The 49655-nt window shown below is 73.8% G+C and carries 40 protein-coding genes and 1 other RNA gene (1 of these 41 running past the window's edge); 7 read left to right on the forward strand and 34 right to left on the reverse strand.

Annotated features, from left to right (window positions below; genetic code table 11):
- The 5 genes from phoU to pstS all read right to left on the reverse strand — a co-directional run.
- Positions 1-290, reverse strand: the beginning of a protein-coding gene (gene phoU / locus Q8W71_RS16605; protein ID WP_305526502.1) for a phosphate signaling complex protein PhoU. The gene continues 424 nt to the left of window position 1, outside the view; 290 of the gene's 714 nt are visible here — the first part of the coding sequence; the start codon lies at positions 288-290; its stop codon lies beyond the left edge, outside the window.
- A gap of 32 nt (positions 291-322) precedes the next feature.
- The gene (gene pstB / locus Q8W71_RS16610; RefSeq protein WP_305526503.1) at positions 323-1138 is read right to left on the reverse strand and encodes a phosphate ABC transporter ATP-binding protein PstB; all 816 of its coding nucleotides are present in this window, start codon (positions 1136-1138) and stop codon (positions 323-325) included.
- A 31-nt stretch (positions 1139-1169) separates the two neighbouring features.
- Positions 1170-2048 (reverse strand): phosphate ABC transporter permease PstA, encoded by an 879-nt coding sequence (gene pstA / locus Q8W71_RS16615; RefSeq protein ID WP_305526504.1) that lies wholly within the window; start codon positions 2046-2048, stop codon positions 1170-1172.
- A gap of 14 nt (positions 2049-2062) precedes the next feature.
- The gene (pstC, locus tag Q8W71_RS16620; RefSeq protein WP_305526505.1) at positions 2063-3037 is read right to left on the reverse strand and encodes a phosphate ABC transporter permease subunit PstC; all 975 of its coding nucleotides are present in this window, start codon (positions 3035-3037) and stop codon (positions 2063-2065) included.
- Positions 3038-3125: 88 nt separating this feature from the next.
- Positions 3126-4166 carry a phosphate ABC transporter substrate-binding protein PstS gene (gene pstS / locus Q8W71_RS16625; RefSeq protein WP_305526506.1) on the reverse strand — a complete coding sequence of 347 codons (1041 nt, stop codon included), beginning with the start codon at positions 4164-4166 and terminating at the stop codon, positions 3126-3128.
- Positions 4167-4418: 252 nt separating this feature from the next.
- Between pstS and Q8W71_RS16630 the strand changes: the two genes are divergently transcribed.
- Positions 4419-4694, forward strand: coding sequence for a hypothetical protein (locus tag Q8W71_RS16630; RefSeq protein ID WP_305526507.1), 276 nt, complete (start codon positions 4419-4421; stop codon positions 4692-4694).
- Between the two features lie 41 nt (positions 4695-4735).
- Here Q8W71_RS16630 and Q8W71_RS16635 read toward each other — a convergent pair whose 3' ends face one another.
- The 14 genes from Q8W71_RS16635 to Q8W71_RS16700 all read right to left on the reverse strand — a co-directional run bounded on the left by Q8W71_RS16635 (position 4736) and on the right by Q8W71_RS16700 (position 19596).
- The gene (locus Q8W71_RS16635) at positions 4736-4933 is read right to left on the reverse strand and encodes a hypothetical protein (protein WP_305526508.1); all 198 of its coding nucleotides are present in this window, start codon (positions 4931-4933) and stop codon (positions 4736-4738) included.
- A 118-nt stretch (positions 4934-5051) separates the two neighbouring features.
- On the reverse strand, positions 5052-6725 hold the full coding sequence (recN, locus tag Q8W71_RS16640) for a DNA repair protein RecN (RefSeq protein ID WP_305526509.1): 1674 nt from the start codon (positions 6723-6725) through the stop codon (positions 5052-5054).
- Positions 6726-6887: 162 nt separating this feature from the next.
- Positions 6888-7772 carry an outer membrane protein assembly factor BamD gene (locus Q8W71_RS16645; protein ID WP_305526510.1) on the reverse strand — a complete coding sequence of 295 codons (885 nt, stop codon included), beginning with the start codon at positions 7770-7772 and terminating at the stop codon, positions 6888-6890.
- 201 nt (positions 7773-7973) lie between these two features.
- Positions 7974-8921: a UDP-3-O-acyl-N-acetylglucosamine deacetylase gene (gene lpxC / locus Q8W71_RS16650; RefSeq protein WP_305526511.1), complete on the reverse strand. Its 948-nt coding sequence runs from the start codon at positions 8919-8921 to the stop codon at positions 7974-7976.
- Positions 8922-9393: 472 nt separating this feature from the next.
- Positions 9394-11112 carry a cell division protein FtsZ gene (ftsZ, locus tag Q8W71_RS16655; protein ID WP_305526512.1) on the reverse strand — a complete coding sequence of 573 codons (1719 nt, stop codon included), beginning with the start codon at positions 11110-11112 and terminating at the stop codon, positions 9394-9396.
- Between the two features lie 92 nt (positions 11113-11204).
- Entirely contained in the window at positions 11205-12530 is a 1326-nt protein-coding gene (ftsA, locus tag Q8W71_RS16660) for a cell division protein FtsA (RefSeq protein WP_305526513.1), read from the reverse strand.
- A 67-nt stretch (positions 12531-12597) separates the two neighbouring features.
- Positions 12598-13536, reverse strand: coding sequence for a cell division protein FtsQ/DivIB (locus Q8W71_RS16665; protein ID WP_305526514.1), 939 nt, complete (start codon positions 13534-13536; stop codon positions 12598-12600).
- A 482-nt stretch (positions 13537-14018) separates the two neighbouring features.
- A complete protein-coding gene (locus Q8W71_RS16670; RefSeq protein WP_305526515.1) occupies positions 14019-14225 on the reverse strand; it encodes a type II toxin-antitoxin system HicB family antitoxin in 207 nt (68 codons plus the stop codon).
- 9 nt (positions 14226-14234) lie between these two features.
- Complete coding sequence (locus tag Q8W71_RS16675; protein ID WP_305526516.1) at positions 14235-14420, reverse strand: type II toxin-antitoxin system HicA family toxin; 186 nt, start codon at positions 14418-14420, stop codon at positions 14235-14237.
- Between the two features lie 3 nt (positions 14421-14423).
- A complete protein-coding gene (gene murB, locus Q8W71_RS16680; RefSeq protein WP_305526517.1) occupies positions 14424-15344 on the reverse strand; it encodes a UDP-N-acetylmuramate dehydrogenase in 921 nt (306 codons plus the stop codon).
- Positions 15341-15919 carry an endonuclease domain-containing protein gene (locus Q8W71_RS16685; protein ID WP_305526518.1) on the reverse strand — a complete coding sequence of 193 codons (579 nt, stop codon included), beginning with the start codon at positions 15917-15919 and terminating at the stop codon, positions 15341-15343. Before Q8W71_RS16685 ends, murB begins: the two co-directional genes overlap by 4 nt.
- Complete coding sequence (gene murC, locus Q8W71_RS16690) at positions 15877-17280, reverse strand: UDP-N-acetylmuramate--L-alanine ligase (protein ID WP_305526519.1); 1404 nt, start codon at positions 17278-17280, stop codon at positions 15877-15879. Before murC ends, Q8W71_RS16685 begins: the two co-directional genes overlap by 43 nt.
- A gap of 43 nt (positions 17281-17323) precedes the next feature.
- Positions 17324-18433 (reverse strand): undecaprenyldiphospho-muramoylpentapeptide beta-N-acetylglucosaminyltransferase, encoded by a 1110-nt coding sequence (gene murG / locus Q8W71_RS16695; protein ID WP_305526520.1) that lies wholly within the window; start codon positions 18431-18433, stop codon positions 17324-17326.
- Positions 18430-19596 (reverse strand): FtsW/RodA/SpoVE family cell cycle protein, encoded by a 1167-nt coding sequence (locus Q8W71_RS16700; protein ID WP_305526521.1) that lies wholly within the window; start codon positions 19594-19596, stop codon positions 18430-18432. Before Q8W71_RS16700 ends, murG begins: the two co-directional genes overlap by 4 nt.
- A 168-nt stretch (positions 19597-19764) precedes the next feature.
- Between Q8W71_RS16700 and Q8W71_RS16705 the strand changes: the two genes are divergently transcribed.
- The 3 genes from Q8W71_RS16705 to Q8W71_RS16715 all read left to right on the forward strand — a co-directional run bounded on the left by Q8W71_RS16705 (position 19765) and on the right by Q8W71_RS16715 (position 21872).
- Positions 19765-21237 carry a methyl-accepting chemotaxis protein gene (locus tag Q8W71_RS16705; protein ID WP_305526522.1) on the forward strand — a complete coding sequence of 491 codons (1473 nt, stop codon included), beginning with the start codon at positions 19765-19767 and terminating at the stop codon, positions 21235-21237.
- An 84-nt stretch (positions 21238-21321) separates the two neighbouring features.
- On the forward strand, positions 21322-21552 hold the full coding sequence (locus tag Q8W71_RS16710; RefSeq protein WP_305526523.1) for an antitoxin MazE family protein: 231 nt from the start codon (positions 21322-21324) through the stop codon (positions 21550-21552).
- Complete coding sequence (locus tag Q8W71_RS16715) at positions 21549-21872, forward strand: type II toxin-antitoxin system PemK/MazF family toxin (protein WP_305526524.1); 324 nt, start codon at positions 21549-21551, stop codon at positions 21870-21872. The genes Q8W71_RS16710 and Q8W71_RS16715 overlap by 4 nt, the downstream gene beginning before the upstream one ends.
- A gap of 52 nt (positions 21873-21924) precedes the next feature.
- Here the strand turns inward: Q8W71_RS16715 and murD are convergent, their stop codons facing one another.
- The 13 genes from murD to Q8W71_RS16780 all read right to left on the reverse strand — a co-directional run bounded on the left by murD (position 21925) and on the right by Q8W71_RS16780 (position 37035).
- A complete protein-coding gene (murD, locus tag Q8W71_RS16720) occupies positions 21925-23301 on the reverse strand; it encodes a UDP-N-acetylmuramoyl-L-alanine--D-glutamate ligase (RefSeq protein ID WP_305526525.1) in 1377 nt (458 codons plus the stop codon).
- 240 nt (positions 23302-23541) lie between these two features.
- Positions 23542-24627, reverse strand: coding sequence for a phospho-N-acetylmuramoyl-pentapeptide-transferase (gene mraY / locus Q8W71_RS16725; RefSeq protein ID WP_305526526.1), 1086 nt, complete (start codon positions 24625-24627; stop codon positions 23542-23544).
- Positions 24628-24783: 156 nt separating this feature from the next.
- Positions 24784-26235: a UDP-N-acetylmuramoylalanyl-D-glutamyl-2,6-diaminopimelate--D-alanyl-D-alanine ligase gene (locus tag Q8W71_RS16730; protein ID WP_305526539.1), complete on the reverse strand. Its 1452-nt coding sequence runs from the start codon at positions 26233-26235 to the stop codon at positions 24784-24786.
- A 58-nt stretch (positions 26236-26293) separates the two neighbouring features.
- The gene (locus tag Q8W71_RS16735) at positions 26294-27754 is read right to left on the reverse strand and encodes a UDP-N-acetylmuramoyl-L-alanyl-D-glutamate--2,6-diaminopimelate ligase (protein WP_305526527.1); all 1461 of its coding nucleotides are present in this window, start codon (positions 27752-27754) and stop codon (positions 26294-26296) included.
- Positions 27751-29580, reverse strand: coding sequence for a peptidoglycan D,D-transpeptidase FtsI family protein (locus Q8W71_RS16740; RefSeq protein WP_370875437.1), 1830 nt, complete (start codon positions 29578-29580; stop codon positions 27751-27753). Before Q8W71_RS16740 ends, Q8W71_RS16735 begins: the two co-directional genes overlap by 4 nt.
- Before the next feature lie 165 nt (positions 29581-29745).
- Positions 29746-30156 carry a cell division protein FtsL gene (gene ftsL / locus Q8W71_RS16745; RefSeq protein ID WP_305526528.1) on the reverse strand — a complete coding sequence of 137 codons (411 nt, stop codon included), beginning with the start codon at positions 30154-30156 and terminating at the stop codon, positions 29746-29748.
- Complete coding sequence (gene rsmH, locus Q8W71_RS16750; RefSeq protein WP_305526529.1) at positions 30153-31223, reverse strand: 16S rRNA (cytosine(1402)-N(4))-methyltransferase RsmH; 1071 nt, start codon at positions 31221-31223, stop codon at positions 30153-30155. The genes ftsL and rsmH overlap by 4 nt, the downstream gene beginning before the upstream one ends.
- Before the next feature lie 395 nt (positions 31224-31618).
- An RNA gene (gene rnpB, locus Q8W71_RS16755) (RNase P RNA component class A) lies at positions 31619-32028 on the reverse strand.
- Between the two features lie 44 nt (positions 32029-32072).
- On the reverse strand, positions 32073-32513 hold the full coding sequence (locus Q8W71_RS16760; RefSeq protein WP_305526530.1) for a VOC family protein: 441 nt from the start codon (positions 32511-32513) through the stop codon (positions 32073-32075).
- A 112-nt stretch (positions 32514-32625) separates the two neighbouring features.
- Positions 32626-33504, reverse strand: coding sequence for a transporter substrate-binding domain-containing protein (locus Q8W71_RS32920; RefSeq protein WP_370875436.1), 879 nt, complete (start codon positions 33502-33504; stop codon positions 32626-32628).
- Positions 33505-33526: 22 nt separating this feature from the next.
- Positions 33527-34597, reverse strand: a complete 1071-nt coding sequence (locus Q8W71_RS16770) for an isocitrate/isopropylmalate dehydrogenase family protein (protein ID WP_305526532.1) — start codon at positions 34595-34597, stop codon at positions 33527-33529.
- Between the two features lie 111 nt (positions 34598-34708).
- On the reverse strand, positions 34709-35629 hold the full coding sequence (locus Q8W71_RS16775) for a GntR family transcriptional regulator (RefSeq protein WP_305526533.1): 921 nt from the start codon (positions 35627-35629) through the stop codon (positions 34709-34711).
- Positions 35630-35721: 92 nt separating this feature from the next.
- Positions 35722-37035 (reverse strand): MFS transporter, encoded by a 1314-nt coding sequence (locus Q8W71_RS16780; protein ID WP_305526534.1) that lies wholly within the window; start codon positions 37033-37035, stop codon positions 35722-35724.
- A 326-nt stretch (positions 37036-37361) separates the two neighbouring features.
- On the opposite strand from Q8W71_RS16780, the gene acnA reads away from it, so the two are divergent.
- A complete protein-coding gene (gene acnA / locus Q8W71_RS16785; protein WP_305526535.1) occupies positions 37362-39983 on the forward strand; it encodes an aconitate hydratase AcnA in 2622 nt (873 codons plus the stop codon).
- Positions 39984-40069: 86 nt separating this feature from the next.
- The gene (locus Q8W71_RS16790) at positions 40070-40984 is read left to right on the forward strand and encodes an NAD(P)-dependent oxidoreductase (protein ID WP_305526536.1); all 915 of its coding nucleotides are present in this window, start codon (positions 40070-40072) and stop codon (positions 40982-40984) included.
- Between the two features lie 72 nt (positions 40985-41056).
- Here the strand turns inward: Q8W71_RS16790 and Q8W71_RS16795 are convergent, their stop codons facing one another.
- The gene (locus Q8W71_RS16795) at positions 41057-41377 is read right to left on the reverse strand and encodes a 2Fe-2S iron-sulfur cluster-binding protein (protein ID WP_305526537.1); all 321 of its coding nucleotides are present in this window, start codon (positions 41375-41377) and stop codon (positions 41057-41059) included.
- A gap of 136 nt (positions 41378-41513) precedes the next feature.
- Positions 41514-41873, reverse strand: a complete 360-nt coding sequence (locus Q8W71_RS16800) for an Hpt domain-containing protein (RefSeq protein ID WP_305526541.1) — start codon at positions 41871-41873, stop codon at positions 41514-41516.
- Positions 41874-42149: 276 nt separating this feature from the next.
- Here Q8W71_RS16800 and Q8W71_RS16805 point away from each other — a divergent pair.
- A partial coding sequence (locus Q8W71_RS16805; RefSeq protein WP_305526538.1) for an apolipoprotein A-IV repeat region-like domain-containing protein occupies positions 42150-49655 on the forward strand: 7506 nt, incomplete at its 3' end.

A 49655-nucleotide genomic window follows, 5' to 3' on the forward strand; every position in this document is an offset into this window, starting at 1 on the left:
ATCCGCTCCAGGTCGCCCGAGACGCGGATCGCCGAGATCGTCTCGCGCAGGTCGATCGCCAGGGGCTGGCGGCGGGCGATGAGCAGCACCGCGCGCTCCTCGATCTCGCGCTGGAGCGTGTCGAGGCGCTTGTCGGCGGCGATCACCGCCTGGGCGAGGGCGGCGTCGCGGCGCACCAGCGCCTCGGTGGCCTCGCCGGTCATCTTCTCCGCGACGCCGCCCATCTCGGCGATCGACCGGCGCAGGTTCTCGAGGTCGGTGTCGTAAGAGCTGACGATGTGGCCGGCCATGCTGGACGCTCCCAGGCGGGATCCCGAAAAAATCAGCCGAAGCGGCCGGTGATGTAGTCCTGCGTGCGGCGCTGGGTCGGGTTCATGAACATGCGCTCGGTCGGGCCGAACTCGATCAGTTCGCCGAGATACATGAACGCCGTGAACTGCGAGATGCGCGCCGCCTGCTGCATGTTGTGGGTGACGATGGCGATGGTGAACTCGTCGCGCAACTGCTCGATCAGCTCCTCGATCCGGCCCGTGGAGATCGGGTCCAGCGCCGAGGTCGGCTCGTCGAACAGGATCACCTCCGGGCCCTGGGCCACCGTGCGGGCGATGCACAGGCGCTGCTGCTGGCCGCCCGACAGGCCGGTTCCGGGCTGCTTGAGCTTGTCCTTCACCTCGTCCCACAGGGCCGCCTTGCGCAGGGCTTCCTCCACCCGCCCGTCGAGTTCCGAGCGCGGCAGCCGCTCGTAGAGGCGCAGGCCGAAGGCGACGTTGTCGTAGATCGACATCGGGAACGGCGTCGGCTTCTGGAACACCATGCCGACCCGGGAGCGCAGCTCGTTCAGGTCGACGCTGGAATCGAGGATGTTCTTTCCGTCGAGCAGGATCTGACCCTCCGCCCGCTGCTCGGGGTAGAGGCTGTAGATGCGGTTGAAGCAGCGCAGCAGGGTGGACTTGCCGCAGCCGGACGGGCCGATCAGCGCCGTCACCTGCCGGTCGTGGAAGTCGAGGTCGATGCCCTTCAGGCCGTGGAAGCTGCCGTAGTAGAAGTTCAGGTCCTTCACGGCGATGCGGACGGCCCGGCCGGCCTCGGCCTTGTTGCGGCTCAGCTCGACGGTGGAGATCGCGGAGGCGGCGTTCATCGGGGGTTCCTGGGGATGTCCTCGGGAGGGCTCAGCGCGACCGCTGCGGCTTGATCACCAGGCGGGCGACGATCGACAGCGCCAGGATGGTGGCGGTGATCAGCAGGGCGCCGGCCCACGCGAGGCCCTGCCAGTTCGGGTAGGGCGAGAGGGCGAACTGGTAGATCATCACCGGCAGGTTCGCGACGCCGCCCATCAGGTTGGCCGAGAACCACGAGTTGTTGTTGAGCGCGGTGAACAGCAGCGGCGCGGTCTCGCCGGCGATGCGGGCGAGCGCCAGGATGATGCCGGTGACGATGCCGGCCGAGGCCGCGCGCCACGTCACGCTGGTGATGACGACGGAGGGGGGGGCGCCCAGCGCCGCGCCGGCCTCGCGGAGCTGGCCGGGGACGAGGCGCAGCATGTCCTCGGTGGTGCGCACGATCACCGGCACGGCGATGATGGCGAGCGCCACGCCGCCGGCCCAGCCGGAATAGCTCCCCATCGGCCGCACCATCAGGGTGTAGACGAACAGGCCGATCAGGATCGAGGGCGCCGAGAGCAGGATGTCGTTGAGGAAGCGGATCACGTCGGCGAGCCGGGAGGTGCGGCCGTACTCGGCGAGGTAGGTGCCGGCCATCACGCCGACCGGGGTCGCGACCGCGATGCCGATGGCGGTGAGCACGAGGCTGCCGAGGATCGCGTTGGCGATGCCGCCGCCCTCGGAGCCCGGGCCGGGGGTCGGCTGGGTGAACAGGGCCGGGGTGAAGCCGCGCAGGCCCTGGACGATCAGCATCAGCAGGATCGAGCCGAGCACCACCGCGCCGATGACGGTGGCGAGCGTGCAGCCGATCCGCAGGGTCCGGTCGGCGACCCGCCGGCCGCGGCGGACGCGCCCGGCGAGCGGGGCGAGGGTGGTGGCGGCGTCCATCGGAAGGTCCCGTCTCAGGCGGCCCGCACGCGCCGGGTCAGCAGGCGCGCGATGATCAGGACGATGAAGGTGATGACGAACAGGATGCAGCCGAGCGCCATCAGCGCGTTGAGCTGCATCCCGTCCGCCTCGTTGAACTCGTTGGCGATGCGCGAGGCGATGGTCGAGGACGGGTCGAAGATCGAGGCCGAGAGTCGGTTCGCGTTGCCGATCACGAAGGTCACCGCCATCGTCTCGCCGAGCGCCCGGCCGAGGCCCAGCATGATCGCGCCGATGATCGACACCGCCGCCTGCGGCACCAGCACGTGGCGCACCACCTCCCAAGTGGTGCAGCCGATGCCGTAGGCGCTCTCGCGCAGCACGGTGGGGATCTGGTCGAGCATGTCGCGGGCGATCGAGGCGATGAACGGCACGATCATGATCGCCAGGATGATGCCAGCGGTGAACACGCCGACGCCCGACGGCACCCGGGCGTAGAGGATGGTGCCGATCACCGGCATCCCCTCGACGAGGTTGGAGACCGGGATCTGCACGAAGCGCGCGAACAGCGGCGCGAACACGAACAGGCCCCACATGCCGTAGATGATGCTCGGCACGGCCGCGAGCAGCTCGATGGTCATCGCCACCGGCTTGCGCGCCCAGCCCGGGCAGAGCTGCGTGAGGAAGACGGCGATGCCCAGCGACACCGGCACGCCGATGAGCAGGGCCAGCAGCGCCGAGGCGACCGTGCCGATCACCGCGACCAGCGCGCCGTACTGCTCGGTGCCGATGTTCCAGGCGCTGGAGGTGAGGAAGCCGAACCCGAACTCGCGGAAGGCGGGCCAGCCGCCGTAGATGATCGAGCCGAGGATGCCGGCGAGCACCAGGAGGACGAGCAGGGCGGCGCCGAAGGAGATCGTGCGGAAGGTGGCGTCGAGGCCGCGGCTCGGCCCCTTGCGCGCGGCGGCGCGCGGCTCGGAGAGGGCGATGGACTGCGTCAAGGCGGGCATCCGCGGTTCTCTTCGGTTCGGGCGTCGTAGCGCGGTGCGGCCGGCGGCGCGAGGGAGGGAGCCCGGGACGGGCTCCCTCCCCGCGGGCTCACATGTTGAAGACCGGCTTGCCGTCCTTGCCCTTGATGCCCTTCCACTCGTCGTGGATCAGGCCGACCACGGTGTCGGGCAGCGGCACGTAGTCGAGGTCGGTCGCGAGCTTGTCGCCGTTCTTGTAGGCCCAGTCGAAGAACTTGAGCACGTCCGCCGTCTTGGCGGCGTCGGCCGGGTCCTTGTGGACGAGGATAAAGGTCGCGGCGGTGATCGGCCACGCGTCGTCGCCCGGCTGGTTGGTCAGCGCGATGCCGAAGCCCGGCGCCGCCTTCCAGTCGGCGCTGGCGGCGGCGGCCTGGAACGCCTTGTCGTCGGGCTGCGGGTACTTGCCGGCCTTGTTCTGCAGCAGCGCGTAGGAGAGCTTGTTCTGCTTGGCGTAGGCCGACTCGACGTAGCCGATGCTGTTGGGCACCTGCTTGACGGTGGCGGTGACGCCCTCGTTGCCCTTGCCGCCCTGCCCGACCGGCCACGAGATCGTGGTCGCCGCGCCGTACTCCTTCTTCCAGGGCTCGGAGACCTGGGAGAGGTAGGTCGTGAAGATGTTGGTCGTGCCCGACGCGTCCGAGCGGTAGACCGGGGTGATGTTGGCGTCGGGGAGCTTCAGGCCGTCGTTGAGCTTGGCGATCCGCGGGTCCGACCACTTGGCGATCTTGCCGGCGTAGATGTCGGCCAGGACCTCACCGGTGAGCTTCAGCTTGCCCGGCTCGATCCCGGGGACGTTCACCACCGGCACCACGCCGCCCATCACGGTCGGGAACTGGACGAGGCCGTCCTTGTCGAGCTGCGGGCCCTTCAGCGGCGCGTCGGTGGCGCCGAAATCGACGGTCCTGGCCTGGATCTGCTTGATGCCGCCGCCGGAGCCGATCGACTGGTAGTTGAGGCCGTTGCCCGTCTCCTTCCGGTAGGCCTCGGCCCACTTGGAGTAGACCGGGAACGGGAAGGTGGCGCCGGCGCCGGTGATGTCGGCGGCGAGCGCCGCGGACGCGAGCTGGGTCGCCGCGAGGCCGACGGCGAGCGCGTAAGCGAAGGGTCTCATGGGATCTCCGTTGCCGTCGGGCGGGACGCGCGATCACGCGGAACCGACCGCCCGGTGCCGAGGACCGGGGCGGGCCGCCCGACGCGGCCGCGATTACGACGGCCAGATGACAGGGGGATGACAGGGGCCGCCGCCGTCCCCGGCGGCGCGCGGCCGGCCGGTGGCACGGTTCGCCGCTCTCGCGCGTTCCACCCGGTCCGGTGCTCACGGAGCCGGACCGGAGGCCCGAGCGGGGCCGGCGGAGCGGGAAGGATGGCGGCGGTGGGCGACGAGGGGGCCCAGGATACGGGGCGCGGTGAGGCCCCGGAGCCGGCCCAGGACGCGGCTTGGCTCGCCCTTCACGCCGAGCGCGAGGCGCTGGAGCGGGCGCTGGCCCTCGCCCAGGCGCGCCAGCGCTACGGCCGGGACACGGCGGAGGTGGCGCGGGCCCGGGCCGAGGAGGCCGCCATGCTGGTCGATCTCGACCGGGTGCTCACCCGGATCCGCGCCGCGGAGTATCGGCGGCGGCCCGGCGCCCGGCGCTGGTAGCCCCGACGAGGGGCTCGCCTGCGGCGGGCCGTGCGTCGGGCTCAGGACGCCCGGCGCAGCTCCCGCTCCTTCTGGCGCAGGCGGAGCAGCAATTCGATCTGCGCGTCGGTGATGGGCTGGGTGTCGACGCTGCCCTCGTAGACGCGGCGCAGGGTCAGGCCGAGGTGGCCGGTATCGACCGACCCGCTCAGTGCGGACGCTGGCCTGCGGATGTCGCGCGCGACGGCTGACGGCTTCATGGGCCCCTCCCGGCCTTCAACCGGCACGGGCCTGCCCCCGGATCCGGCAGGGCACAGAATTCTCCAAATTGGTTAACACAGGTTTAATCCGCGGCCCGGCCGCGATCCCGCCGCCGGATCAGGCCTCGGCGCCCTGGAGCAGGCGGGCGGCGGCGGCGCGGGCCTCGTCGGTGACGGTGGCGCCGGCGAGCATCCGGGCGATCTCCTCGCGGCGCGCCTCGACCGGCAGGGTCGCGACCCGGGTGGCGACGCGGCCCGCGCCCTTCACCGGCGCCTTGGCGATCAGGAAATGCGTCCCGGCCCGGGCGGCGACCTGCGGCGCGTGCGTCACCGCCACCACCTGCACGCCGCCCGCGAGCCGCGCCAGCCGCACGCCGATCGCGTCGGCCACGGCGCCGCCGACGCCAGTGTCGATCTCGTCGAAGATCAGCGTCGGAGCCGAGCCCTTGTCGGCCAGCACCACCTTCAGGGCGAGCATGAAGCGCGACAATTCGCCCCCGGAGGCGACCCGCATCATCGGCCCGGGCTTGGTGCCGGGATTGGTCTGCGCCCAGAACTCCACCCGGTCGGATCCGGCCGCGTCCCGCGCGTCCGGGTCGGTGGCGATCTCGGTGAGGAACCGGGCCCGCTCCAGCTTCAGCGGCGGCAGCTCGGCCTGCACGGCGGCGTCCAGGGCCTTGGCCGCCCGGCGCCGGCCGGCGCTGAGCGTCGCGGCGGCCCGGGCGTAGGCGGCCTCGGCCTCGGACAGCCTGCCCTCCAGCGCGGCGAGTTCGGCTTCCCCCGCGTCGATCGCCGCCACGTCGGCGGCGTAGCGCTCGGCCAGGGCGGCGAGAGCGTCGGCCGGCACGTCGTACTTGCGCGAGGCGGCGCGCAGGGCGAACAGCCGCTCCTCCACCCGCTCCAGCTCGCGCGGGTCGAACTCGGCCTCGGCCAGGGCCGCGTCGAGCACGGCGCGGGCCTCGTCGAGCGCCACGAGCGCCGCGTCGAGCGCCCCGACGCAGGGCTCGACCAGGGCCGGGAGCTGGGCCGCGCGCCGCTCCAGCTTGCGCAGGGCGGCCGAGAGGTGCGGGACGCCCGAGTGCGGACCGCCCACCGCCTCCAGCGCCTCGTTCAGCTCCCGGGCGATCTTCTCCGACTGCTGCATCACGGTCCGCCGCTCGGCGAGGCTCGCCTCCTCGCCCGGAAGCGGGGCGAGTTCGCCCAGCTCCTCGACGGCGTGGCGCAGGAAGTCGGCCTCCCGGCGGGCGGCCTCCACCCGGGCGCGGTGCTCGCCGAGCGCGGTCCGCGCCGCGCGCACGGCCTTGGACGCGGCGGCGACCTTCGCCAGGGGGGCCTGGAGCCCGCCGAAGGCGTCGAGGATCGCCCGGTGCGAGGCGGGGTCGGCCAGCGCCCGGTCGTCGTGCTGGCCGTGGATCTCGACCAGGGCGGCGCCGATCGCCCGCAGCACCTGCACGCCCACCGGCTGGTCGTTGACGAAGGCGCGGGTGCGCCCGTCCGCCATCTGCGTCCGGCGCAGGATCAGGTCGCCCTCGGTGTCGATCTCGGACTCGGCGGCGATGGCCCGCGCCGGGTGGTCGAGGGGCACGTCGAACACCGCTGTGACGCCGCCCTGCGCCTCGCCGTGGCGCACGAGCCGGCCGTCGCCGCGCCCGCCGAGCGCGAGGCTGAACGCGTCGAGCAGGATCGACTTGCCCGCGCCCGTCTCGCCCGTGAGGACGCTGAGCCCCTCGCGGAAGTTGAGTTCGAGCTTGTCGATCAGAACGATGTCGCGGATCGCGAGCTGCGCGAGCATGCGGCGTGGGGAGATCCCTGTGAGAGGACCGCAGACATAAGGCCGGGCGCGGCGGGATTCACCCCGAAAATGCGTCGCCCGGGGACGGCCTCCGGCGCGCGCGACGCAAAAGGCCCGGAGCGGCGGCTCCGGGCCTTCCTCGCAGGACGATCGCGTTCGCGGCTACTCGGCCGAGGCGGTCTTGCCGGTCACGCCGCGGAAGAGCTTCGACAGGAACGAGGATTTCTCCTCCCGCGGCGCCACGCCGCCCTGGGCGAGGAGCGCGTGCGCGTCCTTGTACCAGGGACTGTCGGGGAAGTTGTGGCCGAGCACGGCCGCCGAGTTCTGCGCCTCCTGGGTGATGCCCAGCGCCCAGTACGCCTCGGTCAGCCGCTCCAGCGCCTCCTCGGTGTGGCGCGTGGTCTGGTATCGGGACACCACGTCGCGGAAGCGGTTGATCGCCGCCGGGAAGTTGCGCCGCTCCAGGTAGTAGCGGCCGATCTCCATCTCCTTGCCGGCGAGCTGGTCGCGGGTGATCTGGATCTTGGCCCGCGCGTCGGCGGCGTATTCCGAGGTCGGATACTTCTGCACCAGCTCCTGGAGGGCGACGAGCGCCTTCTCGGAGCGGTCCTGGTCGCGGGTCACGTCCGGGATCTGCTTGTAGTTCGACATCGCCATCAGGTACTGGGCGTAGGCCGCGTCCTTGCTGGCCGGGTGGCGCTGCAGGTAGCGCTTCGACGCGTTGATCGCGTCGTCGTACTTCTGGCCCTCGTAGTTGGCGTAGGCCGTCATCAGCAGCGCTTTGCGCGACCAGTCCGAATACTGGTACTGCTTGTCGAGGTTGTCGAACTTCTTGACCGCGGCCTCGTAGTCGCTGTCCTCGAGCTTGGCGAGGCCCTCGCTGTAGAGCTTGTCCGCCGGCACGTCCGGCACGACCTCGGGCTTGTACTTCTCGGCGAACAGGCCGGTCGGGTCGAAGTCGCAGCCGCCGAGGCCGAGGCCGAGGAGGGCGACGACCGGGGCCGCCAGCGCCGCGGCGCGACCGCGGGGACGATGGGTGACAGGCATCAGCGCGTTCTTTCCCCGACTCCGGCCGCGCGTCCCGCGCCGGCATGCCATCACGTGGGTGGTTCCGGCCCGTCGGGGCCGCGCCCGCCGTTCACGGACCGTTAAACCGTGACGCTCGATTCGGGCGCGAAAGCGGCAGAGCTGCGGCGGCATCGGGTGCCGGCCGGTCGTGGCCCGCGGGCAACAGGGTGATCCGGGATTTCAGAGGTCGGCGGCGAAGGCCGCGATGCCGAGCCCGGCGCCGATCTCGGCGAGTGCCGCCTCGCGGCGGGTGCCGGGCGCCTCGATGATCGCGTAGTTGGCGCGGTCGGCGAACAGGGCGGAGAGGACGCCGACGTTCATGCGGTGGCCGCCGCAATAGGAGCGGTAGGCGCCCTGGAGCGGCAGTCCGGCGAGCGCGAGGTCGCCGACCGCGTCGAGGATCTTGTGGCGGACGAACTCGTCCGGGAAGCGCAGGCCCTCGGGGTTGACCACCGCGGTCTCGCCGACCGCCACGGTGTTCTCCAGGGAGGCGCCCAGCGCGAACCCGGCCTTCCAGTAGCGCTCCACGTCCCGCATCATCCCGAAGGTGCGGGCGCCGGCGATCTCCCGGCGGTAGCTCGCGGGGGAGAGGTCCAGCGCCTTGCGCGAGCGGCCGATCACCGGGCTCTCGAAGTCGATCTCCACGTCGAGGCGGAAGCCCCGGTCGATCGGACGGAGTTCGGCGAAGGCGCGGCCGCTCTCGATCCGCACCGGCCGCAGCACCTTGAGCCAGCGCCGGGGGGCGCCGCAGGCCGCGAGGCCGACCTTGTCGATCGCCTGCACGAAGGGGCCGGCGCTGCCGTCGAGGATGGGAAGCTCGGGACCGTCGATCTCGATCAGGGCGTTGTCGATCCCGAGACCGTAGAGGGCCGACATCAGGTGCTCGATGGTGGCCACCGCGCCGGTCTCGACGTCGCCGATGACCGTGCAGAGTTCGGTGGCGGAGACCAGGGCGTGATGGGCCTTGATGAGCCGGTCGTTGCCGAAGGGGGTGCCGGTGCGGAGGAAGCAGATGCCGTGGTTGGCCGGCGCGGGCCGGAGCGTGATCTCGGCGCGGTTGCCCGAATGGACCCCGACGCCCGAGAGGATCGCCGGCCCCTTGAGGGTCGTCTGGCTGTTCGATCGCATTCCTTAGCCCTCGGCCGCGACCCGGCACCGCTCCCGTGCGGGTGGTGCGTTTCGATCCGTCCGTCGCCTGATGCCCCGGCGCTGACAGGTTGTATGCCTGCTGCGCGCTTGTCGTTCCGTGGAGTCCTATAGCTGCACCGCACAGACGCGCCAAATCACGGATTCTTACGGTCTGTTACAGTCAGGCTTCCCCGTGCGCCGCGCTAAAATCGTGCCCCACCAACGGTTTAAACTTTGGTTAACCGACGACGAAACCGCGGCACTTCTGTGGCCCGGTTGCATCAGGTCCACGGCCGCGGCCGCGGACAGCGCCTCGCCCGCCCGATCGATCGTCACCAGTGAATCAACTCAAGATTGTATCGCTGCGGTGCAGCATCCGCCCCGCCGGCCGGTCACGGCAAACGCCCCGCGCCCACCCGAAAAGCCCGGGCGGGCGCGGATCCGGCGGAATCGCGGGACGCCCCGGCCCCTCTCAGTTCGCCTGGCGGCGGAGGAAGGCCGGGATCTCGAGCTGGTCGTCGTCCATCATCCGCGGTCCCGTCGCCTGACGGCCCATCGGGTCCAGCGACCCCTGCGCCGGGCGGTACAGCGGGGCGGCCGGCATCGGAGCACGGGGCGCGGCCGGGACGTGCGCCTGGGGCGCGGCGGCCGGCGCCGCGGCGGGCCGGGCCGCGGGGGCGGGCTCGTCCTCCCGGCGCCCGCCGAAGCCGACGGTCGCCAGCCGCCGCAGCAGCGAGGTCCGCTTCGACTCCGGGACCGCCTCCTCGCTCGCACGGTTCGCCAGGATCTGGGTCTGGGCGATCGGCGGCAGCTCGTGGATCTGCGGCATCCGCGGGGCGCGGGCGAGCGGGGCGCCGGCCGGGGCGGCCGGGCGCGGCGGCACGAACGGGCCGGCATGCATCTGCGGCGCGGGCTCGGGCTGCGGCGCGGCCGGCGGCGGCACGAACGGGGCGGCCGCCCGCGGCTGGGCGGGGGCCAGCATCACGTCGTCCCGGGTCACCGGCGCGGCGGGCTCGGGCCGGAGGTCCGGCATCGGCTCGGGGGCGCGGGAGACGGGCGCCGCCGGGGCGGCCATCGCGACCGCGGCGGCCGGCTCGGTGCGGAGGCTCGGAACCGGGGCGCTCGCCCGGGCCCGGGCCTCGGCGCGCAGGCGCTCGGCGACCTCGGCGATGCGCTGCTCGGTCTCGGCGATGGCGGGGTTGTTCGGCGAGTGGGCCGAGATCAGCGCCGGCTCGATGCCGGTGGCGACCACCGACACGCGGATGATGCCGTCCAGGCTCTCGTCGAAGGTGGCGCCGAGGATGATGTTGGCGTCCTGATCGACCTCTTCGCGAATGCGCGTCGCGGCCTCGTCCAGCTCGTACAGGGTGAGATCGGACCCGCCCGTGATCGAGATCAGCAGGCCGCGGGCGCCCTTCATCGAGACGTCGTCGAGGAGCGGGTTGGCGATGGCGGCCTCCGCGGCGCGGTTGGCGCGCTTCTCGCCGGACGCCTCGCCGGTGCCCATCATGGCCTTGCCCATGCCCCGCATGATCGCGCGCACGTCGGCGAAGTCGAGGTTGATCAGGCCCTCCTTCACCATCAGGTCGGTGATGCAGGCGACGCCCGAGTAGAGCACCTGGTCGGCCATCGCGAACGCGTCGGCGAAGGTGGTCTTCTCGTTGGCGACCCGGAACAGGTTCTGGTTCGGGATCACGATCAGCGTGTCGACGGAGGCCTGGAGCTCCTGGATGCCGGACTCGGCCGTGCGCATCCGGCGCATGCCCTCGAACTGGAACGGCTTCGTCACCACGCCGACGGTGAGGATGCCCATGTCGCGGGCGGCGCGGGCGATGACCGGGGCGGCACCCGTGCCGGTGCCGCCGCCCATGCCGGCGGTGATGAAGCACATGTGCGCGCCCGAGAGCTGGTCGCGGATCTCGTCGATCACCTCGTCGGCGGCGGCCGAGCCGACCTCCGGGTGCGAGCCGGCGCCGAGCCCTTGCGTGACGCCGAGGCCCATCTGGATCACCCGCTCGGCCTTCGAGGAGGTGAGCGCCTGGGCGTCGGTGTTGGCGACCACGAACTCGCAGCCGAGCAGGCCCGATTCGATCATGTTGTTGACGGCGTTGCCGCCGGCACCGCCGACCCCGAAGACGGTGATGCGGGGCTTGAGTTCCCGGATGTCCGGCGCCTGGAGGGAAATGGCCATGTGTCGAACCTCTCGCTGACTCTCGTGTCCGTGCGACGCCGCGGCGCCGGAATTCTTTCCGATCGCCCGCCCCGTGGGGCGGACGCGAAACCTCAGAAGCTGCTGCCGAGCCAGCCGAGCACGCGGTCGATGTAGCCGCCGTGGGTCCCGGTTCCCGCGAAGGCGCTCTGCCGGCGCGGCTCGAAGTGCTCGGCGTGCGCCACCTGCGGGTAGACCAGCAGGCCGACCGCGGCGGAGAAGGCCGGACCCTTGGCCGCCTCCGGCAGGCCGCGGATGCCGAGCGGCCGGCCGATCCGCACCTGGCCCTGGAGGACGCGGCGAGCGACCTCCGGCAGGCCGACGAGCTGGCTCGCGCCGCCGGTGAGCACCACCCGGCGCCCAGCCTGGGCGGCGAAGCCGGCGTTGCGCAGCCGGTCGCGCACCAGCTCCACCACCTCCTCGACCCGCGGCTTGATGATCCGCACGAGCTGCGAGCGGGGGATGTGGCTCGGCGCCTCGCCCTCGTCCTCGCCGACCCCGTGGACCGCGATCATGTCGCGCTCGTCGGACGGCGTGGAGAGCGCTGAGCCGTAGAGGGTCTTCAGCCGCTCGGCGGCCGCCACCCGGGTCGAGAGCCCGCGGGCGATGTCCATGGTGACGTGGTGGCCGCCGACCGCGACCGCGTCGACGTGGACGAGGTGGCCGCCGGAGAACACGCCGACGCTCGTCGTGCCGCCGCCCATGTCGACGACGCACACGCCCATCTCCGCCTCGTCGTCGACGAGCGCCGACAGGCCGGCGGCGTAGGGGGTGGCGATCACCGCCTCGACGCCGAGGTGGCAGTGCTCCACCGCCAGCATGACGTTGCGGGCGGCGGCGAGTTCGGTGGTGACCACGTGCAGGTCGACGCCGAGCGCCTCGCCGATCATCCCCGAGGGGTCGATCACCGCGCCCTGGCCGTCGAGCGCGTAGCCGGTCGGCAGGGCGTGGAGCACCGCGCGGCCGGGGCTGACGCCGTGGGCGCTCGCGGTCTCCAGCACCCGCTCCACGTCGGAGCCGGTGACGGTACCGGAGCGGACGTTCACCCGCGCCTGGAAGTGCTGCGAGGCGAGCCGCCCGCCGCTCATGTTGACGATGACCGACTGGACCTCGACCTTGGCCATGCGCTCGGCGGCGTGGACCGCCTGCCGGATCGCGCCCTCGGCGGCCTCCAGGTCGACGATGGCGCCGCCCTTCAGCCCGAGCGAGCGCTGGTGGCCGATGCCGATGATCCGCGCGAGGTGGGTGCGCCCGCGCAGCGTCGAGAGCGCCTCCGCCGGTTGCAGCTCGGCGATCAGGCAGACGACCTTGCTGGTGCCGATGTCGAGCACCGACAGGGTGGTCGAGCGGCGGGCCGAGAGCGGCTTCAGGCGCGGCGTGAGGCCGTGATGGCTGTGCATGAACGCTACCGGGCGCGGGATGCGGGGTGGTCGAGACGGGGCGTCGGGCGGAGCGTCGCGGCGGGCGTCACGTGGCGGCGCCCTTCTTCTTGGTCTTCTGCGCCTCGGTGCGGGCGGCGGCGGCCTCCTCCGTGAGGCGCACCACCACGCGGTCGTCCATGCGCAGGTCGACCGCGATGATGTCCTTCTCGAGGATCCGGCTGTCGCGTTCGAGCCGGACGAGGCGGGCGAGCGCGCCGGCCGGGTCGCCCTCCGGCAGGCGCACGTCGATGCCGTCGAGCTTGAGCGTCCAGCGCCGGCCCGACACGTAGGTGCCGGCCTTGATCCGCTCGGCGAGCGGGCCCGCGGCGGCGATCAGCCCGAGATACTCGGAGAGCCGGGTGTTGGCCTCCGCGCCGACCACCAGCGGCAGGCTGGCGTAGCGGTCGTCGCGCATCGTGTCGATCACCGTGCCGTCGGCGGCGATGACGCTGATCACGCCGTCCTTCTGCCACAGGGCCGCGGGCTCGCGCTCCACCTGGGTGACGGCGATCTCGTGCGGGTAGATCTTGCGGACCGAGGCCTGCGCGATCAGCGGCACGCGCAGGAGCCGCTCGCGCACCTCGACCACGTCGAGGAACGGCACGGAGGTGCGCCAGTCGATGCCCGCGGCGGCCAGCACCTCGCGCTCGTACATCCGCGACAGGCCGGTGATGGTCACGCGCTCGACGCCGAAGCCCGCGAGGCGCGCCAGGATGTCGACGGGACGGCCCTGGGCCGCGATGAGGGCGTCGTAGCGGCCGCTGGCGACGAAGCCGGCGAGCGCGACCGCGGCGAGGCCCGCGGCGACAGCGACCGTGCCGGTGCCGCGCGGCAGCCGCTCGGCGAGATCCCGGCCGGAGCGGGCGCGGCGGACCGACAGGGCGCGACGGCGCAGGAGGGCGCCGGAGAGCCGGGCGACCGCACCGCCGGCGCGGCCGTACCCGCTCGGGCCCGGCGGCTCTGGGAAGCGTCCTCCACCATCCATCGGACGAGCTCACCGAAACTCAGGCCCGCGCGGGGCGCCATCTCCGGCGCAGGACTCGCCTGGGTCGTGCCGGGGCGGCGCCCGCGTCGACGTCCGGCACGACGCGGGCGCCGCCGGCGCATCGTCGTCACGAAAGTCGGCACGGCTACCCCCTCGGCAGCCCAGCGCTTGATGCGCCGTTAACGGCAACTCTTGAGCGCGCTGGTAAACATTTGGTTTAAGTCGGGCGGGTCGGGCGGGGATTGCCGCGTCCGGGGCGCGGTTTGCGGCCTCGATGGAAGGGTCGCGACCGCCGGACAGGGCCGCTCGAAACTCGGCTCGACCCGTCTCGCCGCCCGGCCCGGACCATTCAATGAAGCCAGCGGACGCGTCGCGATCGCGCCGCGTCCGCCACGTCGGATCGATCAGGCCGGCCGCCGCCGCCGCGCCGAGGCTCCTGCCCTCCTATAGGGGCACGGCTGAAGCGTGAGCCTTTCGTACGGTCATGCCTCGACGTACTCGGCCAGACTTCTCGGTTCCGGAATCGGCTCGCCGTCGGCGCGGAGCCCTTCGATGTGGAAGCGGATCGCTTCTCGGATCTCTCTCTCGACGGCCTCGACGGTCGCCGCCGTAGCGATGCAGCCCGGCAGATCCGGCACGTAGGCGGACACGTTGGATCCGGCCTGCTCGATGATCACCGCGTAACGCATCGCGTGTCCTCACTTCAGGCCCGCCTGCTTCAAGATGCTGCCCCGCGTACCGGGCGCGACATCGTCCGACAGTGCACCGGCGATGGTGACTCGTCCGGGCTTGATCGGGTGCTTGTCTTGTCGATGGCTCCCGCGGGTTGCCACGAGATACCATCCGTCCCCCTCGATCAACCGGATGATGTCGCGGACCGTCATCGTTCAATCGGCCGCCGCGACGCCGATCCGCCGGATCTCCCAGCGCAGCGCGACGCCGCTCGTCTCGCGCACCCGGCGGCGGACCTCCTCGCCGAGCCCCTCGATGTCGGCGGCGGTGGCGCCGCCGCGGTTGATCAGGAAGTTGCAGTGCATCGGCGAGACCTGGGCGCCGCCCCGGGTCAGGCCGCGGCAGCCGGCCGCGTCGATGAGCTGCCACGCCTTGCCGCCCTCGGGATTGGCGAAGGTCGAGCCGCCGGTGCGCTCGCGGATCGGCTGCGCCGCCTCCCGCGCGGCGGTGACCCGGTCCATCTCCGCCTCGATCGCCGCCCGGTCGCCGGGCCGGCCCCGGAACAGGGCGCCCGTGAAGATCACGTCGTCGGGCACCGCGCAGTGGCGGTAGGAGAAGCCCATCCCGGCGTTGCTGAAGGTGACGGCCCGGCCCGACCGGTCGACCCCCTGCGCCTCGACCAGCACGTCGACCGTCTCGCCGCCATGCGCCCCGGCATTCATGCGCAGCGCCCCGCCGACCGAGCCGGGGATGCCCCGGTAGAAGGCGAGCCCGTCGAGCGCCGCCTCCGCCGCGGCCTTCGCGAGCCGGGTGTCGGGCACGGCCGCGCCGGCGCGCACCGTCTCGCCGTCGACCGCGACCGACCCGAACGCCCGGCCGCCGAGACGGACGGTGACCCCGGGGATGCCGCCGTCGCGCACGATCAGGTTCGAGCCGAGCCCGATCGTGGTGACCGGCACGGCGGGGTCGAGGACGGCGAGCAGGCCGGCGAGGTCCTCCGGGTCGGCGGGGGTGAACAGCACCTCGGCCGGCCCGCCGACCCGGAACCACGTGAGGTCGGCGAGGTTCGCCTGCCCGATCAGCCGGCCCCGGAGACCGGGCGCCGCGGCACGGAGGGTGTCGATGAGGGCGGTCATGCGTGCTCTCCCCCTCTCCCCGCCTGCGGGGAGAGGGCTCCGGCGACCCCGTCGTCGCCGGAGCGAGGCGGCAGCCGAGGGTGAGGGGGCGGTTCGGGTAGGGGCTCGTCAGGAAACGCCCCCTCACCGTCGCCCTTCGGGCTCGCCTCGCCCCCGGCGAGGGGGGCTCGGCCCTCTCCCCGCACGCGGGGAGAGGGCGGGAGCGCGGCGAGGATGGTGTCCGTGACACCGACGATGTCGGTCATGATCTCCGCGTTCCAGAATCTGAGGACGCGATAGCCCGAACCGGTCAGCCACGCATCCCTGACGCGATCGTGCGCGCTCCCGGCATGTTGGCCGCCATCGACCTCGACGATCAGTTTCGCTTCGCGGCAGCAGAAATCGGCGACGTAGCGGTCGATGCTCTCCTGCCGGACGAATTTGAAACCCGCGAGGCGCCGGTCCCGGAGACGATGCCAGAGGCGCCGCTCGGCATCCGTCTCGGACCGGCGAAGGCTGCGGCGAAACCGCGTCCGCTCCGGTATCCCGGATCTCACCCCCGCGCCGCCAGCTCGCCCGGCAGCGCGTAGGCCCATTGCGTAATCGTCCCCGCGCCCAGGCACACCACGTAGTCGCCGGCCCGCGCCAGCTCCGCGACGATCCCGGCCAGCTCCTCCGGCCGGTCGAGGGGGCGGGCGTCGCGGTGGCCGCGGGACTTGAGGCCGGCGAGCAGGCCGTCCCGGTCGGCGCCCTCGATCGGCGCCTCGCCCGCCGCGTAGACGGGGGCGACGATCACCGTGTCGGCGTCGTTGAAGCAGGTGCAGAAATCGTCGAACAGCGATTGCAGCCGGGTGTAGCGGTGCGGCTGCACCACCGCGATCACCGCCCCGTCGGTGGAGGCGCGGGCGGCCTTGAGCACCGCCTTGATCTCCACCGGATGGTGTCCGTAATCGTCGAAGATCTGGGCGCCGTTCCACTCGCCGGTGCGGGTGAAGCGGCGCTTGACCCCGCCGAAGCCGGCGAGCGCGTTGCGGATCGCCTCGGGCTTCACGCCGAGCTCGTGCGCCACCGCCAGCGCCGCGGTGGCGTTCAGGGCGTTGTGCTTGCCCGGCATCGGCAGGACGAGATCCTCCATCTCCATCCGGTAGCCGGGGCGGCGGTCGCGGATCATCACCCGGAAGCGGCTCTGGCCGCCCTTCAGGTCCACGTCGATCAGGCGCACGTCGGCCTGCGGGTTCTCGCCGTAGGTGATGATCCGCCGGTCCTCGATGTGGCCGACGAGGTCCTGCACCACGGGGTGGTCGATGCACATCACCGCGAAGCCGTAGAACGGGATGTTCTCGATGAAGCGCCGGAAGGCGTCCTTGACCGCGTCGAACGAGCCGAAATGGTCGAGGTGCTCGGGGTCGATGTTGGTGACGATGGCGACATCCGCCGGCAGCTTCAGGAAGGTGCCGTCGGACTCGTCGGCCTCCACCACCATCCACTCGCCCGCGCCCATCCGGGCGTTGGTGCCGTAGGCGTTGATGATGCCGCCGTTGATCACCGTCGGATCGAGGTTGCCGGCATCGAGCAGGGTGGCGACCAGCGAGGTGGTGGTGGTCTTGCCGTGGGTGCCGGCCACCGCCACGCAGGACTTGAAGCGCATCAGCTCGGCCAGCATCTCGGCCCGGCGCACCACCGGCAGGCGGCGCTCGCGGGCGGCCTGGAGCTCCGGGTTGTCCCGGCGGATCGCGGTGGAGACGACGACGAGCGCCGCCTCCTCGACGTTCCCGGCATCGTGCCCGACGAACGTGCGGATGCCCTTCTCCGACAGGCGCCGGACGTTGGCGTTGTCGGAGGCGTCCGAGCCCTGCACCGTGTAGCCGAGGTTGCGCATCACCTCGGCGATGCCGGACATGCCGATGCCGCCGATGCCGATGAAGTGGATGGGGCCGAGCTTGTCCGGCAGCTTCATGGGTCGAACCGTGTGTTCGGGGACCGGCGCGGTCCCGGAGGAATCAGGTGCGGGCGGCCGTCCGCACGACGACCTCGGCGAGCCGCTCGGCGGCGTCGTGGATGCCCGCGCTTCTGGCCGCATCGGCCGCCGCGGTCAATTTTTCGGGCCGCTCGAACATCTCGACGAGGTCGGCGGCGAGGCGGTCGGGGGTGAAGGCCGTCTGCTTCAGGGCGAGCGCCGCGCCGATCGCCTCCAGCGTCGCGGCGTTGGCCGCCTGGTCCTGGTCCAGCGCCCCCGGCAGGGGCACGAGGATCGCGGGGCGGCCGATGGCGGCGAGTTCCGACACCGTGGAGGCGCCCGAGCGCGAGACGACGAGGTGGCTCGCCGCCATCCGCCCCGGCAGGTCCTTGAAGAACGGCGCGGCCTCGATCCCGGCGAGGCCCATCGCGAGGTAGCGGTTCTGCACCGCGGTCAGGTCCTCGGGGCGGACCTGCTGGGTGAGGTGGAGGCGGGCGCGCAGGTCCCCGGGCAGGCGGGCGAGCGCCTCGGGCACCACCTCGCCCATCACCCGGGCGCCCTGGCTGCCGCCGAACACGAGGAGCCGCAGGGTCCCGCCCTCGGGCAGCGCAGGGTACGGGGTCTTGGCGGCCTCGATCACCGCCGGGCGCAGGGGGTTGCCGGTGTGGATCCGCGGCGCCCGGGCCTTGTCGGGCACGCCGCGCACGTCCGGGAAGCCCGTAGCGATGACCCGCGCGCCGCGCGCGAGGAAGGCGTTGGCCCGGCCCATCACCGCGTTCTGCTCGTGCAGGATCGCGGGCACCCGCAGGATCTGCGCGGCCAGCACCGGCGGCACCGTCGGGTAGCCGCCGAAGCCGACCACCGCGGCCGGGTTGAGCCGGCGGACCTCCCGTGCGGCCGCGCCGAACCCCTTGCCCAGCGTCAGCACCGCGAGGCCGCGCCGGATCAGGTTCCGGCCCGACGGCGTGGCGGAGGGGATCGTGACCATTTCGGAGGCGGGAAAGTCCCCGGCGATCGCATCGACCCGCGCGTCGGTGGCGAGCGCCACCCGCACCCCGCGGCCGCGCAGCGCGTGGGCGAGGCTCTCGGCCGGGAACAGGTGGCCGCCGGTGCCGCCCGCGCAGAGCAGGACCGTGGGGGTGAAGACCGTCACCGCATCACCCCGGCGACGGTGGCCGGCGCGGTGCCGGGGGGCTTCTGGCTGAGCAGCACCGTGCGCGGGCGCTTGCGGGTGAGCGCCACGAGGAAGCCGGTGCCGAGCGCCAGCGAGATCAGCGAGGAGCCGCCGTAGGAGACGAAGGGGAGGGTCATGCCCTTGGCCGGCATGAGCTGGGTGTTCACCGCCATGTTGATGCACGCCTGAAGGCCGAACAGGGTGGTCAGGCCGGTGATGGCGAGCCGCGAGAACACGTCGTCGGTGCGCCGCGCCAGCTTGAGACCGCGCAGCACGATGTAGGCGAACAGGGCGACGAGGCACAGGCAGACGATCACCCCGAACTCCTCGCCCGTGACCGAGAAGATGAAGTCGGTGTGCGCGTCCGGCAGGTGGCGCTTGGCCACCCCCTCCCCCGGGCCGGTGCCGAACCAGCTTCCCGAGCGGAACGATTGCTGCGACCAGAACACCTGGAAGCTGTCGCCGGAATCCTTGTCGAGGAACCGCTCGATGCGCTCGCGGACGTGGTGGAAGAAGGTGTAGGCGGCGAACACGCCGACCATGCCGAGGACGCCGAGCATCGCCACCCAGACCAGGTGCAGGCCGGCCACGAAGAACAGGGTCGACCACACCAGGGTGATCAGCATCGTCTGGCCGAAATCGGGCTGGAGCAGCAGCGGCACGATGGTGATCGGCAGGAGCAGGATGGCGATCAGGCCCCCCGGCATGTCCCGGCGCTGCGCCCCTTCCGAGAACGCCCAGGCGGCCACCACCACGAAGGCGGGCTTCACGAATTCGGAGGGCTGCAGGCCGAACGAGCCGAACTGGATCCAGCGGTGCGCGCCCTTGATCTCCGGCCCGAACTTCGAGGCCACGAGACACAGCGCGACGCCGCAGGCCCAGGTGATGAGCGCCATCCGGCGGATGCCGCGCAAGCTGAGGAACGAGACCGCGCAGATCAGCAGGATGGTGGGGGCGAGGTACATCGCCTGCCGGTTGAGGAAGTAGAAGGTCGGCAGGCCGATCCGCTCCGCCACCGGCGGGCCGCCGCCCATCAGGAACACGAGGCCCGCCACCATCAGCGCGAACAGGGCGGCCAGCAGGCCGCGATCCACCGTCCACCACCAGTCGGTCAGGGGCGTGCGCTCGGCGCGGGACATCATGGGCGGGCACGGGCCTTCGGGCGCCGGGCGTTCGGCGCGGAGCCGGAAGTCTTGGGGTGGAATGGTAAACGCATCGCTAGCGCCGCGCGCCGGATCGGCCGGGCGGGCGTAATCTATCCTTAACCCATATCAATACAACCTATGGGTGCAAATCAGGACGACCCGCCGATGTTTCGCGCCCGCACATCAGATGACGCCGCCAAGCTCGCCGCCCTCGACCGGGTACAGGGGGTGATCGAGTTCGACCTCGACGGGACGATCCGTGCCGCCAACCCGGCGTTCCTCGGGGCCGTCGGCTACCGGGCGGACGAGGTGGTGGGGCGCCACCACGCGATGTTCATGGCGCCCGAGGAGCGCGACTCCGACGTCTACCGGGCCTTCTGGGAGCGGCTGCGCGGCGGCGCCTTCGAGGCGGCGCAGTACCGGCGGATCGCCAAGGGCGGCCGCGAGATCTGGATCCAGGCCTCCTACAACCCGATCCTCGACCGCGCCGGCCGGCCGGTGAAGGTGGTGAAGTTCGCGACCGACATCACCGCCCAGAAGGCCGAGGACGCCGACCGGGCCGGGCAGATCGCGGCGATCACGACCTCGCAGGCGGTGATCAGCTTCGACCTCGACGGGACCATCCTCGACGCCAACCCGAACTTCCTGGGCGTCGTCGGCTACCGGCTCGACGAGGTGGTCGGGCGCCACCACGGGATGTTCGTCGACGCGGGCGAGCGCGAGTCCGACGCCTACGGCGCCTTCTGGGCGGCCCTGCGCCGGGGCACCTACCAGGCGGCGCAGTACCGGCGGATCGCCAAGGGGGGGCGCGAGGTCTGGATCCAGGCCTCCTACAACCCGATCCTCGACGCGGCCGGGCGGCCCTACAAGGTGGTGAAGTTCGCCACCGACATCACCGAGCAGGTGCGGCTGCTCGCCGAGCTGCGCGGCCTGATCGAGCGCAACTTCGGCGCGATCGACGCGGCGGTGGCCCGCTCCCGCCACGCCTCCGGCGCCGCGGGCGACGCGGCGGGCGCGGCGAGCGCCAGCGTCCAGGCGATGGCGGCGGCGGCCGAGGAACTCGCGGCCTCCGTCAGCGAGGTCTCGCAGAGCATGGCCAAGTCGAAGGCGGCCACCGACGCGGCGGTGGGGCAGGTCGAGGCGGTGGACGACCGGACCCGGCGCCTCTCCGAGGCGGCCGTGGCGATGACGGGGATCGTCGGGCTGATCCAGTCGATCGCCGGCCAGATCAACCTGCTGGCGCTCAACGCCACCATCGAGGCGGCCCGCGCGGGGGCCGCCGGCCGCGGCTTCGCGGTGGTGGCCGCCGAGGTCAAGGCGCTCGCCGCCCAGGCCGCCGGGGCGACCGACCGGATCAACGCCGAGATCGGCGCCGTGCAGGGGATCTCCGGGGAGGTGGTGTCGGCGCTCAGTGCGATCCGCGCCGCGGTGCAGGTGATGCGCGAGCACGTCGTCACCACCGCCGGCGCCGTCGAGGAGCAGGACGCGGTGACGCGCGAGCTCTCGCGCAGCATGCAGGAGGCGGCCGCCTCGGTCTCGGGCATCTCCGGCAATATCGGCGCGATCTCCGACGCGGTCGCCGAGGTCACCGAGGCGGTGGGGACGACGCGGGCGGCGGCGCAGGTGCTGGCGCGGTAGGGATGCCGAGCCGGTTGCCCGACTTGACGGCAGGGGCTGTCCCCCTCATCTGTTACATGTAACGAGATGAAGGGGGGATCCGCCATGCCGACTCCCGTTACCCGGCGCGTCCAGAAGCGCCGGGACGTCCTGAGGGCCGCAGGACTGCGTCCGGTGCAGATCTGGGTTCCGGACACCCGCCGGCCGGGCTTCGCTGACGAGTGCCGCCGCCAGTCGCGCGTGGCCGCCGCGGCCGATGCCGCCGACCGGGATCTGGATGCCTTCATGGACGCTGCCCTCGCCGATCTGGATGATGAGGCTGAGGCTGAGGCGTGAGGCGGGGTGACCTCGTTACCGTCGCGATGTCGGGAGACTTCGGGAAGCCGCGGCCCGCCCTGGTCATCCAAGCCGATCGGTTCGAGGCGACCGGCACGGTCACGGTTCTCCTGATGTCGGGGACGGCAGCGGACACTCCGTTGTTCCGGCTCACGGTCCAACCGACGCCGGACAACGGGCTGCGCAAGCCATCGCAGGTGATGGTCGACAAGGTCATGTCGGTGAAGCGCGACAGGGTCGGGCCGCCTTTCGGGCGCCTCGACGACGCAAGCCTGCTGGCTGTCACCCGCTCGCTGGCACTTTTCCTCGGACTCGCCTGACGCGCCACGTCGGGCTCGCGACACGAGGCCGACTCAGCGGTAAGACCGAACGTTACGGCAGCGCCCGCACCAAATCCCGGAACCGGTCGCCGCGCACCTCGAAGTTGCGGAACTGGTCGTAGGAGGCGCAGGCCGGGGACAGGAGCACCACCGGCTCGGGGGCGCCCGAGGCGGCGGCCCCCGCGGCGGCCTTCTCCACCGCCACGTCGAGGGTCTCGCAGCGGGTGTAGGGCACCGCGCCGTCGAGCGTCGCGGCGAACGCGTCCGAGGCCGCGCCGATCAGGTAGGCGTGGGCGACGCGCTCGAAGTAGGGCACCAGCGGGAAGATGCCGCCGTCCTTGGCCTTGCCGCCGAGGATCCAGTGGATGTCGCGGAAGGCGGTCAAGGCCTTCTCGGTGGAATCGGCGTTCGTCGCCTTGGAATCGTTGACGAACAGCACGGGGCCGCGCCGCCCGACCTCCTCCATCCGGTGCGGCAGGCCGGGGAAGCTCGCCAGCCCCGCCCGGATGTCTTCGGACTCGATGCCCAGTGCCCTGGCGACGACGACGGCCACCGCCGCGTTCTGCCCGTTGTGGGCGCCGCGCAGCGACCCGATCCCGGTGATGTCGGCGAGCGGGGTGCCGTCGGCATCGCGGATCACGCCGTCGCGGGCGCTCACAGCCTCGCCCGTCGCCTCGCTCGCCGCGAGAGGCCCGTGCGGCACGCGGATCCGCACCAGCCCCGCGCCGCGCCGGTCGGCGATGGCGCGGCTCGGGCCGTCGTCCACACCCACGACGGCGAGGCCGGCACCCCGCACCAGCCGCTCCTTGATGGCGGCGTACTGCTCCAGGGTGCCGTGGCGGTCGAGGTGATCGGGGGTGATGTTCAGGAGCACGCCGACGCTCGGGTCGAGGCTCGGGCACAGGTCGATCTGGAACGAGGACATCTCGACCACGTGGACGCGGCTCTCGGAGGGCGGCTCCAGCGACAGGATCGCGACGCCGATGTTGCCGCCCATCTGCACGTCGCGGCCGGCCGCGCGCAGCAGGTGGGCGATCAGCGCCGTGGTGGTCGACTTGCCGTTGGTGCCGGTGATCGCCACGAACGGGGCGCCGGGCGCGCGGGCGCGGCGCTCCCGGCAGAACAGCTCGATGTCGCCGACGATCTCGACGCCGGCACCCTGGGCCAGCCGCACGCTCCAGTGCGGCTCGGGATGGGTCAGCGGCACGCCGGGGCTGAGGACGAGCGCTTCGAACGACGACCAGTCGGCCTCCCGCAGATCGCCGGTCGGGATGCCCTCGGCGGCGGCGCGGGCGAGCCCCTCGGCCCCGTCGTCCCAGGCGAGCACGTCGGCGCCGCCGTCCCGCAGCGCCCGGGCGGTGACGAGTCCGGAGCCGCCGAGGCCGAACAGGGCGACCTTGCGGCCCGCGAAGGTGGTGACGGGGGTCATTCTGGATTCGGGCCTCGGAACCGCACGGTGCGCCGCGTCCCATCCGCGCCCGCATCCCGGGGTGCCCGCATCGCGGGCCTCGAAGGCGGGCTCCAGGGATCGCAGGGCCGGCTGGAGGGCTCCTTCGAGGCCTCCGCTTCGTCCGGCACCTCAGGATGAGGCGGTGGATGGGATCGGCCGCGTCTCGCGGCCGCTTCTAGCACGACTTCCGCGCGCCCGCTCGGGCGGCGTGCGCCCCGCTCAGCGCAGCTTGAGCGTGGCGAGGCCGGCGAGCGCCAGGATCACCGCGATGATCCAGAAGCGGATCACCACCTGCGGCTCCTTCCAGCCCTTCTGCTCGAAGTGGTGGTGGATCGGCGCCATCCGGAACACGCGCTTGCCGGTGAGCTTGAACGAGGCCACTTGGATGATCACCGACATCATCTCCAGCACGAACAGGCCGCCGACGATCGCCAGGACGATCTCGTGCTTGGTCGCCACCGCGACGGCGCCCAGCAGGCCGCCGAGCGCCAGCGAGCCGGTGTCGCCCATGAAGACCTGCGCGGGCGGCGCGTTGAACCACAGGAAGCCGAGGCCCGCCCCGATCACCGCGCCGCAGACCACCGCGAGCTCACCGGTGTCGCGGACGTAGTTCACCTGGAGGTAGCTCGCGGTGAAGGAGTTGCCGACGAGGTAGGCGATGACGCCGAAGGTGCCGCAGGCGATCATCACCGGCACGATGGCCAGCCCGTCGAGGCCGTCGGTCATGTTCACGGCGTTGCCGGCGCCGACGATCACGAAGGCGCCGAACAGCGCGTAGAACCAGCCGAGGTTCAGCAGCGCGTCCTTGAACACGGGGAAGGCGAGCTGGTTCTGGAGGGCGAGGGGCGAGTAGGCGGCGATCGTCACGCAGGCGGCACCGGCGATGGCCGCTTCGAGGAGGAGGCGGAACTTGCCGGAGAAGCCCTTGTGCGACTGCTTCGTGACCTTGAGGTAGTCGTCGTAGAAGCCGATCGCCCCGAAGCCCAGCGTCACCGCCAGCGTGATCCAGACGTAGTGGTTGCGCGGGTTGGCCCAGAGCAGCACCGCGACCATGAAGCCGGCCAGGATCATCAGCCCGCCCATGGTCGGCGTGCCGCGCTTGGTCAGCAGGTGGGTCTGCGGCCCGTCCTCGCGGATCGGCTGGCCCTTGCCCTGGCGCAGGCGCAGCAGCGAGATGATCCACGGCCCGAACCAGAACACGAACAGGCCCGCCGTGAACAGCGCCCCGCCGGTGCGGAAGGTGATGTAGCGGAAGACGTTGAGCGGCGTGAAGGTGCTGCTCAGGTCCGAGAGAAGGTACAGCATCCGGGCGCTCGGCCCCTTTTCTACGCGAGGACGCGGGTGGCGGCCGGGGCCGCTCGGGGCCGGGTCCGATCGCGCTGCGACAGGACACGGCCCGGCATTCGTGGTCCGGCACGACCGGTCATGCCGGACCGGCCTGTGCGGCGGCGCGGGGCGCGCTCAGGAGGCGGCCGCGTCGCGCCGCGTCGGGGCGGCGTAGCGGGCTTTGAGCGCCTCGACAATCCGGCCCATGCGGCTGCCGTTCGAACCCTTGACCATCACGGCGTCGCCCGGGCGCAGCGCGCGCAGCAGCGGCTCGACGAGCTCGGCGGAGGCGTCGGCGACCGCGCCGCGCCGGCTCACCGGCAGCGCCTCGAACAGGTTGCGGGTGAGCGGGCCCGCGGCGAAGACAAGGTCGACGCCCGCCGCCTCCACCGCCCCGGCGAGGCCGCGGTGCAGGTCGGCGGCGGCGGCGCCCAGTTCCAGCATGTCGCCGAGCACGGCGATGCGGCGGCCGCGCGGGCCGGTCTCGATCCCGCCCAGCGTTGCCAGCGCCGCGCGGACCGAGGCCGGGTTGGCGTTGTAGCTCTCGTCCACGAGCCACGCGGTGCCGCCGGGCAGCTCCAGGGCGGTGCGCTCGCCCCGCCCCACGGGCGGCTTCAGCGCGGCGAGCGACAGGGCGGCGCGGGCGAGGTCGCCCCCCAGCGCGTGGACGACCGCCAGCACGCCGAGCGAGTTCAGGGCGGTGTGGCGGCCGGCGGTGCCGAGCTGGTAGGTGACGGGCTGGCCCATCACGGTCGCGTCGACCACCGAGAGGTCGGGGCGCAGCACGATCCGCCCCGCCCGCACGTCCGCCTCCGGATGCTCGCCGAAGCTGACGATCCGGCCGGCGCGCGAGGCCTGGGCGTGTGCCAGAAGCCTGGCGAAGTGCGGCGTGTCGCGGTTGATGACCGCCACGCCGCCGGGCTTCAACCCGGCGAAGATCTCGCCCTTGGCGTCGGCGATGGCCGAGAGCGAGGGGAAGTGCTCGATGTGCACGGGTTCGACGGTGACGACGAGGGCGACGTCCGGGGTCACCATCCGCGTCAGCGGCAGGATCTCGGCGGCGTGGTTCATGCCGATCTCGAACACGCCGTAGCGGGTGGCCTCCGGCATCCGCGCCAGGGTGAGCGGCACCCCCCAGTGGTTGTTGTAGGAGGCGGCCGAGGCGTGGGTCGCCCCCTGCCCGGACAGCACGTGGCGCAGGGCCTCCTTGGTGCCGGTCTTGCCGACCGAGCCGGTCACCGCCACCACCTGCGCGGCCGTGCGGGCGCGGGCGGCGGCTCCGAGCCGGGTCATCGCCGCGAGCACCGGGTCGGCGCCCTCCCCCGGCACGGCGAGCACCGGGCCGTGGGCGGCGAGATCTTCCGCGCGCGCCTGCGCCACCACCGCCGCGGCGGCGCCCGCGGCGAGGGCGGCCGGGACGAAGTCGTGGCCGTCGCGCGCGTCGCCGCGGACCGCGAAGAACAGGTCGCCGGGCGCCAGGGTGCGGGTGTCGATCGAGGCGCCGGTCGCGGATGCGCGCGCGCCGATCAGCCGCCCGCCGGTCGCCGCTTCGAGGGCGTCCGGTGTCCAGAGCGCGGTATCCGCCATCGAGTCCGTCATGTCGCGTTCCGATCGATGTCCGCGCATCCTGTGCCCGGCCGGACCATCAGGGCCCGACCTCCGAGATCGCGGCGCGCAGCACCGCGTGGTCCGAGAACGGCAGGACCCGATCCCCCACGATCTGGCCGGTTTCATGGCCCTTGCCGGCCACGACCAGCACGTCGCCGGGCGCCAGCCCCTGCACGGCGGCGCGGATCGCCTCGGCCCGGTCGCCGATCTCCTCGGCGCCCGGGGCCGCCTCGCGGATCGCCCGGCGGATGCTGGCCGGCTCCTCGGTGCGCGGGTTGTCGTCGGTGACGATCACCCGGTCGGCGAGCCGCGCGGCGATCGCCCCCATCAGCGGGCGCTTGCCGCGGTCGCGGTCGCCGCCGCAGCCGAACACGGCGACGAGGCGCCCGGTCGCGAACGGGCGCAGCGCCGTGAGCACGCTCTCCAGCGCCTCCGGCTTGTGGGCGTAGTCCACGAGGCACAGGGCCCCGCGCACCTCGCCGACCCGCTCCATCCGGCCCGGAACGCCGGTGAGATGGTCGAGGGCCGCGAACACACCGTCCGGGGCGGCGGCGCCGGCGGGTGCGGCGAGGGCGAGGCCCGCCGCGACCAGTGCGTTCTCGACCTGGAAGGCGCCGACCAGCGGCAGGCGGACGGTCCGGACGCTGTCGTCCGCGCTGGCGAGCGTGAGGGTCTGCGCGAAGCCCTCGGTGCGGGCATCCACGAGCCGGATGTCCCGGCCGGCGCGGCCGGTGGTCCGGACCGGCCGGCCCGCACCCTCGGCGACGGCGATCACCCGGTCCGAGAAGGCGCCGTCGGCGTTGACGACGGCCGGGCAGCCCGGGGGCAGCAGATCGGTGAAAAGGCGAAGTTTGGCCGCGAGATACTCCTCGATGCTCGCGTGGTAGTCGAGGTGGTCGCGGCCGAGATTGGTGAAGCCCGCCGCGGCGAGCCGCACCCCGTCGAGGCGGCGCTGCTCGATCCCGTGCGAGGAGGCCTCCATCGCGAGTTCGGTGATCCCGTCGTCGGCGAGCCGGGCCAGCGTCTCGTGCAGCGTGACCGGGTCGGGGGTGGTGAGCGAGCCGTACTGCGCGCCCCGGTCGGTCACGATCCCGACCGTGCCGAGGCTCGCGGCGTCTCGACCGAGTCGCGAGAAGATCTGGCGGACGAAGTCGGCGACCGAGCTCTTGCCCGCGGTGCCGGTGACGGCCACCACGGTCCCGGGCTGGCGCCCCGCGAGGGCGGCGGCCGCGCGCGCCAGCGCCCGGCGGGCATCCGCGACGGCGATCCAGGCGGTCCCCTCGGGCAGGTCGGTGGGGCGCGCGCCCTCTCCGGCCACCGCCACCGCGCCGGCGCCGGCCGCCTGCGCGGCGAACAGGCGCCCGTCGGCCCGGGTGCCCGGCACGGCCACGAACACGCCGCCCGGCACGACCCGGCGGCTGTCGGCGGTCAGCCCGGCGACCGGCAGATCCGCGGCCGGTCCGTCGATCTCCGGGAAGAGGGTGCCGAGCCGGGTCACGGGCCGCCCAACTGGTTGACGTGGTAGGCGTTGAGCTTGACCATCAGCGGGAACGGCCGGACCGGCGGCTCGAATTGCGGCGGCAGGCCGAGGATCGGCGCGACGCGCTCGATCACCTTGCCGGTGACCACGCCCGAGTTCCAGGCGGCGGTGGCGTAGCCGCCCGATTCCGGCAGGCCCTGCGGCTCGTCCATGATGGTCACGAACAGGTACTTCGGGTCGTTCATCGGCGCCGCCGCCATGAAGGTCGTGAACAGCCGGTTCTTGTTGTAGCGGCCGCCGATCACCTTCTCGGCGGTGCCGGTCTTGCCGCCGACGAAGTAGTACGGCACCGACGCCTTCTTGGCCGAGCCCTCGGCGGCGTTGAGCCGCATGATGTAGCGCATCGCCTCCGAGGTCTGGGGCGACAGCACGCGGGTCGCGTGGGCGCGCACGTCGTCCGCGCTGGCCTTCAGGAAGGTCGGGGTGATCAGCTCGCCGCCGTTGACGATGGCGCCGACCGCCGCCGCCGCCTGGAGCGGGGCCACCGCGATGCCGTGGCCGAAGGCGATGGTGATGGTGTTGATCTCGGTCCAGCGCTGGGGGACGATCGGCGCGGCCGATTCCGGCAATTCGGTGCGCAGGCGGTCGGTCAGGCCCATCCTCTTCAGGAAGGCCTTGTGGCCGGGCACGCCGACGCCGAGCGCCATCTTGGCCGAGCCGATGTTGGAGGAGTGGGTGAACACCTCCGGCATGGTGATGACCCGGTTGGTACCGTGGTACTCGTGGATCTTCTGCCGGCCCCAGTTCAGCACGCCGCCGCGGGTGTCGAACGTCGAGTTGACGTTGTACTTGCCGGAATCGAGCGCCATGGCGAGCGTCATCGCCTTGAAGGTCGAGCCCATCTCGTAGACGCCGACGTTCATGCGGTTGATGCGGTCGGGGGAGAGGGCGTCCTTCGGGTCGTTCGGGTCGAAGTCGGGCATCGAGACGAGGGCGATCACCTCGCCGGTCCGCACGTCGAGGATCATCGAGGCGCCGGCCTTGGCCTTGAAGTGCTCGATGCCCTTGGCGAGCTCGTCGCGCACCGCGAACTGGGCGCGCAGGTCGAGGGAGAGCTGGACCGGCTTCAGGTCGGCCTGCTTGGCGACCAAACCGGCGCTGTTAAGCGCCTGGAGCCCGGTCGAGTCGATGTACTTCTCGATGCCGGCGATGCCGACGCCGTCGAGGTTGGTCGCGCCGAGGATGTGGGCGGCGGCGAAGCCGTTCGGGTAGACGCGCTTGTGGTCGGGCAGGAAGCCGATGCCGGGGATGCCGAGCCGGTGGACCTCGGCCTGCTGCTTCGGGGTCAGCTCGCGCTTCACCCACACGAAGCCGACGCCCTTCTTGCCGGGCTTCTGGGTCAGCTTCGTGCGCAGCTCCGAGGCGTTCAGCTCGGGCAGGACGGCGGTGAGCAGCTCCACCGCCTCGTCCTTGTCGTAGATGTTGCCGGGCTCGGCGAAGACCGAGACGGTGCGGATGTCGGTGGCGAGGATCTCGCCGTTGCGGTCGACGATGTCCGGGCGGAAGGCGGTGGAGGCGGTCGCCGCCGCCCGGTGCTCCTGGCTCGGGGGCTCGCCGAAGATCGCGGTCATCAGGAGCTTGGTCGAGATCGCCCCGAACACGCCGACGAAGGCGAGGCCGACCAGCGCGACCCGCATGTGCGAGCGCTCGATCGCCAGCCGGAACATGTCCCGCAGGAGCCGCCGCAGCCGGGCGGCCCGGGGCTCGGCCGGGGCCACCTGCTCGGCGGCGCGCAGCAGGGCGGCGGCCTCCGCCGCGGTCACCGCGCCGTCGGCCGCGTGCAGGGCGATCCCGTCCGGATCGTCCGCCGCGCGCGCGAGCGCGACGGGCGCCTGATCGAGCGCCCCGTGCGCCGCGGTGTGCGACGCCTCGTCGAACGCCGGGTCGGCGGATCCCGGCCCGGCGTCGGGCCGGTCCCACGGCTCTCTGTCGTGTGCGCGCACGGGCGGCTACCTCGAAGCGGTCGGGGTGCGGGTCGTCGTGACGGTGCGGGTGACCGAGCCGGTGGTGCGCGGCTCGGGCGTGCCCTTCTCCTTGGGCGTCGCGGTGGCCGCGAGCAGGCGGCCGATCTCGTCGCCGCGCTCCTGCCGCGCGGGCAGGTCGGCGAGCCGCCCGAGATGGGCGATCCCGATCGGCTCCAGGGCGAGGTGCTTCTCCACCGCCGCCTGGAGGCGGTCCGGACGGGTCAGGAGCTGCCACTCGGCGCGCAGGACGGCGATGGCCTGCCGCTCCTTGTGGAGCGCCGCCCGGAGCTTCGACACCTGGCCGCCCTGGTAGAGCGTGTCGTACTTGATCGAGTAGGCGTAGACCGCCGAGGCCACGAGGCCGGCGATCGCCAGCAGGTTGAGCAGGCGGATCATCGGCGCGGGCCTCCGCGGGGGGCCTCGGGCAGGCTGGCCAGCGCCTGGATTGCCGTCAGCGGCGGCGGTGCCGGCGCGTCGGTGCGCACGGCGGCGCGCAGCTTGGCCGAGCGGGCCCGGGGATTGCGCGCCACCTCCGCCTCGCCCGGCAGGACCGGGCCCTTGGTCACGGGACGGAAGCTGCACACCGCCTCGACCGGCGCGCCCGGCAGGTGGCGCGAGCCGCCGCCGCCGCGGCCGCTTCGAGCGGCGAAGAACTGCTTGACGATCCGGTCCTCCAGCGAGTGGAACGTCACCACCGCGAGGCGACCGCCCGGCGCCAGCGCGCGCTCGGCGGCGTGCAGGGCCCGCACCAGCTCGCCGAGTTCGTCGTTGACCGCGATCCGCAGGCCCTGGAAGGTCCGCGTCGCCGGGTGGACGTGGCTGCCGGGCTCCGCCCGCACCACCCCGGCCACCAGCGCGGCGAGTTCCGCGGTGGTCTCGATCCGCCCGCGGCGGCGCGCCTCGTGGATCGCCCGCGCCACGGCGCGCGACCGGCGCTCCTCGCCGTAATGGTAGATGATGTCGGCGAGTGCCGCCTCGTCGGCGCCGTTGACGAGGTCGGCGGCGCTCGGCCCCTCCCCGCCCATGCGCATGTCGAGGGGGCCGTCGGCCCGGAACGAGAAGCCGCGCTCGGGCGTGTCGAGCTGCATCGAGGAGACGCCGATATCGAGCACGACGCGGTTGGCCGGCGGCGCGCCGGTCCCGGCCCGGTGGGCCTCCACGTGGGCGTCGAGATCGCCGAACCGGCCCGGGACGAGGTGCAGGCGCCCATTGGACTCGGCGGCGAGCGCCTGCCCGCGGTCGATCGCCGACGGGTCGCGGTCGATCGCGAGCACGCTCAGGTCCGGCTCGGCGGCGAGCAGCGCCCGCGTGTAGCCGCCCGCGCCGAAGGTGCCGTCGACCGCCAGCCGCGCGCCCGCGGGGGCGAGCGCCTCGATCACCTCGGCGAGCAGGACGGGGATGTGGGGCTCGCCCGGCCGCGGTCCGGCGGGGACCGTCCCGGGTGCGGGGCGGCGACGGGTCATGCCCGCGCGTCCCGGGCGCCGACGCGATGGGCGGTCCACCGGCCCGCCGGCCGGATGCGGATGCGTGGCGCGATGGATCTCATGCTGCCCAGAGCCCGGCCGCGCGCGGGCGGCCCGCGTGAGGGGAGCGGCGACGGAGCGCGCGAGACGCCGCGCACGGGCGGGACCCGCGGGGCCGGGGGTCGCGCCCGGCGATCCGATACACGCCGCGGACGGGAGGATGCCGGGTATCATGGGCCTCGGAGGGTCGTCAACGCGTGGGGGCGAGCCCGCGCCGCGTGCCGATCTGAACCCGGCAAGGTTAACCGATGGTGTGCGGCCGATGAGATTCCGCCCGGGCCCGCCGACAGGGCACAAGCCCGCAGGTCCTTGAGGGCGCGAGGGAATTCGGGCGGCGGATCAGCCGGCCTGTAAGCCGGGTTCTGTAGGGCCCGCTCGGCCCGAAGGCGTTCGCGGACGTGGCGGCCATTCCTCTGGGACGGTCGTCGCCGACCGCCTCGAGCAACCAACCCGGGCGACTGGCCTGGAGAGCCGGCCTGCCCCGCGTCGCGGGGCGCGCCGCCCCTATTCGGTCTTGCTTCCGGTGGGGTTTGCCGTGCCGTCCGCGTTGCCGCGTCCGCGGTGCGCTCTTACCGCACCCTTTCACCCTGACCCCGCGGAGGCTTGAGCCTGTCGCGGGGCGGTCTGCTCTCTGTGGCACTGTCCCTGGGGTCGCCCCCGCCGGAGGTTATCCGGCACCGTCTCTCCATGAAGCCCGGACTTTCCTCCCCGGGCGCGAGCCCGGAGCGGCCGCCCGGCCGGCTGATCCGGGCGGGGCAATGCGCCCTCCCCGCCCCGACCGTCAAGCGGCTACCACGTGCCGGTGTTCTCCATCGAGGTCCAGGGCTCCTGCGGCGGCTTGGCGCCGCCCTTCTGCAGGATCTCGATCGAGATCCCGTCCGGCGACTTCACGAAGGCCATGTAGCCGTCCCGCGGCGGCCGGTTGATGGTCACGCCCGCCTCCTTCAGCTTGGCGCAGAAGGCGTAGATGTCGTCGACCTGATAGGCGAGGTGCCCGAAGTTGCGCCCGCCCCCGTAGGTCTCGGGGTCCCAGTTGTAGGTCAGTTCGAGCAACGGCGACTTCGTCTGCGCGGCGCGGTCGGCGTCGCCGGGCGCGGCGAGGAACACGAGGGTGAAGCGGCCCTTCTCGTTCTCGACGCGGCGCACCTCCGTCAGCCCGAAGGTGTCGACGTAGAAGGCGAGCGCCCGGTCGAGGTCGGCGACGCGCACCATCGTGTGCAGGAATTCCATCTTGGCGCTATCCTATTGTGACGGTTCGTGATTTTGGCGGCCCTGGCGAGACGCCGGCACGCTCGCCCCGGCGAGGCGTCAGCGCGAGTCGGGCGGCCGATCCCCGCGATAGCTAGCGTCGGCCGGTGCGGAAGGTAGGCCGGATGTCCGAGCCGGCGGGCGTCGCCGTCCGCGTCTCGGCCCCGTCGCACGCGACGGTCGGGTGCCCGCGGCGCGGCGAGACGAACGCGGTCCGGGCGCGGATCACGCCCCGCCCGCGGGCGGGGCGACGGCGGCGTCGCCCTGGCCGCTGGCCGCGAGGGAGGCGGCGACGAAGCCCGCGGCCTTCATCGCCTCGACGAAGCCCGTCAGGTGTTCGACCGCCGCGCCGCCGCGGCGCCTGGGCGTCGCCATGGCCTGCTCGATCGCCATGAACCGCCCCGCCAGCACGCGGAATCCGGGACGCTCGGCCGCGAACGCGGCGAGCGGCTGGCGCACGCCGGCGGCCGCCTCCAGGCGATCGCGGGCGAACAGCTCCAGCGCGTCCCGCGATGTCGGGGCGTGGACCAGCGTCGCGCGCGCGCGCGCGCGCGCCAGGGTGGGGGGCGGATGCGGGGTTGCGCCCCGCCCCGCGGCGCCCCCCGGGCCGGTCGACATCCGCCACCGCGCGGAGCGGCGAACCGTCGGGCACGAGGTAGGTGCCCTCGATGATCACGTAGGGCGCGGTGAAGGCGAGCTCCGCCGCGCGCGCCGGGTCGATCGCCAGGAAACCCACGTCGCAGGCGCCGTCCCGCAAGGCGGCGAACGCCTTGCCGGCGGTGTCGAAGGTGGTCAGCTCGACCGGCACGCCGAGGCGCCGGCCGAGTTCGCGCGCGAGGTCCACCGAGACGCCGCGCGGCTCCCCCGTGGCCGGGTCGGCCTGCGCCAGCACGGGGTTGCCGAGGTTGATCGTGGCCCGGAGACGGCCGGTCGGGGCCAGGTCCCGGACCACGGTGGGGTCGACGGCGTGCATGGGACGGCTCCCCGGTCCGCGCTCAGCCCTGGATGGCCTGGGCGACCCGCGCGCCGAACGCGCGGCAGCCGAGCGTTCCGCCGAGGTCCCGCGTGCGCGCGCTCGCGTCCGCCAGAACCGTATCCACCGCGGCCGTCATCGCGTCGCCGGCGCGCGCGAAGGCGTCCGCCCCGTGGTGATCGCCCATCCACTGGAGCAGCATCGCGACCGACAGGATCATCGAGGTCGGGTTGGCGATATCCTGCCCGGCGATGGTCGGCGCGGAGCCGTGCTGGGCCTGGGCGCAGCAGGTCGTGTCGCTCGCCATGATCGAGCCCGCCAGCCCGAGGCTCCCGGACAATTCGCTGGCGAGGTCCGAGATGATGTCGCCGTAGAAGTTGGTGGCGACGATCACGTCGAAGCGCTCCGGCTCCTTCACGAGGTGGGCGGTGGAGGCGTCGATCAGCAGGTCGTCGAGGGCCACCTCCGGAAAGTCCCGCGCCACGTGGCGCACCGCTTCCAGGAACAGCCCGTCCGTCATGTGGAAGCTGTTGGCCTTGTGCACGGCGGTGACCTTCTTGCGGCGGCGCATGGCCCACTCGAAGGCGCGCCGCGCGATGCGCTCGCTGCAATGACGGGTGATCTTGCGGACCGAGAGCGCCATGTCCGGGTTCGGCATCATCTCGCCCCAGCCGCGGCTCATGTTGCGGTCCGGATAGAAGCCCTCGGTGGCCTCGCGCATGATCACGAGGTCCATGCTCCGGCCCTCCCGCATGTTCGAGGGCAGGAACGGACGCGTGCGCGCCGGACGGACATTGGCGTACAGATCGAGGCCGATCCGGAAGCCTCCGGAGACGTTCCGGCCGCCCTTGTCCGGGGTCGGGTAGTCGGCGTGGGATTGCGTGCCGAGGATGATGCCGTCGTAGGTCTTGGCGCGCTCCAGTACCTCCTGGCGCAGCGTCGTGCCGTGCTTCTCCAGGCTGACGAACCCGACGTCGTCGTAGTCGAAACGCAAGCCCAGCCCGAACGCGTCGTTGGCGGCGTTCAGGGCGTCCATCGCCGCCGCCACGATCTCGGGTCCGATGCCGTCGCACGGCAGAACGATCATCCGCATCCGCTTCCTCCCCGACCGAACCGAGGCGACCGCCCCAAGATTGGCTTTGTCTGAATCAATAGCCACATAATGGGCGTTCGGCAAGGCGGTCCGCGCCGGCCGGGCCGGAGTTCAAGGCGCGGGCGCCGCGGCGCCCGCCCGGTGGATCGCCAGCTTGACTAGGAGCGCGTCGTTGAGGTGGCTGCGCAGGAAGTGGGACGCGTCCACGTTCTGTCCCCGCTCGATCAGGTCGAGCAGGTCCAGGTGTTCGCGGCATTGACGGTAGAGCCGCTCGCGATCGACCATCGATTGATACTCGATCAGCCGGCGCACGCGGTTGAGGCGGACCAGGGTCTGCGCCAGGAACGGATTGCCCGACATGCGCAGGATGTCCTCGTGGATCTGCGCGCCGGCGGAGACGAGGGCGGTGGCGGGCAGCGTCCGGATGCCGCCGTCGAGCAGGCGGCGCTGCGTCGCGCGCTGAGCGTCCAGCACCCGCCGATCGAGACGGAACGACGGCTCCAGGAGGCCGGCCGGCTCGACGACCAGGCGGACGCGGTAGATCTGTTCGAGGGCGTCCGGGGTCTTGGCGACCGGAAGCAGGCGCCAGCCGTAGCCGCTTCTGCGCTCGGCCCACCCCTCGGACGAGCCCAGCGCCAGCACCCGGGCGAGCTGCGCGGCGCTCAAGGCGAACCGCTCCCGGAGAAACTGTTCCGTGACCTCCGCCGGGATCCGGTCCCGGAGCCAATCCCCGGCGACGGCGAGGTAGCCGACCGGCTCCTCGTCCGAGGTGTCCTGCGCCTCATCCGGCGCCGGGACGGAGCTGGCCTGGACGAAGAACCCCCGGTTGCGCTCCTGCGCGATGGCGCCGCGCTCCGCCAGGAGGTGCAGGGCCTCCCGCACGGGGGAGCGCGAGACGTCGAAGCGCTCCGCCAGCTTCGGGGTGCTGAGGTGCTCGCCGACGCCGATCTCGCCGGCCGCGATGAGATCGAGGATGGACTGCGCGATCTTCTGCGGCAGGTGGCTGCCCGGCTTCGGTCCCCTTCCGGTCACCGGCGGCCGGGACCCGCCTGAAGGTCGGGAACGGACGTGCTCGTCGTCGAACGCATGGCATGATCCTGTCGGCACGGCGGCCCGTGAACCGCTCAGGTCTTACCACGCAGAGCGGACGCGGGCGCGGTCTCCGGCGCGGGAGCCGGCGCGTCCGTCCCCGCCGCCCGCCGCTCGCCATCGCCGAGCCACGCGACGAGCAGCGCGCCCACCGTCGTCAGGCAGACCAGCGAGAGAAGGGCGAGGGGAAAGCTGCCGGTCCTGTCGCGTATGACCCCGATCAGCGACGTCGTGATCGAGGTGCCGATATGCGCGATCGTGTTGACGGTCGCGAAGCCGGCCGCCGCGGTCTGCGTGTTCAGGTAGGTCCCGACCAGCGACCAGAACGGTCCCTTGATCGAGTAGTTGGCCGCCAGCGCCACGCTCAGCAGCGCGACGGTCACGGTGAGCGAGCCGGTCAGGTTCGTGCTCGCCAGGCAGATCGACGTGATCGCCAGCGGAATGGCGGTCGCCCAGACGCGCTCGCCCGTCCTGTCGGTCCGCCGGCCCCAGTAGACCATCGCCACGCAGGCCAGTCCGTAGGGGATCGACGCGGTGAGCGCCGTCTCCAGGTTGGTGAGATGGAAGGACTTGATGATCTGCGGCATCCACAGCGCGAGGGAGTTGCTCGTCGCGGAGGCGCCGGCGAAGATGATGCCGAACAGAACCACGTACTTGTTGGTGACGATCTGTTTCAGCGACATATGGCCGACGTGCTTCTTGTGCGCCTGCTCGGCATCGAGCGTGCGCACGAGCCACGCCCGCTCGTCGGCCGTGAGCCACTTCGCGTCCGCGGGCCTGTTGACGAGGAAGACGATCGAGAACACGCCCATCAGCACCGCCGGGATCGACTCGAGGATGAAGATCCACTGCCATCCGCGCAGGCCGAGCAGGCCGTTCAGTTCCATGAGCGCGCCCGAGATCGGCGACCCGATGAACAGCGACAGCGGCACGGCCACGGAGAACGTCGCGACGACCCGGGCGCGATGCGTCATCGGATACCACTGCGACACGTAGTAGAGCGCGCCGGGGAAGAAGCCGGCCTCCGCGGCGCCGAGCAGGAAGCGCGTGACGTAGTACTCGGTCGGGTTGCGGACGAAGGCGGCCAGCACGCCGACCATGCCCCACGTGATCATGATCCGGGCCATCCAGATGCGCGGCCCGACCTTCGCCATCGCGACATTGCTGGGGATCTCGAACGCCGTATAGGCGATGTAGAACAGCGTGCCGCCCAGCCCGAACATCGCTGCCGTGAGGCCGATGTCGCCGTTCATCTGAAGAGCGGCGAAGCCCGCGTTGACCCGATCGACGTAGGCGATGATGTAGCAGATCATCAGGTAGGGGATGACGTGCCAGTTCACCTTCCGCATGGTCGACGCTTCGAGGGCGTCATCGCCTGACAGCGATGTCGACGCGTTCGGCATGGCGATCCCTCCCGCTCTTTATCGTATCGCGCGCGACCGGTCCGGCGGCTTCCGCGGAAGCGGCGGCGTTCGACGCGGCCGTCGATGGGCGTCACCGCCCATCCCGGCGATCCCCCGTATTGCATTTTACGATCAACAAGTCCAGTTACGGGGAGGGCTTGCCCGGGTCGCCGCCGCGCGGCATCCGGCGGCGTCGGCCCGCCCGGGCATCCGCGGGGTCACGCAGGTCGCCCGACCGCTGCCGCACGTCCTCGTTCCCCGGATTGGCTGCCATGACATCGACTGCGGACGTCCTCCTCGCCGGCCGCCTCTGCCGGGTCGGTGACCTGCCCGCCTATGCCGGGCCGGCGCTGGCCCGGCTGCCCTGGCTGCACCGGGTGCTGCTGGAGAACCTCCTGCGGCGCACCGCGCCCGACGACCCGGCGCGCGCCATCGTCCCGGACTGGCTCGCGTGCGGGCGCAGCGGGGCCGAGATCCCGTTCCATCCCGGCCGCATCCTGATGCACGACACCACGTGCGGGCCGGCGCTGGTGGACATCGCCGCCTCCCGCTCGGCGCTCGCCGAGGCCGGCGGCGACCCCACGCGCCTGAACCCCGTGCTGCCGGTCGATGTCTCCAGCGACCACTCGGTGGCGGTGGACGTGTTCGCCCGCCCCGACGCGACGGCGCGCAACATGGAGACCGAGCTGCGGCGCAACGCGGAGCGCTACCGCTTCATGAAGTGGGCGACCCGCGCCCTGACCAACGTCACCGTGCACCCGCCCGGCACCGGCATCATGCACACGATCAACCTCGAACGGCTCGCCACCGTCGTCACCACCGAGGTGCGGGACGGCGTCACCTGGGCGGTGCCGGACACCCTGATCGGCACCGACAGCCACACGCCGATGATCAACGGCATCGGCGTCGTCGCCTGGGGCGTCGGCGGCCTGGAGGCCGAGAGCGTGATGTTCGGCATGCCCGTGATGATGCGGGTGCCGGAGGTGGTGGGCGTGCGCCTCACGGGCTCCCTGCGCGAGGGCGTGCTGTCCACGGACCTCGCGCTGCGGGTGACGAACCTGCTGCGCGGGATCGCGCTGTCGGGCCGCTTCGTCGAATTCTTCGGCCCCGGCGTGTCGACGCTGTCGGCCGGCGACCGGGCCGTGATCGCCAACATGGCGCCCGAGTACGGCTCCTCGTCCGGCTACTTCCCCGTGGACGCGCGGACGGTGGCGTACCTCGTGGCCACCGGGCGGACCCCCGCGCACGCGGCCTTCGTGGAAGCCTACGCTCGCCGGACCGGCCTGTGGTTCGACCCCGACGCGCGGCCGGTCTACGACGAGGTCCTGGAGCTCGACCTCGGCACGGTGGCGGTGGCGCTGGCCGGCCCGCGCCGGCCGCAGGATCTGCTCACCCCCGACCGGACGCGCGCGGCGCTGGCGCCGATGCGCGGGGGGAGCGTGTCGCCGCCGACGCCGGAGGACCCGGTGCCGGACGCGTGCGTGGCGATCGCGGCGATCACGAGCTGCACCAACACCTCCGACCCGCGCCTGCTGCTGGCCGCCGGCCTGCTCGCCCGCAAGGCGCGGGCGCTCGGGCTGAGGCCGAAGGGCTGGGTGAAGACCTCGCTGGCGCCGGGCTCGCCCACCGCCGAGCGCTACCTGCGCCGCTCCGGCCTGCTGGACGACCTGGAGGCGCTGGGCTTCGGCATCGTCGGCTACGGCTGCACCACCTGCATCGGCAATTCCGGGGCGCTGCCGCAGGCGGTGCTCGACGCGGCGGCCGCCCGCGGAGTCCTGCCCGTGGCGGTGCTGTCGGGCAACCGCAACTTCCCCGGCCGCGTGCACCCGCAACTGGAGGCGGGCTTCCTCGCCTCGCCGCCGCTGGTGGTGGCCTACGCGCTCGCGGGCGACGTCGACCGCGACATCCTGAGCGGGCCGGTCGCGACCGCGCCGGACGGGCGCACGGTCCACCTCGCCGAGCTGTGGCCCACCGGCGCCGAGATCGACGCGGCGATGGCCGCGGCGACGCGGGCGTCCGACTACGGCCCGGCCTACGCGGAGGCCGAGGCCAACCGCGCCTGGGCCGCCCTCGACGCGCCGACCACGCCGCTCTACCCGTGGGACCCGGCCTCGACCTACATCCGCCGCCCGCCGTTCGCGGCGGTGCGGGGCGAGGACAGGCTCGGCACCTACGAGGCCGACCCGATCCTGGTGGTGGGCGACGACATCACCACCGACCACATCTCGCCGGCCGGCGCGGTGCCGCAGGGCAGCGCGGCGGCCGCCTACCTGATCGCGCGCGGCGAGGATCCGGGGGACCTCAACGTGTTCTCCGCCCGGCGCGGGAACTGGGAGGCGATGGTGCGGGGGCTCTTCACCAACAAGACGGTGAGGAACCTGCTGAGCGAGGGCATCCCGCCCGGCAGCACCGTGTTCGCGCCGACCGGCGAGATCCTGCCCCTGTACGGGGCGGCCGAACGCTACCGGGCGGCGGGGCGGAGCGTCGTGATCGTGGCGGGCGAGCGCTACGGCATGGGCTCGTCGCGGGACTGGGCGGCCAAGGGGGCGGCGCTGCTCGGCGCGCGGGCGGTGCTGGCCGCGGGCTTCGAGCGCATCCACCGCTCGAACCTCGTCAACATGGGGATCCTGCCGCTGCTGCTGCCGGGCGACCGCCACCCGTCCGCGCTCGGGCTGCGCCCCGGCGACCGGGTGCGGGTCGAGGCGCCGGCCGAGCGCCTGAGCCCGCGCGCCGAGATCCAGGTCGCGATCCTGCGCGGCGACGGGACGGCGGAGGCGTTCGCCGCGCGGGCGGCCGTCGAGACCGGCCTCGAAGTCGCGGTGCTGGCGGCGGGCGGCGTCATCCCGCGCATCCTGCGCGATGCCCTGTCGCGCCGAGGCGGGCCCCTGCCCTGACGGCCCGCGAGGGCCCGCCCTTCGGAAACGCCCCCCTCGGACGGCGGAATCTGTGGTAGGTCGCTCGCGAGGGCGAGGAGGGGCCGATGGACGCGGTGTTCGTGGATGCCAACCCGGCGCTCGCCGCGGTGGCCGAGCGGCTGCGGGAGCCGGGCGACCGGCTCGCGATCAACCGCGACCCCAACATCGCGCCGGCGGACCTGCCCCGCGTGCTCGGCGAGGCCGGGATCGCGGTGATCGACCACACCGCCCTGCCCCTCGATGTCGCCCGCGCCTGCGCCGGGCTGCGGCACGTGGTGTTCCTCGGCACCGGCGCGCGCAGCTACATGGACCCGGAGGCGCTGCGGGACGAACGCGGGATCGCGGTCCACACGGTCAAGGGCTACGGCGACACCGCGGTGGCCGAGTGCGCCTTCGGGCTGCTCTGGGCGGCCGCCAGGGGCTTCGCCCGGATGGACCGGGAGATGCGCGCCGGGACCTGGCAGCGCACGGACGGGCTCCAGCTCACCGGCAAGACGGTCGGCCTCGTCGGCTTCGGCGGGATCGCCGCGGAGATGGCCCGCCTCTGCGCCGGGATCGGCATGCGGGTGCTGGCCTGGAACCGGACCCCGCGGACGCATCCGGGCGTCGCGTTCGTCCCCCTGGAGCGGCTGCTCGCCGAGAGCGACGCGGTCTCGCTCCATCTCCTCCTGACCGACGAGACCCGCGGCTTCCTCTCGGCCGAGCGGATCGGCGCGATGAAGCCGGGCGCGCTCCTCGTCAACACCGCCCGCGGCGCCCTGGTCGACGAGGCGGCGCTGGAGGCGGCCCTGCGCGCCGGCCGCCTCGCCGGGGCCGGGCTCGACGTGTTCGCGGTCGAGCCGCTGCCGGCAGGCCATCCGTTCACGGCCTTGCCGACCGTCACCCTCTCGGCCCACTCCGCCTTCCGCACGGCGGAGGCCGGCGACAACCTGATCCGGGCGGCGCTCGACCATTGCCGGCGGATCGCCGCGGACGGTTAGCCGACCCGTCGGAGCGCGGTCCTCGGCGGCCCCCCGGCGGGTCGCAGGCTGGAACCGAAGTCTCGAAAAAAATCAGCCCTGCTGGGCCGGCGTCGTCACCGTCAGGCCGTCCAGCGCCGGGGTGATCTTGATCTGGCAGGACAGGCGGGAATTCTCGCGCACGTCGGTGGCGAAATCGAGCATGTCCTGCTCCATGTCCTGGGCCCGGCCGACCGCCTCGATCCAGTCCTCGGCGACGTAGACGTGGCAGGTGGCGCAGGCGCAGGCGCCGCCGCACTCGGCGTCGATGCCCGGCACGTTGTTGCGCAACGCCGTCTCCATCACGGTCGCGCCGACGCTGCCCTCGATGGTCCGCTCCGCCCCGGCGTGGTCGACGTAGGTGATCTTCGGCATGCGAGAGGCTCCGGGCTCGCGCCGGGCCCTCTCCGGGGCCCGACGGGCGGCGGTGCCTGCTTGGCGGCACGGGCGGCGGAATGCAAGCGTGTCGGCGGTCACGTCCGCCGGATCGATCGCCGCGGCCGCCCGGGTGTCAGGGGCCGCGCGCGATCTCGGCGAGCGCCGCCGCCACGGATGCGGCGAGGGCGTCGAGCGGCGCGTCGCCGCCCGCCCGCAGGGCCGCCTCGGCCGCGCCGGCCAGCGCCTGCACCCGGGCCGCGCCCACCCCCGCGGCCGAGCCCTTCAGGGTGTGGGCGAGGTCGGCGCGCGCGGCCGCCGGCAGGGCCGGGTCGGTCAGCCGCGGCAGGATCGCGCCGCACTGCCCGGCGAACAGGGCGAGCACCTCCCGGGCGAGGTCGGCGTCGCCGCCGGTCTGGGCGTCGAGGGCGGCGCGGTCGATCGCCGGATCGCGGCCCGTGTCCCCGCTCGCGTCCCTGCCCGTATCACTGCCCATATCACGGCCCGTCATGCGGGGCTCCTGCTCGATCCACACGATAAGCGCCCCGCGCGCGGCGCCGGGGTCGCCCCCGGCCCCCCGTCTGCGGCAGGATGGCGGGGCCGGCGAGGCGGGCGGGGCGCGGTAACCGCGGTAACCATTGCGTTAACGAATCCTGGGGCCGGCCGGCGGCCCGGGTATCCGGTCTCGGGTGCCCGCGTCTAATCTTCGATGGTAAACGGGTGGTTGTGACCCTGGCGCCCCGCGCCGGGGCCGCGCGTGGCGAGGCGTTGGATGGCGACCGACAAGAAGCTGAAGGACCCGGCCGAGGCGGCGCTGTCTGCGATCGAGCAGGCGCTGAACCTCGACGCCCTGACGCCGAACGGGGCGGAAGCCCGCACCGAGCCGCGCCTGCCCGACGTCGGCGACGCCGAGCCCCTGCTCGACCCGGCCGGCCGGCTGACGCCGCCGCGCCTCGACCTCGACCCGCCCCGGGACGCGTACCGGGAGACGGCGCGGGAGGCGAAGGACGCGCCGCTCGCCTCCGACCTGCCGCCCCCCGGCCAGGAGCGGCCGCGCCGCGAGGGCGGCCTGCTGCCCCCCGACCGCTCGCTCGTGGCCAACGACGACCGGCGCAACATCGGGGTCCTCCAGCAGACCCTGCGGGTGCGCCCCTCCCGCACGCCCTACGCCGTCGCGCTCGCGGCCGGCCTCGCCTGGATGGCGGCGCTCGGCGCCATCGCGTGGAGCCAGTCGGGGGGCGACCTCTCCGGGTTCCTCTCCGGGCTCACCGCGCTCCAGGCGACGGTGGGCGCCTCGGCCCTGTTCGGGCCGGTGCTGCTGTTCGTGATCGCCGCGATGCTCGCGGTGCGCGCCCAGGAGATGCGCCTCGTCGCCCGGGCGGTGGGTGAGGTGGCGATCCGGCTCGCCGAGCCGGAGAGCTTCTCCACCGACGCGGTGCTGACCATGTCGCAGACCGTGCGCCGCGAGGTCGCCGCGGTCGGCGACGGCGTCGAGCGGGCGCTCGCCCGGGCCGGCGAGCTGGAGACCCTGGTGCGCGGCGAGATCGCCACCCTGGAGCGCGCCTATTCCGACAACGAGATCCGCATCCGCTCGCTGGTCGACGAGCTGGTGGCCCAGCGCGAGTCGATCGTGTCCAACGCCGAGCGCGTGCGCGGCGCCATCACCGGCTCCCACCAGAACCTCTCCCAGGAACTCGACGGCGCGGCCGAGCGCATCGTCGCCGCCCTGAACGGCGCGGGCGAGCGCGTCACCGGGGCGCTCGACGCCCGCGGCGCGGCGATCACCGCCTCCCTCGGCGAGGCGGGCGAGCGGGTGGTCGGCGTCATGACCGGCCGCGGCGAGGACCTGATCCAGCGCCTGTCGGCCACCGGCGAGGGCGTGCGCGACAGCCTGCACAGCGTCGGCGAGGACCTGACCCGGGGCTTCGAGGTCCGGGCCGGGGAGGTCACGGGCGCCTTCGAGGCGACCGGCGCGGCGCTGACCGGGCGGCTCGCCGAGAGCGCCGCCCAGGTGGCCCGCAGCCTCACCGAGACCGGCGCGGGCGTCGGCGCGGCGATCGAGAGCCAGGGCGCGGCGGTCCGCGCCAGCTTCGAGCGCTCGGCCGGGGACCTGGAGGCGGCCGTCCTCGCGCGCAGCGCCGAGCTGACCGAGCGGTTCGCGGCCACGGGCGGCGCGCTGGCCGAGCGGTTCGCGGCCACCGGCGGCGAGATCACCGCCCGCTTCGCCGAGACCGGCGCGGCCTTCACCGGGGACCTCGCCGAGCGGGGCGCGGCGCTCGGCGCCGAGATCGCGCAGACCGGGCGCGGCGTCGCCGAGGCGATCGAGGGCCGCGGCCGCGAGGCGCAGGCGGCCCTGGCGCTCGCCGCGGGCGGGCTCGTCGAGACCCTGACCGCGCGGGCCGAGGCGGTGCGCGACGACCTGACCGGCACCGCCGAGCGGATCGGCGAGGCGGTGGCGGGCCGCGGCGGCGAGCTCGCCGCCCGCATGGAGGGCGTCGCCGCCCGCCTGCACGAGACGATCTCGGTGGACGGCGCCGACCTGGAGATCCGCCTCGGCGCGGCGGCCGAGCGGGCCGGCGGCCTCGTCGCCGGCCGCACCCGGGAGGCGGCGGAGCGCCTGGAGGCGGCCTTCTCCGCCCTCGGCCGCGGCTTCGAGACCGGCGCGGGCGAGGCGGTGCAGACCCTGCGCGGCGCGGTCGAGGAGCTGTCCGGCGCGGTCGGCGGCCGCACCGCCGAGGCGGTCGAGGCCCTGCGGCTGGCCGCCGAGACGACGTCCGCGGCGGCGGAGACCCGCACGGCCGAGGTCGCCGCCCGGCTCGCCGGCACGCTGGAGAGCCTGCGGGGCGTCTCCGCCGAGGCGGCGGGCTCGGTCGAGGCCCGGGTGGTCGAGGCGGTGCAGGTGCTGGAGCGCCGGCTCGCGGATTCCGCCGCCGGCCTGTCGGAGCGGGCGGCCGAGGCGGCCGAGGCGCTGCGCCGGGCGGCCGAGGAGACCGGCCGGACCGCCGAGGACCGCACGGCCGAGGCCGTGGCGCGGCTCACCGGCACGCTGGAGGCCCTGCGCGGCGCCTCCGCCGAGATGACCGGCGCGGTCGAGGCCGAGTCGGCGATCCTGCTGACCCGCTTCCGCGACGCCTCCGACCGGGCGGGCACCGAGCTCGGCGCCCGCGGCGCGGCCGCGGTCTCCGCCCTGCGCGCGGCGCTGGCGGAGGTCGACCGGGCCCTGGCCGAGCGCTCGGACGAGGCCACCGGCGCCCTCGTGCGCACGGCGGAGGGGATCGCCGCCGACCTCGCCGCCCGCATCGGCGAGATCGAGGCCGCGCTCGGCGGCCACGGGCGCGGCGTCGCCGACATGCTCGCCGGCCACGCCGAGGAGACCCACGCCCGCATCGCCGGCACCGGCCGCGACATCGTGCTGGCGGTCGCCAGCCAGGGCGCGCGCATCGCCGACACCCTCAACCAGACCGGCGCCGCCTTCGCCGAGACCGCCGACGGGCGCGTCCGGGCGATCGACGAGACGCTGGGCAACCGCCTCGCCGCCCTGCAGGAGACCATCGCCCGCGGCGACATCCTGGCCGACCGCATCGGCCGCGACACCGCGGCGCTCGGCGACACCGTGGGCGCGCGCCTCGACGCGATGGACCGGCTCATCACCGTCAAGGGCGGCGCCTTCGCCGAGGCGATCGCCGGCCACGCCCGCGCGGCGGGCGAGGCGATCGAGGGGCATCTCGGCGGCCTGGAGGAGCGCTCGGCCAAGCGCGCCGCCGAGGTCACCGAGACCTTCGCGGGGCTCGTGAGCCACATCGACGGCCACCTCGGCGGCCGCGCCACCGCGCTGAACGAGGCGCTGGTCGCCCGCTCCGGCGAGATGGCCCGGATCATGGCCGAGGGCGGACGCGGCCTCGTCGAGACGCTCGACGCGCGGATCGCCGACGCGGGCCGCGACCTCGACGCGCGCACCGGCGGGTTCGGCGCGGAGATCGACCGGCGCACCGCCGAGATGGTCCGCCGCATCGACGAGGGCGCCGGCCGCTTCGACGCGGGCGTGCTCGGCCGCCTGGAGGAGATCGGCGGGGCGCTGGAGGCGCGCGCCCGCCTCGTGGACGAGAGCTTCGGGACCCAGGCCTTCGAGGCGATCCGCCTGATCGAGGCCCGCACCCGCGCCGTGGACGAGGAACTGACCGGCCGCACCCGCGCGCTGGTCGCGGAGATCGAGGGCCGCACCGGCGGCCTCGACGCGGCGATGGCCGAGCGCGTCGCCGCGCTGACCGGCGCCGTCGAGACCCGCACCCGCGAGCTGGAGGGCGCGCTGACCGAGCGCGTGGCCGAGATCGTCCGCCTCGTCGACGAGCGCGCCGGCGCGGCCGACGCCGCCCTGTCGGCGCGCACCGAGGCGGTGCGGGCGGCGTTCAGCGAGCGCTCCGACCTGCTCGGCCGCCTGATCGACGAGCGCACCGCGGCGATGTCGCAGGAGCTCGACGAGAAGGGCCGGGCGGTGTTCGGCGCCGTCGGCACCCGCATCACCGAACTCGGCCGCCTGTTCGACCGCGGCGGCACCTCGCTCGCCGAGCTGATCGACCGGCGCGGCGAGAGCGTGCTCGCCAAGCTCCAGCAGACCATCGCCGACGCCGAGCGCATGCTGGGCGAGGGCGAGGGCCGCCTCGGCCACACGCTGGCGAGCCGCACCGGCGACATCAGCGGCCTGCTCGACGAGGGCGTGCGCACCGTCCACGGCCTGCTCGACGACCGCACCAACCAGATCCGCACGATGCTGGACGGCCACGCCGCCAGCCTCGCGAGCACCCTCGACGGCCGCACCGGCCCGCTGAACGAGGCCCTGGACGGCCGCGCCCGCGCGCTGGTCGAGGCGGTCGAGGGCGCGCTGGGCGGCGCCACGCAGGCCCTGGAGTCCCGCACGGCGGCGCTGAGCGGCCTGTTCGACGCGCGCCTCGGGGCTCTGGAAGGCCTCGTCGAAGGCCGCGGCACCCGCCTCGCCGAGACCCTGGATGAGCGCGCCCGCGGCCTGCGGGTCCTGTTCGAGGAGGCGCACGCCGCCCTCGACGGGGTGGTGGAGGGCGGCGGCGGCCGCCTCGCCGCCTCGGTGGACGCCCGCATCCAGACCCTGCGCGCGATGCTGGAGGAGGCCCCCGCGGCGGTCGCAGCCCTGGTGGAGGGGCGCGAGCGCCAGCTCGCCGCGACCCTCGACGGACGCACGCAGGCCCTGCGCGGCCTGTTCGAGGCGGCGCAGGGCAGCCTGCACGACCTCGTCGAGGTGCGCGGCGGCGCGCTCGCCGCGGCGATCGCGGAGCGGTCCGAGGCCCTGCGCGCGCTGCTCGACACGGCGCCCGCGGGCGTGGCCGAGCAGCTCGACGGGCGGCTCGCGGAGCTGCGCGACCTGTTCGGCCGGGCCCAGGCCGAGATCGACGGCCTCGTCGCCGGCCGCGGCCGGGAGATCGCCGAGGCGGTCGAGGCCCAGGCCCGGGCGCTGCGGGCGGCGATGGACGAGGCGCCCGCCGCCGTGGCCGGCCTGCTGGAGGCGGGCGAGCAGCGGATCGGCCGGACCTTGGAGGAGCGGACCGGCGCCCTGCGGGCGCTGGTCGCGGAGGCCCAGGCCGGCCTCGGCGACGCCGTCGAGGGCCGCGGCCGCGAGGTCGTCGGCGCGCTCGAAGCGCAGGCCCTGACCCTGCGCACCCTGCTCGACGAGGCGCCGGCCGCCCTGGCCGGGCTGCTGGAGACGCGCGAGCACCAGCTCGCCCGGACCCTGGAGGAGCGGACCGGCGCCCTGCGCGCGCTCCTCGACGAGGCCCGCGACGGGCTCGGCGACGCCGTCGCCGGCCGCGGCCGGGAGATCGCCGAGGCGGTCGAGGCGCAGGCCCGTTCGCTGCGGGCGGCGATGGACGCGACGCCGTCCGCCGTGGCCGGCCTGCTGGAGGCGGGCGAGATGCGCATCGGCCGGACCCTGGAGGAGCGGACCGGCGCCCTGCGGGCGCTGATCGACGCGGCCCAGTCCGGGCTCGGCGAGGCCGTCGAGGGCCGCGGCCGGGAGATCGCCGGCACGGTCGAGGCGCAGACCCGGGCGCTGCGGGCGGTGCTCGACGAGGCGCCGACGGCGGTGGCGGGCCTGCTGGAGGCCCGCGAGCAGCAGCTCGCCCGGACCCTGGAGGAGCGGACCGGTGCCCTGCGGGCCCTGTTCGAGGAGGCCCAGGCCGGTCTCGGGGACCTCGTGGAGCGCCGCGGCCGCGCGACCGCCGAGGCGGTCGAGGCCCAGATCCGCGCCCTGCGCGGCCTGCTCGACGAAGCCCCCTCGGCGGTGGCCGACACGATGGACGCGCGGGTCGAGACCCTGCGCGCCCTGCTCGACCGCGCCCAGGCTGGGCTCGGCGCCGCGGTCGAGGGCCGCGCCCAGGAGATGGCCGGCGCCGTCGAGGCGCGCACCCAGGCCCTGCGCGCCGCCTTCGACGAGGCGCACGCCGCGCTGGACACGGCGATGGAGGGCCGCACCCGGGCGCTCGCCGAGGCGGCCGAGGGCCGCACCGGCGCCCTGGCCGAGGCGTTCGACGCCCGGCTGCGCGACCTCGACGGCGTGGTCGAGGGCCGCACCGCGGCGCTGACCCGCGAGGTCGATGCCAGCGCCGAGGCGTTCACCCAGCGCATCGATAGCCGCATGCGGCTGTTCGCGACCCTGGTCGCCCAGCGCGCCGACGCGCTCGCCACCGCCTTCGACGAGCGCCACGACGCGTTCGACGGGCTGATGGACACGCGCACGGCGGGCCTCGTGGCGGCGCTGGAGGAGCGGGCCCGGGCGCACGCGGAGCTGGTCGAGACCCACACCGCCGCGCTCGCCGAGACGCTGGAGCGGCGCGAGGCGGCGGTGGCCGCGCTGATCGATGCCCGCGCCGCGGCGATGGGCGAAGGGTTCGAGCGGCGCGCGAACGCCATGGGCGCCCTCGTGGACGCACGCGGCGAGGGCCTGGCCCGGCGGCTCGCCGGCAGCGCCGAGACGCTGGTGCGGGCGATCGAGGAGCGGGGCGGCGCCCTGCTCTCGGGGATCGAGGCGCGCGGCGGGGCCGTCGGCACCGGCCTGGAGGGTCAGCTCGACCGCTTCCGCGCCGCCGTCGAGGGGCCGGTGCTCGACCTCACCCGGACGCTCGCCGAGCGGACCGAGGCGATCGAGCGGACGCTCGCCGAGACCGGCGCTCCGCTGGCCGAGACCCTGCGGACCCGCACCGAGGAACTGGCCGAGCAGGCCAGGGCCTCCGCCGAGACCCTGCGCGCCGCCGTCGACGCGGGCGCGGGCCGGACGCTGGCCGACCTCGCCCGGACCGGCGACCGGCTCGGCCGCGACCTCTCCGACCTGCTGGCCCGGGTCGAGGGCGCCAACGCGGCCCTGTCCGACCTCGTGGCCGGGGCGGGCAGCAATCTCGGCGGGATCGAGCAGGGGCTCGCCGGCCGGGTCGAGCAGATCCAGGGGGCGCTGGAGCGGATCGCGGCCGAGACCGGCCGCGCCACCGACGGCGTCGCCGCCCAGGTCGAGGCCCTGCGCGGGGTCTCGGAGGGGGCGCTGCGCGAGGCGTCGGACCTCGCCGAGACCCTCGACGGCCGCGGCCGGGCGGTGGGCGAGCAGACCGCCGCGCAGGCGGCGGCCCTCGACCGGGCGGCGGCCGCGCTGGGCGCGATCGAGGAGCGGGTCGGCGGCGCGCTGTCGGGCCGCGAGCAGGCGCTGCGGACGGCCCTCGACGCCTTCGAGACCCGCGCCGCGGGCCTGGAGGCGCAGGGCTCGACCTTCTCGGAGGGCATCGAGCGGACCCTGCGCGCGGCCGAGGAGCGCGCCCGCGCGGTGGCCGAGTCGCTGGCCAGCGCCGCGGAGGGGGCCGGGGCCCGGGTGACCGGCGCCTTCGAGGACCTGAAGGGCAGCGCCGGGGCCGAGGGCGAGCGGACGGCGCAGGCCGTGCGCGCGGCGATCGAGGCGGCGTCCCGCGAGATGCGCTCGGGCCTCGACGAGGCGCAGACCGCCTTCGGCGCCCAGGTCGCCGGCCTGCGGGAGATGGCGGAGGCGATCCGCCGCGACCTCGACGCGACCCGCTCCGACCTCGCCCGCGGGGTGCTGGAGCTGCCGCGGGAGACCCAGGACGCGACCGGCGAGATGCGCCGGGTGGTGGCCGACCAGATCAAGGCGCTCCAGGAGCTGTCGGCGCTCGTCGCCCGCACCGACCGCGCGGTCGACGTCGCGCAGCCGATGGCCCAGCCGCAGCGGCGGGCGGCGGAGGGCGGCGCCTGCGCG

It is taken from the genome of Methylobacterium amylolyticum, from assembly GCF_030700245.1.
GTDB lineage: Bacteria > Pseudomonadota > Alphaproteobacteria > Rhizobiales > Beijerinckiaceae > Methylobacterium.

Bases quoted from the DNA above. Each gene is read 5' to 3' on its own strand.
- pstB (WP_305526503.1), bottom strand. From the start codon at position 1,138: ATGAACGCCGCCTCCGCGATCTCCACCGTCGAGCTGAGCCGCAACAAG.
- pstA (WP_305526504.1), bottom strand. From the start codon at position 2,048: ATGGACGCCGCCACCACCCTCGCCCCGCTCGCCGGGCGCGTCCGCCGC.
- pstC (WP_305526505.1), bottom strand. From the start codon at position 3,037: ATGCCCGCCTTGACGCAGTCCATCGCCCTCTCCGAGCCGCGCGCCGCC.
- pstS (WP_305526506.1), bottom strand. From the start codon at position 4,166: ATGAGACCCTTCGCTTACGCGCTCGCCGTCGGCCTCGCGGCGACCCAG.
- Q8W71_RS16630 (WP_305526507.1), top strand. From the start codon at position 4,419: ATGGCGGCGGTGGGCGACGAGGGGGCCCAGGATACGGGGCGCGGTGAG.
- Q8W71_RS16635 (WP_305526508.1), bottom strand. From the start codon at position 4,933: ATGAAGCCGTCAGCCGTCGCGCGCGACATCCGCAGGCCAGCGTCCGCA.
- recN (WP_305526509.1), bottom strand. From the start codon at position 6,725: ATGCTCGCGCAGCTCGCGATCCGCGACATCGTTCTGATCGACAAGCTC.
- Q8W71_RS16645 (WP_305526510.1), bottom strand. From the start codon at position 7,772: ATGCCTGTCACCCATCGTCCCCGCGGTCGCGCCGCGGCGCTGGCGGCC.
- lpxC (WP_305526511.1), bottom strand. From the start codon at position 8,921: ATGCGATCGAACAGCCAGACGACCCTCAAGGGGCCGGCGATCCTCTCG.
- ftsZ (WP_305526512.1), bottom strand. From the start codon at position 11,112: ATGGCCATTTCCCTCCAGGCGCCGGACATCCGGGAACTCAAGCCCCGC.
- ftsA (WP_305526513.1), bottom strand. From the start codon at position 12,530: ATGCACAGCCATCACGGCCTCACGCCGCGCCTGAAGCCGCTCTCGGCC.
- Q8W71_RS16665 (WP_305526514.1), bottom strand. From the start codon at position 13,536: ATGGATGGTGGAGGACGCTTCCCAGAGCCGCCGGGCCCGAGCGGGTAC.
- Q8W71_RS16670 (WP_305526515.1), bottom strand. From the start codon at position 14,225: ATGCGTTACGCGGTGATCATCGAGCAGGCCGGATCCAACGTGTCCGCC.
- Q8W71_RS16675 (WP_305526516.1), bottom strand. From the start codon at position 14,420: ATGACGGTCCGCGACATCATCCGGTTGATCGAGGGGGACGGATGGTAT.
- murB (WP_305526517.1), bottom strand. From the start codon at position 15,344: ATGACCGCCCTCATCGACACCCTCCGTGCCGCGGCGCCCGGTCTCCGG.
- Q8W71_RS16685 (WP_305526518.1), bottom strand. From the start codon at position 15,919: ATGGGCCTACGCGCTGCCGGGCGAGCTGGCGGCGCGGGGGTGAGATCC.
- murC (WP_305526519.1), bottom strand. From the start codon at position 17,280: ATGAAGCTGCCGGACAAGCTCGGCCCCATCCACTTCATCGGCATCGGC.
- Q8W71_RS16700 (WP_305526521.1), bottom strand. From the start codon at position 19,596: ATGATGTCCCGCGCCGAGCGCACGCCCCTGACCGACTGGTGGTGGACG.
- Q8W71_RS16705 (WP_305526522.1), top strand. From the start codon at position 19,765: ATGTTTCGCGCCCGCACATCAGATGACGCCGCCAAGCTCGCCGCCCTC.
- Q8W71_RS16710 (WP_305526523.1), top strand. From the start codon at position 21,322: ATGCCGACTCCCGTTACCCGGCGCGTCCAGAAGCGCCGGGACGTCCTG.
- murD (WP_305526525.1), bottom strand. From the start codon at position 23,301: ATGACCCCCGTCACCACCTTCGCGGGCCGCAAGGTCGCCCTGTTCGGC.
- mraY (WP_305526526.1), bottom strand. From the start codon at position 24,627: ATGCTGTACCTTCTCTCGGACCTGAGCAGCACCTTCACGCCGCTCAAC.
- Q8W71_RS16730 (WP_305526539.1), bottom strand. From the start codon at position 26,235: ATGGCGGATACCGCGCTCTGGACACCGGACGCCCTCGAAGCGGCGACC.
- ftsL (WP_305526528.1), bottom strand. From the start codon at position 30,156: ATGATCCGCCTGCTCAACCTGCTGGCGATCGCCGGCCTCGTGGCCTCG.
- rsmH (WP_305526529.1), bottom strand. From the start codon at position 31,223: ATGACCCGTCGCCGCCCCGCACCCGGGACGGTCCCCGCCGGACCGCGG.
- Q8W71_RS16760 (WP_305526530.1), bottom strand. From the start codon at position 32,513: ATGGAATTCCTGCACACGATGGTGCGCGTCGCCGACCTCGACCGGGCG.
- Q8W71_RS32920 (WP_370875436.1), bottom strand. From the start codon at position 33,504: ATGCACGCCGTCGACCCCACCGTGGTCCGGGACCTGGCCCCGACCGGC.
- Q8W71_RS16770 (WP_305526532.1), bottom strand. From the start codon at position 34,597: ATGCGGATGATCGTTCTGCCGTGCGACGGCATCGGACCCGAGATCGTG.
- Q8W71_RS16780 (WP_305526534.1), bottom strand. From the start codon at position 37,035: ATGCGGAAGGTGAACTGGCACGTCATCCCCTACCTGATGATCTGCTAC.
- acnA (WP_305526535.1), top strand. From the start codon at position 37,362: ATGACATCGACTGCGGACGTCCTCCTCGCCGGCCGCCTCTGCCGGGTC.
- Q8W71_RS16790 (WP_305526536.1), top strand. From the start codon at position 40,070: ATGGACGCGGTGTTCGTGGATGCCAACCCGGCGCTCGCCGCGGTGGCC.
- Q8W71_RS16795 (WP_305526537.1), bottom strand. From the start codon at position 41,377: ATGCCGAAGATCACCTACGTCGACCACGCCGGGGCGGAGCGGACCATC.
- Q8W71_RS16800 (WP_305526541.1), bottom strand. From the start codon at position 41,873: ATGGGCAGTGATACGGGCAGGGACGCGAGCGGGGACACGGGCCGCGAT.